The organism is Streptosporangium sp. NPDC049078 (genome assembly GCF_040648855.1).
Lineage (GTDB): Bacteria > Actinomycetota > Actinomycetes > Streptosporangiales > Streptosporangiaceae > Streptosporangium.
Map to the genome: position 1 here is coordinate 56,960 of NZ_JBEZEL010000028.1, position 44,607 is coordinate 101,566.

Annotated in this window: 31 protein-coding genes; 17 read left to right on the forward strand and 14 right to left on the reverse strand. The window is 70.6% G+C overall.

Annotation, left to right across the window (positions count from 1 at the left end; genetic code table 11):
* Positions 1-123 precede the first annotated feature (123 nt).
* From AB0B90_RS36250 to AB0B90_RS36260, 3 genes are all read left to right on the forward strand, one after another.
* Positions 124-693, forward strand: a complete 570-nt coding sequence (locus tag AB0B90_RS36250) for a sigma-70 family RNA polymerase sigma factor (protein WP_350948513.1) — start codon at positions 124-126, stop codon at positions 691-693.
* Positions 677-1,495, forward strand: a complete 819-nt coding sequence (locus AB0B90_RS36255) for an anti-sigma factor (protein ID WP_362926510.1) — start codon at positions 677-679, stop codon at positions 1,493-1,495. Before AB0B90_RS36250 ends, AB0B90_RS36255 begins: the two co-directional genes overlap by 17 nt.
* Positions 1,496-2,377: 882 nt before the next feature.
* A complete protein-coding gene (locus AB0B90_RS36260; RefSeq protein WP_362897474.1) occupies positions 2,378-2,755 on the forward strand; it encodes a cellulose binding domain-containing protein in 378 nt (125 codons plus the stop codon).
* Positions 2,756-2,796: 41 nt separating this feature from the next.
* On the opposite strand, the gene AB0B90_RS36265 is transcribed toward AB0B90_RS36260, so the two are convergent.
* The 4 genes from AB0B90_RS36265 to mscL all read right to left on the reverse strand — a co-directional run bounded on the left by AB0B90_RS36265 (position 2,797) and on the right by mscL (position 7,645).
* Complete coding sequence (locus AB0B90_RS36265) at positions 2,797-2,988, reverse strand: hypothetical protein (protein WP_362926511.1); 192 nt, start codon at positions 2,986-2,988, stop codon at positions 2,797-2,799.
* A 73-nt stretch (positions 2,989-3,061) separates the two neighbouring features.
* Positions 3,062-3,793 carry a hypothetical protein gene (locus tag AB0B90_RS36270; RefSeq protein WP_350948517.1) on the reverse strand — a complete coding sequence of 244 codons (732 nt, stop codon included), beginning with the start codon at positions 3,791-3,793 and terminating at the stop codon, positions 3,062-3,064.
* 246 nt (positions 3,794-4,039) lie between these two features.
* Complete coding sequence (locus tag AB0B90_RS36275) at positions 4,040-7,108, reverse strand: BTAD domain-containing putative transcriptional regulator (protein WP_362926512.1); 3,069 nt, start codon at positions 7,106-7,108, stop codon at positions 4,040-4,042.
* 108 nt (positions 7,109-7,216) lie between these two features.
* Positions 7,217-7,645, reverse strand: a complete 429-nt coding sequence (gene mscL / locus AB0B90_RS36280) for a large conductance mechanosensitive channel protein MscL (RefSeq protein ID WP_350948519.1) — start codon at positions 7,643-7,645, stop codon at positions 7,217-7,219.
* 183 nt (positions 7,646-7,828) lie between these two features.
* Here mscL and AB0B90_RS36285 point away from each other — a divergent pair, with 183 nt between their 5' ends.
* The 4 genes from AB0B90_RS36285 to treZ all read left to right on the forward strand — a co-directional run bounded on the left by AB0B90_RS36285 (position 7,829) and on the right by treZ (position 17,901).
* Positions 7,829-11,194: a BTAD domain-containing putative transcriptional regulator gene (locus AB0B90_RS36285; protein WP_362926513.1), complete on the forward strand. Its 3,366-nt coding sequence runs from the start codon at positions 7,829-7,831 to the stop codon at positions 11,192-11,194.
* A 289-nt stretch (positions 11,195-11,483) separates the two neighbouring features.
* On the forward strand, positions 11,484-13,589 hold the full coding sequence (glgX, locus tag AB0B90_RS36290; RefSeq protein ID WP_350948521.1) for a glycogen debranching protein GlgX: 2,106 nt from the start codon (positions 11,484-11,486) through the stop codon (positions 13,587-13,589).
* Positions 13,582-16,161, forward strand: a complete 2,580-nt coding sequence (gene treY, locus AB0B90_RS36295) for a malto-oligosyltrehalose synthase (RefSeq protein ID WP_362926514.1) — start codon at positions 13,582-13,584, stop codon at positions 16,159-16,161. The genes glgX and treY overlap by 8 nt, the downstream gene beginning before the upstream one ends.
* A gap of 3 nt (positions 16,162-16,164) precedes the next feature.
* Positions 16,165-17,901, forward strand: coding sequence for a malto-oligosyltrehalose trehalohydrolase (gene treZ, locus AB0B90_RS36300; protein WP_362926515.1), 1,737 nt, complete (start codon positions 16,165-16,167; stop codon positions 17,899-17,901).
* A 61-nt stretch (positions 17,902-17,962) separates the two neighbouring features.
* Here the strand turns inward: treZ and AB0B90_RS36305 are convergent, their stop codons facing one another.
* Both AB0B90_RS36305 and AB0B90_RS36310 read right to left on the reverse strand, forming a co-directional pair.
* A complete protein-coding gene (locus AB0B90_RS36305; protein WP_362926516.1) occupies positions 17,963-19,567 on the reverse strand; it encodes a DUF1722 domain-containing protein in 1,605 nt (534 codons plus the stop codon).
* 267 nt (positions 19,568-19,834) lie between these two features.
* Positions 19,835-20,785 carry a MerR family transcriptional regulator gene (locus AB0B90_RS36310; RefSeq protein WP_362926517.1) on the reverse strand — a complete coding sequence of 317 codons (951 nt, stop codon included), beginning with the start codon at positions 20,783-20,785 and terminating at the stop codon, positions 19,835-19,837.
* 135 nt (positions 20,786-20,920) lie between these two features.
* Between AB0B90_RS36310 and AB0B90_RS36315 the strand changes: the two genes are divergently transcribed.
* Positions 20,921-22,234 (forward strand): deoxyribodipyrimidine photo-lyase, encoded by a 1,314-nt coding sequence (locus tag AB0B90_RS36315; RefSeq protein ID WP_350948526.1) that lies wholly within the window; start codon positions 20,921-20,923, stop codon positions 22,232-22,234.
* A gap of 181 nt (positions 22,235-22,415) precedes the next feature.
* Here the strand turns inward: AB0B90_RS36315 and AB0B90_RS36320 are convergent, their stop codons facing one another.
* The 6 genes from AB0B90_RS36320 to AB0B90_RS36345 all read right to left on the reverse strand — a co-directional run bounded on the left by AB0B90_RS36320 (position 22,416) and on the right by AB0B90_RS36345 (position 28,780).
* A complete protein-coding gene (locus tag AB0B90_RS36320) occupies positions 22,416-22,769 on the reverse strand; it encodes a hypothetical protein (protein ID WP_362926518.1) in 354 nt (117 codons plus the stop codon).
* A gap of 36 nt (positions 22,770-22,805) precedes the next feature.
* Positions 22,806-23,483, reverse strand: a complete 678-nt coding sequence (locus tag AB0B90_RS36325) for a uracil-DNA glycosylase (protein WP_362926519.1) — start codon at positions 23,481-23,483, stop codon at positions 22,806-22,808.
* Between the two features lie 83 nt (positions 23,484-23,566).
* Entirely contained in the window at positions 23,567-24,442 is an 876-nt protein-coding gene (locus tag AB0B90_RS36330; protein ID WP_350948529.1) for a carbohydrate ABC transporter permease, read from the reverse strand.
* The gene (locus AB0B90_RS36335; RefSeq protein WP_362926520.1) at positions 24,439-26,061 is read right to left on the reverse strand and encodes an ABC transporter permease subunit; all 1,623 of its coding nucleotides are present in this window, start codon (positions 26,059-26,061) and stop codon (positions 24,439-24,441) included. The genes AB0B90_RS36330 and AB0B90_RS36335 overlap by 4 nt, the downstream gene beginning before the upstream one ends.
* A 12-nt stretch (positions 26,062-26,073) precedes the next feature.
* Positions 26,074-27,402 (reverse strand): ABC transporter substrate-binding protein, encoded by a 1,329-nt coding sequence (locus tag AB0B90_RS36340; RefSeq protein ID WP_350948531.1) that lies wholly within the window; start codon positions 27,400-27,402, stop codon positions 26,074-26,076.
* A gap of 103 nt (positions 27,403-27,505) precedes the next feature.
* Complete coding sequence (locus AB0B90_RS36345) at positions 27,506-28,780, reverse strand: ABC transporter substrate-binding protein (RefSeq protein WP_350948532.1); 1,275 nt, start codon at positions 28,778-28,780, stop codon at positions 27,506-27,508.
* A gap of 128 nt (positions 28,781-28,908) precedes the next feature.
* Between AB0B90_RS36345 and AB0B90_RS36350 the strand changes: the two genes are divergently transcribed.
* The 3 genes from AB0B90_RS36350 to AB0B90_RS36360 all read left to right on the forward strand — a co-directional run bounded on the left by AB0B90_RS36350 (position 28,909) and on the right by AB0B90_RS36360 (position 32,703).
* A complete protein-coding gene (locus AB0B90_RS36350) occupies positions 28,909-29,415 on the forward strand; it encodes a PadR family transcriptional regulator (protein WP_362926521.1) in 507 nt (168 codons plus the stop codon).
* A complete protein-coding gene (locus AB0B90_RS36355; protein WP_362926522.1) occupies positions 29,412-30,164 on the forward strand; it encodes an ABC transporter ATP-binding protein in 753 nt (250 codons plus the stop codon). The genes AB0B90_RS36350 and AB0B90_RS36355 overlap by 4 nt, the downstream gene beginning before the upstream one ends.
* Positions 30,165-30,423: 259 nt before the next feature.
* A complete protein-coding gene (locus tag AB0B90_RS36360; protein ID WP_350948535.1) occupies positions 30,424-32,703 on the forward strand; it encodes an FtsX-like permease family protein in 2,280 nt (759 codons plus the stop codon).
* Positions 32,704-32,777: 74 nt separating this feature from the next.
* Here AB0B90_RS36360 and treS read toward each other — a convergent pair whose 3' ends face one another.
* Entirely contained in the window at positions 32,778-34,499 is a 1,722-nt protein-coding gene (gene treS, locus AB0B90_RS36365) for a maltose alpha-D-glucosyltransferase (RefSeq protein WP_350948536.1), read from the reverse strand.
* 577 nt (positions 34,500-35,076) lie between these two features.
* Positions 35,077-36,735 carry an asparagine synthetase B family protein gene (locus AB0B90_RS36370; protein WP_362926523.1) on the reverse strand — a complete coding sequence of 553 codons (1,659 nt, stop codon included), beginning with the start codon at positions 36,733-36,735 and terminating at the stop codon, positions 35,077-35,079.
* Positions 36,736-36,806: 71 nt separating this feature from the next.
* Here AB0B90_RS36370 and AB0B90_RS36375 point away from each other — a divergent pair, with 71 nt between their 5' ends.
* The 6 genes from AB0B90_RS36375 to AB0B90_RS36400 all read left to right on the forward strand — a co-directional run bounded on the left by AB0B90_RS36375 (position 36,807) and on the right by AB0B90_RS36400 (position 44,518).
* A complete protein-coding gene (locus AB0B90_RS36375; protein WP_350948538.1) occupies positions 36,807-38,714 on the forward strand; it encodes a glycosyltransferase in 1,908 nt (635 codons plus the stop codon).
* A gap of 156 nt (positions 38,715-38,870) precedes the next feature.
* Entirely contained in the window at positions 38,871-39,626 is a 756-nt protein-coding gene (locus tag AB0B90_RS36380) for a DALR anticodon-binding domain-containing protein (RefSeq protein WP_350948539.1), read from the forward strand.
* Between the two features lie 43 nt (positions 39,627-39,669).
* Positions 39,670-40,482 (forward strand): neutral zinc metallopeptidase, encoded by an 813-nt coding sequence (locus tag AB0B90_RS36385; RefSeq protein ID WP_350948540.1) that lies wholly within the window; start codon positions 39,670-39,672, stop codon positions 40,480-40,482.
* Between the two features lie 353 nt (positions 40,483-40,835).
* The gene (lysA, locus tag AB0B90_RS36390) at positions 40,836-42,218 is read left to right on the forward strand and encodes a diaminopimelate decarboxylase (protein ID WP_350948541.1); all 1,383 of its coding nucleotides are present in this window, start codon (positions 40,836-40,838) and stop codon (positions 42,216-42,218) included.
* 60 nt (positions 42,219-42,278) lie between these two features.
* Positions 42,279-43,571: a homoserine dehydrogenase gene (locus tag AB0B90_RS36395; RefSeq protein ID WP_350948542.1), complete on the forward strand. Its 1,293-nt coding sequence runs from the start codon at positions 42,279-42,281 to the stop codon at positions 43,569-43,571.
* 107 nt (positions 43,572-43,678) lie between these two features.
* On the forward strand, positions 43,679-44,518 hold the full coding sequence (locus AB0B90_RS36400; RefSeq protein ID WP_362926524.1) for a polysaccharide deacetylase family protein: 840 nt from the start codon (positions 43,679-43,681) through the stop codon (positions 44,516-44,518).
* The last annotated feature ends 89 nt before the right edge of the window (positions 44,519-44,607 follow it).

Sequence of the window (44,607 nt, forward strand, 5' to 3'; positions counted from 1 at the left end):
GTTTTCCCTTCCTTGACGACATCACCCCCTCTTCTTGGGCCGGGCGCCGCATGGATGCACCTTCACCCCCCATTCGCCGCCGAAGAAATGGATGATGATTGTTCCCGACCACCCCCACCGGACATGTCGCACAGCACTGACGACGACAGAGCCGAACTGGACGAGGACGCCCTGGCCGACGGCCTGCGCGGCGGAGACGAGCGCTGCCTGGCCGAGGCGTACCGCCGATGGGCCCCGATGGTCTACACGCTCGCGCTGCGCTCGCTGCGGCACGCCGCCGATGCCGAGGACGTCACCCAACAGGTGTTCATCGCCGCGTGGAAGGGCAGAGCCGGCTACAACGCCGAGGCCGGATCCCTGGCCGCCTGGCTCACCGGCATCACCCGTCACAAGGTGGCCGACCGCTGGAGGCTGATTCAGCGGGATCAGAAGATCTCCCACACCGTGGGCTCCGCCGTCGAGGAGCCTCCCGCCCTGGACACGGTGACCGACGGTGTCCTGCTGACCGATGAGCTGAACAAGCTGGGCGAGCCGCGACGTACCATCCTTGAACTGGCCTTTTACCAGCAGCTCACGCACATCGAGATCGCTGCCAAGCTGGATCTGCCACTGGGCACGGTCAAAAGTCACATCAGCCGAGGGCTCGACCGGCTGCGCCGACGTCTGGGGGTGAACGGTGCACCATCTGAATGATGACACGCTCGCGCTGATCGCCCTGGGGGAGGAGGGCGATTCCGCGCACCTGGCCACCTGCCCGGACTGCCGTGAACGTCTCGAGGGGCTCGCTCAGGTCGTTTCCGCCGTCAGGCAGGGACCGCTGGAGCATCCCAGCCCTGATGTATGGGAGGGGATACGCGCGGAGCTTGGCCTTTCTCCCGACCTTTTGCCCGGACCTGCTCAGGCTGCTCCGCTCGTCCAGGCCAAGCCGAAGGCCTCGCCCGGCCTGGGCGGGTCCGCAGGCCCGAGTGCTCCGCCGGACCCGGCCGCTCCTGCCGTAGCGCCCGCGCGGCCCCGCCCGCTCCGTCCTTCCCGCGAAGCGGGCAGCGGGGCGGCGAGGTCGCGTGTCGGCCGCCGCGTCCAACTGCTCGCCGCCGTGGCCGCCGGTCTGGTCATCGGGATCGGCGGTACGTTCCTCTTCCAGGGGCTGGCTCCGAATCGTGACACCGTCGTGGCTCAGACGGTGCTCAGCGCACTGCCGGGCAAGCAGGGAGACGGCGTGGCGGAGCTCAGGACCGGATCGGACGGCGAACGCCTGCAGGTCCGTCTCAGCGGGCTGCCCGCACCCGACGGCTTCTACGAGGTCTGGCTGCTCGACCAGGCCGCGAAGCGGATGATCTCGCTCGGAACGCTGGGCCCTTCGGGAGAGGCCTCATACCCCTTGCCCGCGAACGTCAGGACCACCGACTATCCGGTTGTGGACGTTTCGCGCGAACCGCTCGACGGAGATCCCGGACATTCCTCTGACAGCTTCCTGCGCGGAACCCTGCACGGATAGGGGACGAGCCCGTCGCATCGGCGGCGGGCTCGGCTCGCGTGTCCACGCAGAATCCGGTTAACAGGAGGCCAACGGTCATTCGGGTTGCGCGGGGGCGGCCTGTGGCGCCTCAGCCCTGGACTGGGTCGTGCACGGGACGCTTCAGCTACGGCGACTCACCCTGAACGTGCCTTGAAAGACGCTTCAGCGGCGGCGGGTCGTCAGGGCGGCCGGAAAGAAAGCAACTACGGCCCGCACCCCGCACGGCCCGAACACGTGCAGCGGAGGTGGGCGGGTGCTCCGGCCGGCTTAAAAAGAGCCCGCAACCACCACGCCCGAGCAGGCCGGAGGCCTGAAACACCGGAGCGCAACTGAGACGGCCGGCCGGAGCACCCGCCCACCGCAGCGGGCACAAAGAGCACCCGCCCGCTCGTATGAGAATACGAACAACCACAATGAGATGATCTCAGCGACTCCTACGTCATGTAGCCGTGCTCGAAATGGGTGAGGACGAGTGCGGCTTTGACGATGGCGCTGATCCGGCTGAGGTCGGCGGTGATGCGCTGGAGTGTGCGCCGTCGGCCTTTGAGCGAGGATCTCGATTCCTTCGTCGATGGAGCGGTAGGTGGTGACACGGGAGATCTTGTGGTCGCGGCCGAGACTTCTCCCGATAAGCCTGGAATTCCACCATTCATGTCTCAGAAATCCCAGCTGTCGGAACTATTCCACTGAGATCATTTCATTGAATAGCTGAAACTTTCAGTGCCGTTGACGATATTCGATGCCGATCGTATCGTTCGATCATCGCCTATGCGTGTGTCTTTCATCGCGCGCACTTCCTGACAGGAGAGGCCCATGACAGAACGGCGCGTCCGTCGGCGACGGCGCCTGATCATGTGGCTGGTGGCCGCCTTGTTCGGCGCGTTCACCGTCGTCACACCCGCCAACGCCGCCACCACCTGCACGTTGACGTTCCAAGCCAATTACCGGGGGACCGTCGGCGGGCAGTACAGGTGGCAGGTCGATGCGCGGCTGACCAACACCGGCACGACACCGTCGACCACCTGGGAGGCGGTCATCAACTTTCCCTTCTCGGCGGGCGCGGTCGTTCACCTGTTCTGGAACGTGAATAGGTTCTCGACGACCGTGTGGAGACCGGCGTCGTGGAACGGCGCCATCCTGCCGAACCAGTACGCGAACTTCGGGTTCGAGATCGACATGCCTATGACGACCACCTCGCCGCCTCTTCCCACTTCCAGTCAGTGCACCATCACCTATTGATGAAACGGGCGAGTCCATGAGGCTCGTCCGTTCGTCGGCTTTCAGTTTGTCACGAGATCAGGAACTTCTCGTATTCTGCGACGACGTCCGCCCGGGCCATGAGGCTCGAAGGCCGCCGGCGCATCACCGCCGGCCCCGGCAAAATCGGCGACATCACCCGCGCCGCCCTCGTCCTCACCCAATTCGAGCACGATCATCCAACCGAAATTCGCTGAGATCAGCTCAATGAGCACCGAGAAAAACCACACGGCACCCCCGGAAGGCGCCTCGGGCCCCGGAAAATGGAACCGCCCCGTCAAAACGAAGTCAGACGAGCTTCCAGTCGTGGCGTTCCAAGAAGGCGCGCTCGCCGGTGGCGTACTCGGTGAAGGCCTCCTGGACCGCCTTCAGGTCCGGGACGTGCGTGCGGAACATCCGGTTTCTGACGCTGTCCTTGTACTCAAGCTCGTAGCCCGAGATCTCCGGCGAGCTCTGGACGAAGTGCTCGCCGAAGACGACCAGGGCGGTGAACGGGTTCTGCGGGGACATGGTCGCGAGCGCGTCGGAGATGAGCTGGAGGTCCGGTGAGACCACGATCATCCCGTCGCCCGTGCGCATCTCCATGGTCGGGTAGACGCCCCGCGGAGACAGGTTGTGCACCAGGCCGCGCTGCGGGTCGTAGCAGACGAGCCCGCACTCGGTGGCCAGGGCGAAGATCTCGGAGGACACCTCGTCGGCCCGCTCGGGGTCCATGCTGACCAGGACGTGGTCGGGGGAGAGCCACTCGGCCCCGGGCAGTCGGTCGGCGAAGGCCGCCAGCCCCGGGTGCGCCTCGGCGGCGTCTTCCCCCTCTTCGGGACGGGGACCCGCGTCCTGAGGCTCCCCGGCGGGAGCCGTCTCGGCGTCATGGGCTTCCCCGGTGGGAGTTGCCCCGGCATTGTAAGGAGCCGCCCCGGCGGCGGGCCGAGGCTCGGTGTTACGGAGGCCCAGGAAGACGTTCTCCGCGCGTTCTCTGGTGATCGGTTTGGGCTCGTACCAGACGGCCAGTTCGAAACTCACGGTTCCATTGTCCTCCGGGTGCCTCTCCCGGAGGGAAAGGGCCGGACCGATCGGGTGATCGGCCCGGAGGACACGCTGATGGCCGAGGGCTCACGATACGCGGGAAGGGTCAGCCCCTGTGTGACCCCGGTGAGAACGAGTCTGCTCATTCTCGTACGGATCGTGAAGCTTCAGACGACCACTAAATCTCCTGCCACTCGGACCCTACGGAGCGACTGCATATTTTCCGCATACAAAAAAAGCTGATCAGGGGCAGCCGGTGATCGAGGAGTGGCGTCCGAGTAGTCCGGCGAGGTCGTCCGCCTTCGCCCTGTCCCCGATGAGGGTGAAGAGTTCGTGGGACTCGCGCCAGCATTTCAGGGCCTTCTCACCGTGGCCGGCCGCCACGTGGGCGAGGCCGAGGCTGCGGAGCGCGCCCGCCAGGTATGTGGTCCAGCTGCGGGTGCGCCACAGCGCCACGGATTCGGTGAGGCGTTCGACGGCTCGCGGGTAGTCGCCGTCGGCGCGGTCGAGGTCGCCCAGGATCCAGAGGGCGTCGGCGAGGTGGTGGGTGAGGTTGTAGCGGCGGCTGAGCTCCTCCACGGTCTCGGCCGTGGGGCGCGCCCGCTCGTCGCCGTCGCCGCTGTAGAGCTTCGCCAGCGTGACCAGGGTCATCGCCTCGGAGGCCGGGTCCTTCGCCATCCGGGACATGACGAGCGAGCGGTTGAGACACCGTTCCGCGGGTTCGAACTGGCCGGTCTCGACGTACGCGAGGCCGAGGAACTGCAGGCATGTCGCCTCGAAGCGCGGGTTTCCCAGCATTTCGGCCACCTGCAGCGCGCTCACCAGGTGCGGGATCGCCGAGGGGACGTCCCGCTGGCCGTTCGTGATGCCGAGGGCGAGGTGCGCGCGTGCCCGGCCGCCGAGGTGGTCGGTCTCCTCGGCGAGGCGCAGTGCCGTCTCCGCCGCCTCCACGGCCGGTTCGACGAATCCCTGTGCGGCCAGGCCCCAGGCGCACATCACGTGGGCGTCCGACAGCCCACGCAGCTCGCCGACCTCGGCGAACATCTCGGCGAGCCGGACGGCGTTGGTGTGCAGCGCGACCATCGCGCCGCCCTCGTGCTCGACGCCGGTCCAGGTGGTCACGTCGAGCAGTCCGCGCAGCATGACGGCCTCGCCGAGCAGGTTTCCCGCCGTACGGCAGGCGAGCATGGCCCGTTCGTTGAGGCGCCGGCACTCGGAGAAGAAGCCGTGGGAGTCGAAGTAGCGTTCGAGGCATCCGGCGAGGTCCCAGGCGAAGTCGTCGAGTGCCAAAGCGCAGGCCTGCTCGACGAGACCGGCGAGCGCGGTCCGTTCGGCGTTGAACCAGGCGAGGGGGTCGCGCAGGAGGGACGCGGCGATCTCCCCCGGTAGCGCCCGGCGCGGTGCGGGGCCGTGGAGTACGGCGTAGCAGGCGCCGTGGACGTGCTCCATCGCCTGTTCGGCCAGCCAGAGCCACGCGCCGAACGCCCGGGTCGTCGCGCGCAGCAGCTCGGCGGGCTCCTCCTCGGCCTCCGCGCGCTCGCGGGCGTACAGCCGTACGAGGTCGTGGAAGCGGTAGCGGGCCTGTCCGGTGGCGTCGATCCCGGAGATGGTGGCGAGCTGCGCGTCCACCAGGAGCTCCAGGTATGTCTGCCCTTCCTGGTCGGGGCGGTCGAGCAGGGTGGCGGGGACCCAGCTCGCGAAGCCGGGCACGTCGAGAAGGCCGAGCAGCCGGAAGGCGCGTCGCGCGTTCTCCGGGAGGCCGACGTAGCTTTGGGCGAGGCTCGCCCTGACCGCGTGGTCGCCGACGGTCAGCTGGTCGAGGCGTCCGCGCTCGTCGGCGAGCCGCCCCACGAGCCAGGCGATGCTCTGCCGGGGGCGGGCGGCGAGCCGCGCGCCCGCGACGCGTACGGCGAGCGGGATGCGGTCACACAGCCAGACGAGCTCGGTGGCGGCGGGGAGCTGTGCGGCGACGCGGTCGTGCCCGACCATCCGCGAGAGCAGGTCCACGGCCTCCTGGGTGCTCAGGACGTCCAGCTCGACCGGCCGTACGCCTTCCAGGCCGGAGAGCCTCGCGCGGCTCGTGACGATCACGGCGCAGCCGGACACGCCGGGGAGCAGGGGTCTGACCTGCTCCTCGGAGGCCGCGTTGTCGAGGACGATGAGGACCTTCTCGCGGGCGAGGCGGCTGCGGTACAGCGCGGCGCGTGCCTCGACCGACTCGGGGATGCTCGACCCGGGCACCCCCAGCGCGACGAGGAACCGTCCGAGCACGTGGCCGGGGTGCGCCTGCTCCTCCTCGTGCGCGCCCTGCAGGTCGACGTAGAGCTGCCCTCCGGGAAACCTGTCCGCGATCCGGTGCGCCACGTGCAGCGCCAGCGTCGTCTTGCCGATGCCGCCCATTCCGGTGATGACCGAGACGGTCGTCGTGGAGCACTCCTCCAGCCGGGCGACGAGCTCCCTGACCTGCTCGTCGCGCCCCGCGAAGTCGGCGATGTTCATCGGCAGCTCCGCGGGAGGATCGCGCGACTCGGGCGGGCCCTGTCCGGTTTCCGGCTGGTCGTCCTGCGGGTGCTCGGGGGTCGCCCACTCCCCGGCCAGGATCAGCCGGTGGAGGTCGCGGAGCCGTTCCCCGGGCTCGACGCCGAGCTCCTCGTTCAGCAGGCGCCGGGCGTCGGCGTACACCGTGAGCGCCTCGGCGCTCCGGCCGGAGCGGGCGAGCGCCAGGATGAGGTGCGCCCGCAGGCGTTCACGGAGCGGGTGGGCGTTCACGTGGCCGGTGAGTTCGGCGACGAGCTCCGGCTGGAACCTCACCGTGAGGTCGGCCTCGACACGGTTCTCCAGGGTGGTGAGCCGTAGCTCCTCCAGGCGCGCCGCCTCGCCGGACAGGTCGTCGACGAACCGCAGGTCGGCGTACGCGGGGCCGCGCCACAGCCGCAGGGCCCGGTGGAGGAGGTCGGCGGCCTCGTGGTGGTCGCCGTGCAGGAACGCGTCGCGGCCCTCCGCCGCCAGTGACTGGAATCGATGGACGTCCAGCTCGCCGGGGTGCACGACCAGCAGGTAGCCGCCGTTCCTGCGCAGGATCCGGTCGCCGCCCAGGGACTGGCGGACGCGGGAGGCGTACAGGCGCAGGTTGCTGGCGGACGTCTTCGGCGGCTGCTCGCTCCAGAGCGCGTCCACGAGCAGGTCGTCGGGCACGGACCTGTTGGCGTGGTGAAGCAGAACCGCGAGCAGGGCCCTCTGTTTGCGTCCGCCCAGGGGAAGCGCCTGGTGGTCGGCGCGCACTTCGACCGGCCCCAGGACGGAGAAGTCCATACCACTCCCCTGGAAGACTTCGCAGGGGCCAAGTTTGCCCGACCTTCCACTGCCCGTCAATGATCATTGAGGACCCCGGGGCCCCGGGGGCCCGGGGGCGGGGCCGGGTTACGCCGGCGGCTTGTCGGCGACGGCGACCCGCGACAGCTCCACGGTGCAGAACGCGCAGCGCCTGGCCTCGACCGGAATGCTGCTCAGGCACTCCGGACAGTCCTTCTCGGTGGCCTGCTTGTTCCTGTCGAAGAAGGCGACCAGCCGGGTCATGGGCATCACGACGAACCAGTAGATGACCGCGGCGATGATGAGGAAGCTCAGCAGGTGGTTGATGAAGTCGCCGTACATGAACTTGGAACCGTTGATCGTGAACACGTACTGCGAGAAGTCCGGCTCCCTGCCACCCGTGATCGCCCCGATCAGCGGCGTGATGAGGTCCTTGACCAGGGCCTGCACCAGCCCGCTGAAGGTCGCTCCGATCACGACCGCCACGGCGAGCTCGACGAGGTTGCCCCTCATCAGGAACTTCTTGAATCCGCCCATCACTCATGTCCTTCACTCGTGAGGACGGTCGCTTTGCTCACCTGTCGGCGGCCAAACTTCCGTCTTTTCCGGGATTTTCTCCGGTGAGGAGAATATCGGCAAGACCGCGCGCGGCCGTACCGGCCGAATAGGGCAGCGAGGATGAAAGGTTACTATCAGCGCATTCACGAGCGAGGTGGCCGGATGGACTTTCGTGTGCTGGGCCCTGTCGAGGCGTTCACCGACGAAGGGGGCGCGCTGGACATCGGCCCCTACCAGCAGCGGCTGGTGCTGGCCATGTGCGTCCTCGCCGCCCCGCGGCCGGTCGCCCCGCACCGGCTGATCGACGCGCTCTGGGAGGGCGACCCCCCTCCGGGGGCGCTCAACACCGTGCAGGCGTACGTCTCCAAGCTCCGCCGCGTCTTCGAGCCGGGCAGGACGAGGAACGTTCCCCCGACGGTTCTGGTCAGCAAACCGGGAGGCTACGTACTGGACGTCCCCGGCGGCGCGATCGACCTGGGCAGGGTACGGGAGCGGCTGGCCGAGGGCAGGAGCCTGGGGGCCGGGGGCGACCACGAGGGAGCGGTCGGGCGGTTGCGGCTGGCGTTGGGGGAGTGGAGGGGGGAGCCGCTCGCGGACCTCTCCGACACCTCCTGGGCGGTGGAGGAGAGCTCACACCTGGCCGAGCTGCGGCTCACGATCGAGGAGGATCTGGCCGAGGCGGAACTCGCGCTCGGCCGGGGGGCGGCGCTGACGAGCGGGCTCGCCCACCTGATCGGCGCACACCCCTTCAGGGAACGGCTGCGCGTGCTCGCCGCCCACGCGCTCTACCAGGCGGGACGGCAGGCCGACGCGCTCGGCGTGCTCGCCGAGGGACGCCGGTTGCTGATGGAGGAGATGGGGCTGGACCCCGATCCCCGGTCGCGGGAGATGGAACGGCGCATCCTCGACCAGGATCCCGGGCTGAGGCCCCGCCTCGTGGCGAGCACGGGCCAGGCGACGGTGAAGGAGTCGGCGAAGGAGTCGGCGAAGGGGGAGGGCGCCGGCCTGGTGGGCCGGGACGCCGAGGCCGAGGTGCTGGAGCGGGCGGTCGCCGGTGAGGGGCATCGGGTGGTGCTGCTCGCCGGGGAGCCCGGTATCGGCAAGACCAGCCTGGCCGAGCACGCCGCGGAGGCCGCGCGGGCGCGGGACCACCGGGTGGTGTGGGGGCGCTGCTGGAGCGATGCCGGCGCGCCGCCCTTCTGGCCCTGGACGCAGGCCGTGCGGGACCTGGTCGGCAGGGACGGCGAGCTGGCGCGGCTGGCCGGAGCCGGGCAGGCCGGCGCGGGGCAGGCCGGGCAGTTCGCGTTGTACGAGGCGTTCGCCCGGCTGCTGAACGAGCACGGCCGGGTCCTGGTGGTCCTCGACGACCTCCAGTGGGCGGACACCTCGTCGCTGCGGCTGCTGGAGTTCCTCGCCTCCACCAGGCTCTGCCCCGAGTTGACCGTCGTGGCCACGTACCGCGACACCGACGTACGCCCCGGCGAACCGCTGGATCACGCCCTCGGCGCGCTGCTGCGGCTGCCGCACGTGCGGCGGCTGCTGCTGCGCGGCCTGGCCGAGGAGGAGATCCGCGAGTATCTGGGACGGGCGGGCGCCGACCCGGACCTGGCCGCGGAGATGGACAGGCTGACCGCGGGCAACCCGTTCTTCCTGGGGGAGGTGCTGCAACTCGGGGAGACCCCCGAGGCGCTGTCGGACGTCGTGCGCGGCCGGATGGCCGGTCTGCCGCCCGGCACCGAGGAGGTGCTGACCGTCGCGGCACTGCTCGGCAGGGAGGCGGCGACCGACATCCTGACGCGCGTGGCGGAGCTGCCGGAGGAGCGGATCCTCGACATCGTCGACGCCGCCGTGGGCGCCCGGTTGCTGGTGGAGGGGGACGGGCCGAGCTGCCGGTTCGTTCACGACATCGTCCGTGACGTGCTGCGCGAGGCGTTGCCGCCGCTGCGCCGCAGGAAGCTGCACGCGCGGATCGCGGAGGTGCTGGAGGAGCGCAGCGGGACGCGCCTCACCGAGATCGCCCACCACTACCGCGAGGGCCTGCTGAACTCCCGGATGGCGGGCAGGGCGATCGGCTACACCCGGCGCGCGGCGGCCCAGGCGACCGCGCAGTTCGCGCACGAGGACGCGGTGGAGAACCTGGAGCGGGCGATCGCGATGATCGACCGGCTGCCGGGCCCCGACGACGCGCTCCGCTGCGACCTGCTGCTCGACCTGGCCGAGGCGCAGGCCGCGGCGGGGATGAGCGCCGCGGCCCACGCCTCCCTGGAGGCCGCCGCGGAGATCGCCGAACGGTTCGGCGACGACAACCGGCTGGCCAGGGCGGTTTTGGGGTTCTCCGACCCGATCTCTTCCGCCATGTACGAGGAGATGACCGGCATCGCCCGGCTCGCCGAGCGCATCGACCGGGTCCTCGCCTCCGGCCTGGCCGGGGACTCGCCGTGGCGGGCGCGACTGCTCGCCGCCGCCGCGCTGACCGGCTCCACCGTACGGCCCGTCGAGCGGAGCACGGAGATGGCGGAGGAGGCGGTGCGGATGGCCCGCCTCACCGGTGACGAACGGACCCTGTCCAGGACGCTGATCGCCCTGCAGATCCTGCTGCGCTCCGGCCACGACCACGGGCGCCGCGAGGCGGTCGCCCGCGAGATCGCGGAGATCGGCCGCCGCGGCGGGGACCTGGTCGTCGAGTGGATCGGCAGGGAGAACGAGTACGTCGAGCTGAACGCGAGCGGGGACAGCGGGGACGCGGAGCGGGCCGTGGAGCTGCTCGCCTGGCTGCGGGAGACCGCGGAGCGGCTCAGGCTTCCCTCGATGATCAGCCTGGCCGCCTGGCAGACCGCGGTGCACGCCTACCTGTCCGGACGCTTCGACGACGCGCTCGCCGCGGCCGACGCCTCCGGTGCGGCCCACCCGGAGGGGGCGCTGGGGCGGGACGACGCGTCGTTGCGCCGGGAGATGTTCCGCTTCCTGGCCCTGCGGGCGGCGGACAAGGGCGACGGGCCGGATCGGCCGCACGAGGTGGGTGCGGGTCACGGGCCGGGCGGGGCTCACGAGGTGGGGAAGGGACGCGACCGGGGCAGGGCGGACGAGGCGCTCGCGCTGGCCGACGCGATGCTCGCCCGGCGCCCCGGCCAGAAGCCCTGGCGCGTCCTGCGCTGCCTGGCCCTGATCGACCTGGGCCGCACGGCCGAGGCGCGCGACGCCTTCGCCGAGCTCTCCCGCGACGGGTTCGCGGAGATAGGTCCCGAGCTGTCCTACCGGTTCGTCCCCGACGCGGTGAGCGAGGTCTGCGCGGCGCTGGGCGACGAGGCGGCGGGGAAGATCCTGTACGGCAGGCTCGCCCCGCACGCGGGCCGTCTGCTGGGCTGGTCCCTGACCGACCTGTGCCTGGCCAGGCTCGCCCTGCTCGGCGGTGACGAGGGTCGGGCGAAGGCCCACCTGCGGGCGGCCGAGGCGTTCGCCGCCGGGGCGGGGACACGCGTCTACGAGCCCGCGATCCGCGCGCTGGGCGAGAGGCTCCGCTCGCCGTGACGCCTCGCGGTCCGCTCGCCGGGCCGGTACGTTTCGCCCGTGACGAGCGGGTTAGGTGATGAAGGTGCGAGGAGGTTCACGGCCGGGCAGAGATCACCGTCACAGGAATGGGAATGTGCGCATGGCCACGCGAACATGGGGCATATCTCTCCACCGCCGAAAGGCGGTGCGTTGACATCCTCCCCACCGGCCGAGTCCGCTCATACTTTCGAGAGAAACCGCAGTACGGCGATGCGCCGTGTTCCCTCCCCCGCCTGAAGGCGGGGGTCACCACGCTCAAGAGGGACTGATGATCGAGATCTGGCCGGGTGACCCTTATCCTCTCGGGGCCACTTACGACGGCGCGGGAACCAACTTCGCGCTCTACACCGAGGCCGCCGAACGCGTCGAGCTGTGCCTGTTCGACGAGGAGAACAAGGAGACCAGGGTCACCCTCACCGAGTGTGAGGGCTTCGTCTGGCACGGATATCTGCCGGGCGTCGGCCCGGGACAGCGGTACGGCTACCGGGTGCACGGCCCGTACGACCCGCCGAGAGGGCAGCGGTGCAATCCCGCCAAGCTCCTCCTCGACCCGTACGCCAAGGCGGTCGAGGGGGATGTGAAATGGGACGAGGCGGTGTACGGCTACCGCTTCGGCGAGCCCGACAGCCGCAACGACGCCGACTCGGCCGACTTCGTGCCGCGCTCCATCGTGATCAACCCGTTCTTCGGGTGGGGGCACGACCGGCCGCCGAGCACGCCGTACCACGACACGGTGATCTACGAGGCGCACGTCAAGGGCCTGACGATCAACCACCCGAAGATCCCCGAGCGGATCCGCGGCACGTACGCCGCGATCGGCCACCCGGAGATCATCGATCATCTGACCGCGCTCGGGGTGACGGCGATCGAGCTCATGCCGGTGCACCAGTTCGTCACCGACCACGTCCTCGCCGAGCGGGGCCTGACGAACTACTGGGGCTACAACAGCATCGGGTTCTTCGCGCCGCACAACGCCTATTCGAGCACCGGGCAGCGCGGCGGGCAGGTGCTGGAGTTCAAGGCCATGGTCAAGGCCCTGCACGAGGCGAACATCGAGGTCATCCTCGACGTGGTCTACAACCACACGGCCGAGGGCAACCACCTGGGGCCGACGCTGAGCATGCGCGGCATCGACAACGCCGACTACTACCGCCTGGTCGACAACGACAAGCGGTACTACATGGACACCACGGGCACCGGCAACAGCCTGTTCATGCGCTCCCCGCACGTGCTTCAGATGATCATGGACTCGCTCCGCTACTGGGTGATCGAGATGCACGTGGACGGCTTCAGGTTCGACCTGGCCTCCACGCTCGCGCGTGAGCTGCACGAGGTCGACCGGCTGAGCGCCTTCTTCGACCTGGTCCAGCAGGACCCGGTGCTGTCGCAGGTCAAGCTGATCGCCGAGCCGTGGGACGTCGGGCCGGGCGGCTACCAGGTGGGCAACTTCCCCGCCAGGTGGACCGAATGGAACGGCATGTACCGCGACACGATCCGCGACCTGTGGCGGGGCGAGCCCGCCGCGCTGCCCGAGTTCGCCTCCCGGCTGACCGGCTCCAGCGACCTCTACCAGGACGACAGCCGCCGCCCCGCCGCTTCCATCAACTTCGTCACCTGCCACGACGGGTTCAGCCTGCAGGACCTCGTCTCCTACAACCACAAGCACAACGAGGCCAACGGCGAGGACAACCGGGACGGCGCCGACGACAACCGCTCCTGGAACTGCGGCGAGGAGGGGCCCGCCTCGCTCGCGATCGAGTCCCTGCGCGAGCAGCAGAAACGCAACTTCCTGACCACGCTGTTCCTGTCCCAGGGCGTTCCGATGATCTCCCACGGCGACGAGTTGGGCCGCACCCAGCGGGGCAACAACAACGTGTACTGCCAGGACAACGAGCTGAGCTGGGTCGACTGGTCCGACATCAGGGAGAACTGGCTGCTGCTGGAGTTCACCCGGCGGCTCGCCAAGCTCCGCGCCGACCACCCGGTGTTCCGCCGGCGCCGGTTCTTCTACGGGCGGCCCGTACGCGGTTCGGAGGAGAACCTCAGCGACATCGCCTGGCTCACTCCGAGAGGGGAGAAGATGACCGACGCGGACTGGAACGTGGGGTACGCCAAGTCGCTCGCCGTCTTCCTGAACGGCGACGCCATCACCGAGCCGGACCGCCGGGGCCGGCAGATCGTCGACGACTCGTTCCTGCTGCTGTTCAACGCCCACCACGACGTCATCAAGTTCACGCTTCCGAAGGACTACGGCGAGATGTGGCTGACGGAGATCGACACGGCGATGCCGATCACGGTCGACACCCGGGTCTGCCGGGCCGGAGAGAGCGTGCCGGTGGTCGGCCGTTCGGTGAGGGTGCTGCGCCGTGTCTGAGCCGACGACCCAGCCGGTCCCCGAGCCGGTCCCCGAGCCCGTGCCTGAGCCCGCTCTGCCGCCGGATCCGCTGCCCGAGCCGGTTCCCGAGCCCGCTCTGCCGCCCGATCCGCTCCCCACTCCGCTGCCCGAGCCGGTTCCCGGGCCCGGCCTGCCGCCGGACCCCCTGCCCGATGTCCGACCCGGTTCGGTGCCGCCGCAGGTCGCCCATGACGAGCTCCTCGCGGACGCCGCCCTCGGGACCGGCGGGGACGTGACCGACCCCTTCGAGCTCCCCGAGGAGGCGCCCGCGCCTCCGCCGTCGCCCGGCTCGTACGAGGTCCCGGTCTCGACCTACCGCTTCCAGCTCACCCCCGACTTCGGGTTCGACAAGGTGGCCGAGCTCGCGCCGTACCTGCGCGATCTGGGAGTGAGCCACGTCTACCTGTCGCCGATCCTGCAGGCCGTGCCGGAGTCGCGGCACGGCTACGACGTGACCGACCACTCGCGCGTGCGCGAGGAGTTCGGCGGCGTCGAGGGTCTGCGGGAGCTGTCGGCGACCATGGCCCAGCACGGGATCGGCATCGTCGTCGACATCGTGCCCAACCACATGACGATCCCGGTGCCCGAGTCGGGCAACGCGCAGCTGTGGTCGGTGCTCAAGGACGGGCCGGGCTCGCCGTACGCGTCGTGGTTCGACATCGACTGGTCCGTGGAGGACGGCGACGGCACCGACGGCGGCGTCGGCAAGGTGAACATGCCGGTGCTCGGTGACGAGGGCGAGGCGGTGGCCGACGGCGACGTGCTGCGCTACCACGACCACGAGTTCCCGCTGCCCGACACGTACTACCGGCTGGTCGACTGGCGGCGCGGGCCCGGCTACCGCCGGTTCTTCGACGTGTCCTCGCTGATCGGGGTGCGGGTCGAGGACCCCGAGGTGTTCGATGCCACGCACGCCGTCATCCTCTCGCTGGTGGAGGAGGGGGTGATCCAGGGGCTGCGGGTGGACCACCCCGACGGGCTCGCCGAGCCGCGCGGCTACCTGTCGCGGCTGCGCGAGAGGTCGGGTGTGTGGACCGTGGCGGAGAAGATCCTGGTCGGCTCCGAGCGGCTGCCCGCCGACTGGGAGTGCGACGGCACCACCGGCTACGAAACGCTCAACCGGATCACCGGCCTGTTCGTCGACCCGGCGGGCAGGGAGCCGCTGGTCGAGCTGTTCACCCGGCTGACCGGGGTCGGCGGCGACTACGCGGCGGTGGTCCGCGAGTCCAAGGCGGAGGTCCTGAACCTGTTCTTCGGCGCCGAGATCGACCGGCTGCACGCCGTCGTCGGCTCCGACCGTCAAACGCTGGTGGAGTTGCTCGCCGCGATGCCGGTCTACCGGGCCTACGCGGTGCCGGGGGAGCCGGTGCCCGAGGTCTCGGCGAGGATCGTCGAGGAGGCGGGGCGGGTCGCCGCCGGACGGCTGCCGGAGGGCGCCCCGGTGGCGGAGGTCGTCGAGCGGGTCCTGACCGGGCCCGCCGACGCGGTCACCCGCTTCCAGCAGACCTGCGGCCCCGTGATGGCCAAGGGGGTCGAGGACACCGCCCTGTACCGCTGGTACCCCCTGTCCTGCCTGAACGAGGTCGGCGGCGAGCCCGACCGCTTCGGCGGGTCCGTCGAGGAGTTCCACGCGTTCTGCCGGGAGATGTCACCGGGCACGATGACGACGCTCTCCACGCACGACACCAAGCGTTCCGAGGACGTACGGGCCAGGCTCGCCGTGCTGTCGGAGATGCCGGAGGAGTGGGCGGCCGCGGTCGGCGAGTGGTCGTCGAAGGTCTCCTTCGACCCGGCCCTCGACTACCTGGCCTGGCAGAACCTGATGGCCTCCTGGCCGATCGGGCCCGACAGGTTCTTCGACTACCTGTTCAAGGCGGCCCGCGAGGCCAAGACCTCGATCTCCTGGGCCACCCCCGACCCGGCCTACGAGCGCGGCATCCGCGACTTCGTCGGCCGGGCCGTCGAGGAGTGCGGCGCCTCGGTCGCGGAGTTCGCCGCGAGGATCGAGCCGTACGCCAGGTCCAATTCGCTCGGCCAGAAGATCGTCCAGCTCATGCTGCCCGGCGTGCCCGACGTGTACTGGGGCAACGAGATCACCGACTTCTCCCTGGTCGACCCGGACAACCGGCGCCCGGTCGACTTCCAGCTGCGCCGCCGGATGCTCTCGGCGGCCCAGGCCCACGCGAGCCAGGAACACCCGGACGAGCCGCACCCGAGCCCCGCCGCCACGGCCGCCCTCAGCTGGGACGAGGCCAAGCTGGCGATCACCGCCCGTGCCCTGGACCTGCGCCGGAGGCTGGACCCCGAGGCGCCGTACGTCCCGATCGAGGCCGGGGAGCACGCGATCGCCTTCGCGAGGGGGGAGCGGGCCGTGACGGTGGCCACCCGGCTGCCCGTCGGCCTGGAGCGGCGCGGCGGGTGGGGGAGCACCACGCTCACCCTGCCGCATGGCACCTGGCGGGACCTGCTGTCGGGTACCGAGTACACCGGCCGGATCCCGCTCGCCCACCTGCTCTCCGTTCACCCTGTCGCGCTTCTGGAAAGGGTCTGACCGATGTTCGAGGTATGGGCGCCGTCGGCGACGGCGGTTGACGTGGAGATCGGCGAGGTCCGCTACCCGATGTCGTCGGCGGGCGGCGGCTGGTGGGCGGTGGAGGTCCCCGGCGCGGGGCACGGCACCGACTACCGGTTCCGGCTGGACGGGGGCGAGGCGCTGCCGGACCCCAGGACGAGGTGGCAGCCCGAGGGGATCTTCGGGCCGAGCCGGGTCTACGACCACGGCCGCTTCGAGTGGGGCGACGCGCTGTGGCGGGGGCGTGACCTGCCGGGCGCGGTCATCTACGAGCTGCACATCGGCACCTTCACCCCCGAGGGCACCTTCGACGCGGCGATCGGCAGGCTGGAGCACCTGGCGGAGCTCGGCGTCGACTTCGTGGAGATCATGCCGGTGCCGCCGGTGCCCGGCGGACGCAACTGGGGTTACGACGGCGTGGACCTGTGGGCCGTCACCGAGACCTACGGCGGCCCCGACGGGCTCAAGCGTTTCGTGGACGCCTGCCACCGGCGCGGGCTCGGCGTGATCCTCGACGTCGTCTACAACCACCTCGGCCCCTCGGGCAACTTCCTCGCCCCCTTCGGCCCGTACTTCCACTCCAGTGCCTCCTCCTTCTGGGGGCAGGCCGTGAACCTCGACGGCCCGGGCTCCGACGAGGTGCGCGCCTACTTCGTCGGCAACGCGCTGCAGTGGCTGCGCGACTACCACATCGACGGCCTGCGGCTGGACGCCGTGCACGCCCTGCACGACAACCGGGCCGTGCACCTGCTGGAGGAGATCGCCGTCGAGGCGGAGGCGCTGTCGGCGGCGGTGGGCAGGCCGCTCACCCTCATCGCCGAGTCCGACCTCAACGACCCCAGGCTGATGACCCCCCGCGAGGCCGGGGGGTTCGGCCTCGCGGCGGCCTGGAACGACGACGTCCACCACGCCCTGCACGTGGCGGTGACCGGTGAGCGGCACGGCTACTACGACGACTTCCACGGCGCGCTGCCCAAGGTGCTGGCTCGCGCCTACTACCACGACGGGACCTACTCCTCCTTCAGGGGGCGCTCGCACGGCCGCCCGGCGTCCCACGTGCCCGGTTACCGCTTCGTCTGCTGCGCGCAGAACCACGACCAGATCGGCAACCGGGCCGAGGGCGACCGGATGGCGCCCGAGGCGCTGCGGCTCGCCGCGGGACTCCTGCTGACCTCGCCGTTCACGCCCATGCTGTTCATGGGGGAGGAGTGGGGGACGCGCTCGCCGTTCCTGTTCTTCACCGACCACGTCGAGCCGCAGCTGCGCGAGGGCGAGGGGGATCGGCGGCGGCGGGAGTTCGTCGGCTTCGGTTACGACGACTGGGCGGACAAGGCCCCCGACCCCGGTGAGGAGATGACGTTCCTGCGCTCCAAGCTCGACTGGAGCGAGCTGGACGACGACGCCCACCGGGCGCACCTCGACTGGTACCGGGCGCTGATCGCGCTGCGCCGCGCTCACCCGGAGCTGACGGACCCGAGGCTGGACCGGGTACGCGTCGACCACGGCGAGTCCTGGCTGGTCGTGCACCGGGGAGGGCTCAGGGTGGCGGCGAACCTCGGCCCGGTCGCGCTCACGGTGAGGCTCGGGACGGGCAGGGCGGCACGATCAGGGCCCGATCACATCCTGCTCGCCTCCGACCCGTCGGCGACCGTGGAGGGGGAGGAGCTCTTCCTGCCTCCCCGATCCCTCGCGATCGTGCGACCGGATCCGGCGCTCTGACCGGCCGGTGATCCCCTGATCCGCCTGACCGTCGTGGCGGCCGTCGCGTCGGCGGTGACGGTCAGGCGGCCACGTGGTTGCGCAGCCGGAGGTCCTCCGGGTACGGGGAGAAGTAGGTCTGGTCCCGTACGTAGTCGGCGGCGAGGCTCTGGGCGTGGTGGCGGATCAGGGTCGCCGGGACGCTCAGCGCCACCTGCCCGGCCCGGTAGGAGGCGATGACCTCCGCCAGGTCGGCGCGGCGTGCCGGGTCGAGCGCGTCGCCCACCATTCCCACGCAGTGCTGCAGGACGTTGACGTGCCGGCCGATGCTCGCCTTGGTGGCGAACGCCGTGTCGAAGACGCGGGTGTAGTCGGCGGCCAGCTCCTCACGGGGCCGCGTGCCCGCGCCGGCCACCAGCCGGCCCGCCTCCCTGAAGGCGACGGGGTCGTGGGCGAGCAGCTGCATCTTGTGCCGGGCGTGGAAGGACACCAGGTCGCGAGGGCGCCAGTCGCTCTCCAGCAGGGCGCGGAGCCGGGCACGGGCGAAGATCCGTTCCACGAAGTTCTCGCGGAGCAGCGCGTCGTTGAGCCGTCCCTCGTCCTCGACGGGCAGCAGTGGATAGGCGTCGAGGACCACGCCCGCGAACACCCCCCTGCCCTTGCGGCCCACGGTCGTGCCACCCGCGTGGACGGGGATGCCGTGCACCCCGCAGCTGGGGCTCTTGGACTTGAGGATGTAGCCGTCCACCTCCAGCAGGGCGGGAATCCGCTCGGCGGCGAGGGCGGTCATCCTGTCGGTGAGGTCCACCCGGCTCTTCCTGGTGACCAGCCGCGTGCCCTCCGGTGAGCGCTCCAGGCGCAGCGTCTCGCGCGGGCTGCCGAGGCCGATCTCCATCTCCGGGCAGATGTGCACCCACTCGACGTGCTTGTCCAGTTCGTTGTTGAGGAACCGGTTGCGGCTGTGTCCGCCGTCGAACCGGACCGGCTCGCCCATCAGGCAGCTGGACACCGCGACCTTCGGCCTGACGGCCCGCCGGCCCGCCTCGTCGGTTCCGTTCATCTCGCCCATCTCGCCCACCTTGTCCATCTCGTCCATCGCGCTCGAACCGCTCGCGCCACGCACGGCGGACACTTTCTCCCGGTGTGGTGCGGCGTCCCGGTCGCGCGTCGTGGCGGTGCCGAGGATGCCGGACAGGCGGCGCAGGCCGCGTGCCGTACGGGCCTTGATCGTGCCGAGCGGGATGCTCAGCCTCTCGGAGATCTCCCGCTGGGTCAGGTCGTCGTAGTAGGCCAGCTCGATCGCCTGGCGCTGCGGCTCGGGCAGCCTGGCGAGTGCCCGCCGCACCTGGTCGCGCTCCGCCAGCTCCTCGCCGTCGGCCCGGCCGTCGTCGCCGACGGGGTCCGCGATCACATCCAGCGGCACCGTCTGGAAGGTGCGTACCCGCAGCTGGTCGACCGCGCGCTTGTGGGCGATCCCGAGCATCCAGGCGGGGAGGCTGCGTTCCGGGTCGAAGCGGTGCCGGGAACGCCAGACCTCCGCGAACACGACCTGCTGAAGATCCTCCACATCCTGTGGCCGAACGAATCGCCGCAGGTAGGAGCGGATGAGGGGCCCGTGGGTGCGGAGGCACTCGGTCAGGGCCGCCTCGTCGCCCTCGGCGAACCGGGTGTTCAGGTGGTCTGTCATGATGCCCCCTTGTCTCAATAACCTACTCAAAACTTATTCATAGTCGCTCGACGGCGGTGATCGCAAGTGGGGGCAGGGAGATACCCGCAGGTCCGGCGGGTCCGGCGGGGAGTTCGGTGAGGAGAGGACGACACCACGCGACCGGGAGCGAAGAAGGCGGGACGTTTCCGAAAGGTGGCCCAGCGTGACAGGAGGAGGCGACGCGGGAGGGTCAGGCGAGGGCGGGCCGAGGGAGCCGAGGGCGGAGGACGGCGTGCCGGGAAGGGGTCAGGCGAGGGCCGCGGTGGTGACGCGGGTGAGGGCGTCCTGGAACGACGTGACCCGGGGGACGGACGCGGGCAGGCTGTCCCACCAGCCGGGGCCGCCGGCGACGATCAGGCTCGACGGGCGGAGCGTGGGCAGAGAGGCGAGGGGGGCGGGGTCGCCGGTCTCGAGCTGCTGGGACCAGACGAAGACCACCGAGGGGCGCAGCCGCCGCATCGCGTCCGCCAGCGCCGGGTACGGGGTCCTGGCGCCCAGCACCCTGGTCTCCACGCGGTGGTCGGTGGTGAGCGCCGCGGCGAGCGCGTAGAGCGGCAGGCTGTGCAGGTCGTTCTCGGCGCAGGCGAGCAGGACGGGGCGGTCACCGGCCGGCCGGGCGGGGCGCTCGGTGAGGGCGATCAGCGCGGCGAGCAGCCGGTCGGAGAACAGGTGCTCGATCTCGATGCTCGCCCCGTTCTCCAGCTGGCGCCTGCAGATCGTCTCGAAGACCGGCAGGGCCAGGCACTCCCAGGTCCACCGCACGCCGTGTCTGGCCAGCGCCGCGCCGATCCACTCCTGGACGGTCCCGCTGTCCAGCGTCATCGCCGCCCGCGTCAGCATCGCCACCGTCGGCACGCTCGGCGGCCGCGCCGCAGGGAGGGACGGGATCTTTTCGCGGGCGGGCCGCCCGGCCTCCCGCTCCGCCGGAGGCGGTGGGACGGTCTCGATCTTCAGGACCTCCCGTGCCGCGTCGGAGGCGGGCACCCCGCTCCTGATGAGCCGGTTCATCTCCTCCAGGCGCCACAGGTCGCGGGCGTCGTAACGACGGTGCCCCCCCGGGCTCCGGCGGCTCGGACCCACGCCGTAGCGTAGGTTCCAGGTCCGCAGTGTGGGGGCGGGCACTCCAAGGCGTCGAGCTACGGCCCCGATGCCGTAGCTCGGTTCCTCTACGGTCGCCACCTGACGCTGCTCATCCATCCCGTCCCATTTTAGGCCTGCCACCTGTCGTACCAGCTTGACAGGCGGCGCGAGCGGTCGCTCCATGAACACCTATTCGATTTCCGGGCCCCCGGTGGATGCAACCAGCGGAGTGTGACCGGGCGAAAGGAAATCGTGACCGATATTGTGATCGTTTTGTTCAGCCGCGATCTCCGGGTGCACGACCATCCGGCGCTCGCCGCGGCGTGCGAGCACGCACGTCATGTGGTCCCCCTCTTCGTCGCGGATCCCTCCGTGCCCGGCGGCGACCGCCGGGGATTTCTCGCCGAGTGCCTCGCCGACCTGCGCGAGTCGCTCCGTGAGCGGGGTGGTGAGCTGATCGTGCGTCGTGGTGATCCGATCGCCGAGACGATGCGCCTGGCGCGGGAGACGGGGGCACGGGCCGTCCACGTCAGCACGGACGTCAGCACCCTCGCGCGACGCAGGCAGCGGCGCCTGGCCGAGGAGTGCGAGCGTGCCAGGACGGCGTTCCACATGTTCCCCGGTCTGACGATCGTGCCCCCCGACGCGCTCAGGCCGTCGGGCGGAGGCGACCACTACCGGGTCTTCACGCCCTACTGGCGGGCCTGGGCCCGGCAGCCGCGCAGGGAGGTGCTCAAGGCTCCCGGTGTGGTGCGCGTTCCCGACGGCGTGTGGGCCGGGAGGCCGCCCGAGCCGGGGCGCGCGTCGCACGAGCTGTTCAGAGGTGGTGAGACGGTCGGGCGCCGGAGGATGAGGCAGTGGCTGAAGCACTGCGTGGACGACTACGCCGACGGCCACGACGACATGGCGGGTAACCGCACCTCCAGGCTCAGCCCCTACCTGCGCTTCGGCTGCGTCTCGCCGCTGGAGCTGGAGGCGCTCGCGAGGGAGGTGGGAGGCGTGGGAGAGGGCGAAGGCGGGGGTGCCGAGGAGTTCGTCAGGCAGCTGTGCTGGCGTGACTTCTTCTACCAGGTGACGCGGGCCTTCCCGCGCATCAACCGCGACGACTACCGGCCGCGCGGGCACGAGTGGCGCGACGACGACCACGCGGCACAGGCGTGGAAGGAGGGCATGACCGGGGTCCCGATCGTGGACGCGGGGATGCGGCAGTTGCTCAGCGAGGGATGGATGCACAACCGGGCCCGCATGATCGTGGGCTCGTTCCTCGTCCGGCGGCTCGGCGTCGACTGGCGCGTCGGCGCCGACCACTTCTTCGATCTGCTGCTCGACGGCGATGTCGCCAACAACTACGGCAACTGGCAGTGGGTCGCCGGGACGGGCAACGACACCCGGCCCAACCGGCCCGTCAACCACATCCGGCAGGCCAAAAGGTACGACCCGGAGGGCGAGTACGTCCGCCGTCACGTCCCCGAGCTCGGCACCGTGCCCACGAGGATGATCCACGAGCCCTGGAGGCTCCCCTCGGGTGTCCCGGGCTATCCGGCGCCCCTGGTGTCCATGGACTGAGCCGGCCGGGTCGTCGCCCGCCGAGGCGCGAACCCTCGCGACGGGCCTCACGATGAGAAGCCCCGGCGGCAGTGGGCTTTCCCGGCCGGAGGCGCCTGGCCGGGAAAGCCCACCACCGCCGGGGTGGCGGGGTCGTTCTCAGTGCCGCGTGCTCAGTCTCGCGGTCTCAGTGCTCGCGGTCTCAGTGCTTGTGGTCGTGACCCGCGTGGTCGTGGTCTGCGTCCTCGTCGTCCTCGTCCGAGGGGCCGTCGGAGGGCTCGACGCCCAGCACGGCCTCGCGGGGCTCGATCTGGTCGACGTGCTCGATCAGCCCAAGGACGTGGTCCGGCTCGATCAGCCACTGCAGTGCGGTGGCGCCGGTGTCGTCGGCCGAGACCAGCTCGGCCTGCTCCTTGCGCTCGTCGTCGTCCAGGTCGGCGTCAGGGTGGCTGATCTCCTTCAGCGCGGCGGCCTGCAGGGCGGCGATGTCCTGCACCTCCACGGTCAGCTCAACGGTCAGACGCAGGTAGCGTTCGGTGCCCGATACATCACTCATAGTGTGAATCCTAGTGCCTGGGTGGGGTAAACCAGCCTAAGGGAGTTTCCACTCCACGGGGGTGGTGCCCTGCTTCTCGAGAAGTTCGTTCGTCTTGCTGAACGGGCGGGAGCCGAAGAAGCCGCTGCGGGCCGACAGGGGACTGGGGTGCGCCGACTCGATGGCCGGGACGGAGTCGAGCATCGGGCGCAGGTTGCGGGCGTCGCGTCCCCACAGGATCGCCACCATCGGCTTGTCGCGGGCGACGAGGGCCTTGATGGCCTGCTCGGTGACCTCCTCCCAGCCCTTGCCCCGGTGTGAGGCGGGCTTGCCCGGCATGACGGTGAGCACCCGGTTGAGCAGGAGCACGCCCTGCTCGGTCCAGGGGGTGAGGTCGCCGTTGCTCGGCATCGGCAGCCCGAGGTCCTCGGTGAGCTCCTTGTAGATGTTGCGCAGGCTGCCCGGGATCGGGCGCACGTCCGCGGCGACGGAGAAGCTCAGGCCGATCGGGTGACCCGGCGTGGGGTACGGGTCCTGGCCCACGATCAGCACTTTGACCTGGTCAAACGGCTGTTGGAAGGCGCGGAGCACGTTGGCGCCCGAGGGGAGGTACTGCCTGCCTTCCGCCACCTCCCTCCGGAGGAACTCGCCCATCTCGGCGATCTTCTCGGCGACGGGTTCGAGGGCCTCGGCCCACCCGGCTTCCACGACTTCGTTCAAGGGACGTGCGGCCATGTGCAGGACCCTATCGAGGTTTTAGGCCCGGTACGGCGCGTGCCGGCAATCAGCGCGTGCCGCACCGGGCCTGCCCCTGTTAACTATTTCACCGAGCCAGCCATCATCCCCTGGACGAAATACCGCTGGAAGGCGAAAAAGAGGATCAACGGGATAATCAGCGACAGGAAAGCGCCCGGCGCAAGAATGTCCACGTTGGTCCCGAATTGCCGCATTTGGGACTGTAGGGCCTTGGTCATCGGCTGGTTCTCGGTGTTGGCGAAGACCAGCGAGACGAGCAGGTCGTTCCAGACCCAGAGGAACTGGAAGATGCCGAGCGAGGCGACCGCCGGTTTGGCCAGCGGGAACACCACGGTCGAGAAGATCTTCCATTCCCCGGCGCCGTCCATCCGCGCCGCCTCAAGCAGCGAGCGTGAGATGCCCGCGAAGAAGTTGCGGAGCAGGAAGATGGCGAAGGGGAGGCCGAAGGCGACGTGGAAGAGCACCACGCTCGCGATGGAGCCGAAGATCCCGGCCGAGCCGTACAGTTTCGCGATCGGGATCAGCGCGATCTGGGTCGGCACCACCAGCAGGCCGACCACCACCAGGAACAGCGCGTCCCTGCCGGGAAACTCCATCCAGGCGAACGCGTACGCCGCCATGGCGGCGATGCCGATCACCAGGATGGTCGAGGGCACCGTGATGAACACGGTGTTCCAGAACGACGCGGTGAACCCGGTGGCGAGCAGGTTGGAGTAGTTCTCCAGGGTCAGCTCGGCCGGCTTGGTGAGGATCGTCCACCAGCCGCTGGAGTTGTTGGCCGCCTCCTCGCGGATCGAGACCACGAACAGGCCCAGGGTGGGAACCAGCCAGAACAGGCCGACCAGCACCAGTACCGCCTGGACCAGGCCGTTGCCCAGCCGGTCCACGATCCTGCCGAGGACGCCGCGAGGTGGGGTGCCAAGGGTGGAGGTCGTCACTGGTTGTCCCTCCTGAACCGGCGGATGTTGAGAATCATGAAGGGAAGGACGAGGAGCAGCAGGAAGATGGCGAGCGCGCTGCCCAGCCCCTGGTTGCTGCCTCCGCCGAACGAGACCCGCCACATCTCCAGCGCGATCACATTGGCCTGCGGCTGCACCGATCCCGGTGCGATGACGAAGACCAGGTCGAAGACCTTCAGGGTATTAATGATCATCGTGACGAACACGACGAGCAGTACCGGGGAGAGCAGCGGAACGGTGATCTTGCGGAACACCTGCCACTCGGTGGCCCCGTCGATGCGGGCCGCCTCCAGCGCGTCGCGCGGGATGGCCGCGAGCCCTGCCGCGATCAGTACCATCGCGAACCCGGCCCACACCCAGACGAACGCGCCGATGATCGCCGGAGTGATCAGTGTCGGGCCCAGCCAGGGGATCCCGCCGAACGCCGCCTCGAAGTTCGACTGCGGCAGTCGCACCTGGTATTCGCCCGGAGCGAGCCCGGTGAAGCGGAAGGTGCCGTCGGCCCCGCTGGTGGCGGTGGCCTTGACGGCGCCGTCCTGCACCGCCTCGACCGTCATCCCGGCCAGGGCCTTCTCGGTGCCGTCCACCTCGTTGGCCGCGCCGCCACCGCCCTGGGTGAAGTCGACCCAGACGGTCCCCGCCAGCTCGCCGGGACCCGGCTGGACCGCCTTCGCCGTCGAGGCCGAGGCGAGGGTGTCGGGCTTCACGCCCACGAGCGGCAGGAGCACCGCCTGCCCCGGCTGCGCGGGCTGCTTGGTGACCACCCCGCCGCCCTGTTCCGCGGTGACGGGGGACTGGTCGTTCTCCCTGGGGCGGGCGTCCGGGTAGCCGTTGCTCGAACCGAAGAGACCGGTCACCGAGGTGATCACCGCGTTGGCCACACCCCGGTCGGGGGCCTGCTCGTAGACGAGGCGGAAGATGACGCCGGAGGCCATCAGGGAGACGGCCATCGGCATGAACACGACCAGCTTGAACGCGGTCGCCCAGCGGATCCGCTCGGTCAGCACCGCGAAGACGAGGCCGATCACGGTGACCAGGGCGGGAGCCACCGCGACCCAGATCAGGTTGTTCCTGATCGTGGTCAGGGTGGAGGAGTCGCTGAAGATCGTCGCGTAGTTCTCCGCCCCGACGAAGGTGCTGCCGTCGGCGTCGTAGAGGCTACGGAAGATCGAGTAGATGATCGGGTAGATCACCATCACGCCGAGTACGAGCGCGCCCGGCAGCAGGAACCAGATCGCCATCCTCGGCGGCGGCCCCAGCCGGGAGGCCCCGGCGGGCACCTTCGCGGGCGTGGCCGCCGGGGCGGCCGCCCCCGCCGTGGCGAGCTCCGGCTCGGCGGCCGGTGCGGCCGGGTCGTCCGACCTGACGTCGGCGAGGGCCGGGTGGCCGTCCCCGCCGTCCGTCTTCTCCGAGGTTTCCGGGGTCTCCGGGGTCCCGGAGGTCTTCGAGGGCTCGTCGGCGGACGGGGTGGCGTCAGAGGTGTGGGGGGAGCCGGCGCCTCGCGCCGGCCGCTGGGTGTCGTCAGGTCCGGAGGAGGGACCGCGGGCGGCGTCGTCGCCGCCACGCGAACCCTGCGGGCCGTCTAACCGGTCGGTCACGGCCTTACTCCCCTACTTCCAGGCCTTCTTGGCCTCGGCCTCAAGCTTGTCCTGGATGCCCTTGATGTCCGAGGGGGTGCGCACGAAGTCCTGCAGGTACTTCCACAGGGCCTTGCCGTCGGTGCCACCGAAGGCGCTGGGCGCGAGGTCGGACATGTCGTAGCGGACCGTGTCACCGGCGGCGATGATCGTCTCGGCGAGCTTCTTGGTCATGTCGTCCGGGTAGTTGTCCGGTGAGACGTTGCGGTTGGGAGAGAGGTAGCCGGGAAGCTTCGCCCAGACCTCGCCGCCCTCCTTGGAGGCGAGGAACTCCAGCAGCGCCATCGAGCCCTCGGACTCCTTCAGCGCCACCGCGATGTCACCGCCCAGCACGACCGGCTCGGTGTCGCCGACCTTGGGGAACGGGAAGTACTTGGCCTCCTCGCCGAGCTTCGCGCCCGACTGCTCGGCCGTGACGCCCACGAAGTCCGCCTCGATGACCATCGCCGACTTGTCCTGGCCGTAGACCTGGGTCACGCAGGTCGGGAAGTCGGTCTGCAGGGCGCCGGCGGAGCCGCCGAGCAGGAACTCCTTCTTGCCGACGAGCTGCGCGATCTTCTCCAGCGCGGTGGTCACGCTGGGGTCGGTCCACGGGATCTCGTGCTTGGAGAGCTTGGTGTAGTTCTCCGGGCCCGCGGAGGACAGGTAGACGTTCTCGAACAGGTCGGTCAGGGTCCAGCCGGAGGCGCCGCAGAGGGAGAACGGCGGGGTGCCCGAGTCGGCGATCGTCTGGGCGGCCTTGATCAGGTCGTCCCAGGTGGCGGGGGGCGTCACACCGGCGTCCTGGAAGGCCTGGTCGCGATACCAGATGAGCGACTTGTGGGCCGCCTTCACCAGCACGCCGTAGGCCTGGCCGTCGGCGGAGCCGAGCTCCTTCCAGTACGGGGTGTAGTTGTCGTCGATCTGCTTCTGGACCTCGGCGGTGAGCGGCTTGAGCGCCTTCTGGTCCGCGTACTGCTGGACCAGGCCGGGCTGGGGCAGGATCGCGACGTCCGGCGGGTTGCCGCCCTCGATGCGCGGCCCGAGGTAGGCGCCGGTGTCCTCACCGGTGGAGGCGTAGGTGACCTTGGCGCCGGTCTTCTCCTCGAACGCCTTGAGCACCTGCTCGAAGTTGGTCTGCTCGGCGCCGGTCCACTTGGCGGCGACCTCGACGGTCACCCCTGCGAGGTTCTTGGCGGCCGGGGCCGACGCGGGCGCGCTGTCACTCGTGGCCGGTGCGGGGGCGGCCGACTCGCCGCCGCCGCACGCGGCGAGTGCCAGGGCGAGTCCCGCCGTCGTCACCGCTGCGATGGTTTTGCGCATACTGAACAGACCTCCTGAGACATTGAGGCTTGAAATCGGGATATGTAGGACGAACAACCAGCCGAAATGGGGATGACGGCTTCTGCCGGGGGATGCCCCGGCCTCATTGGGCCCGGATTATCTCTTCGAGTTGGCCCTTCATGGAGGAGACGACGTCGTCGCCGTCGCCGTCCTTCGCGAAAGGCGGTGTGAGGGCGTTGGAGACCGCGCTGGCGATCACCAGGCTCACCTGGTTGTAGTTGGCGCCGGCGGGCCTGGGCCGAGCGGAGAGGATGCTCTGCTTCAGGACCGGCAGGTAGGGAAAACGCCTGATCAGGTCGGGATCGTCGTACAGTTCGGCCCACACGGGCGGGAACGAGCCGTCGGCGAGCACCCGCCGCTGGTTCTCCAGGCCGGTGAAGTAGCGGATGAACTCGGTGGCCGACTTCTGCCGCTTGGAGAAGGCGCTCACCGCGAGGTTGTAGCCGCCGAGCGAACCGGTGCCGGGGCCGTCGAGGCCGGGCAGCCGGGTCACCCCGAACTTGCCGGCGACCGCCGAGGTGGTGGCCGGTCCGTAGGCGTGCGGCCAGTTGCGGGCGAAGGCGAGCCGTCCCTCCTCGAAGGCGAGCTGCGCCTCGTCCTCCTTGTAGGAGAGCGACTCCTCCGGGATCCAACCCTCCCGGAACCCGTCCATCAGGAAGTCGAGGCCGACCTTCGCCTTGGCCACGTCCATGGTCACCTTGGTGCCGTCCAGGCTGAGGATCTGCCCGCCCGCCGACTGCACGGCCTCGGTGAAGTTGACGGTCAGGCCCTCGTAGGCCAGGAACTGCCCCGCGTAGCCGCCGATGCCGTACTTGTCGTGCAGGGCGCGCGCCTGGGTGCGCAACTCCGCCCAGGTCTTCGGCGGCTTGAAGCCCTCCTTGGCCAGCAGGTCCCTGCGGTAGTAGAGGAGGCCGGCGTTGCTGGTGTAGGGAACCGCCCAGAGCTTGCCCCGGTAGACCGCCGTGTCGACGACCGGCGGCAGGAACCGGTCGAGCGGGAACATCGTGCGCTCCAGCGGCAGGATCCAGCCGGCCTCGGCGAACTCGGCGGTCCAGATCACGTCCAATCCGATCACGTCGTATCGGTCGCTTTTGGCCTGGAGGTTGGCGACCATCTGCGCCCGCTGCTCGTCGGCGGCCTCGGGGAGTTCGAGCAGGGTCGCCCGCTCCCCGGGGTGGGCCTGGTTCCAGCGGTCGAGCAGCGGCTGCAGGTAGGCGGTCGCGGGGCGTCCGATCACCAGGGTGAACGGACCGGTCCCGCCGAACCGCTCATCCTCCTGGGCGCCGGCCGCCGAACATCCCGCCAACCCCGCCACGAGAAGCACGGCGAGCGCGACGGGGATGAGTCGGCGCACCATGACCTCCCGGTTTCCAGTTGGTTACATACGTGTTAGGTAGATGCATGCATGTTATGCATAGCGGTATCATCACCGTCAACGGATAACCCCGTAACGCTCACGTAACGAGCTCTCCGAGGAGGTGGGGCGTGCGGCTGACGCTGCTGGCGCTCCTCGCGAAGGAACCTGCCCACGGCTACGAGCTCAAACAGGCACTTGAACAGATCTTCGGCAGCGCCTACCCTTCACCGAACATCGGGCAGATCTACGTCACGCTCGGCCGTCTGGAGAAGGACGGTCTGGTGCGCGCCGTGGACGTCGAGCAGTCCAACCGGCCGAACAAGAAGGTCTACTACCTGACGGCCGCCAGCCGCGAGATCCTCGACACGTGGGTGGACGAGCCCACCGAGGGCCCCAGGGTCCGGGACGAGTTCTTCATGAAGCTCGTGCTGGCCCCGATGACCGGCATCGCCGACAGAATGGCGATGATCAATCGCCAGCGCCGTCACTACCTCGGACTCATGCGTGACCTCAACGAACTCGCCGAGCGGACCGACCCGGAGAACCAGGTCGCGCTCCTGCTGGTCGAGGGGGCCATGCTGCACCTCCAGGCCGACCTCGACTGGCTCGAACGCTGCCAGGAGGAGCTGAGTTGACCTCTCCCGTGGTTCCCGTGGTCGAAACCGTCAACCTCGTCAAGATCTACCAGGACGGCGGGGTGCCGGTGCCCGCGGTGCGAGGGGTCGACCTGCGGGTGAGCCCGGGGGAGTTCGTGGCGGTCATGGGCCCCTCCGGCTCGGGAAAGTCCACCCTGGTCCACATGATCGGCGGTCTTGAGGCGAGGACCAGCGGTGAGATCTGGCTCGACGGGCAGCGGGCCGACACGCTCAGCGAGAGCGCCTGGGCGCTGCTTCGCCGCCGGAGGATCGGTTTCGTCTTCCAGTTCTTCAATCTCGTCGCCAACATGACCGTGGCCGACAACGTCGAGCTGCCCGCGCTGCTGGCGGGGGCCTCCACGCGCGAGGCCCGCCGCCGCCGCGAATACCTCCTCGGCGAGCTCGGCCTCACCGCCCGCGCCGACGCCGCCCCCTCGCAGCTCGCCGGGGGCGAGCAGCAGCGGGTCGCGCTCGCCCGCGCGCTGGCCAACGAGCCGAGCCTGCTGCTCGCGGACGAGCCCACCGGCAACCTCGACAGCCGCAACACCCGCGACGTCCTGCGCCTGCTCGGCGAGGTCCACCGCGAGGGCCAGGCCATCATCCTGGTCACCCACGACGCCAGGGTCGCCAGCCTGGCCGACCGGGTGGTCTCCCTCCTGGACGGCCAGGTCGTCGACGACGGGGGCGCCGGGCTGGTCCGCCGCCGCCCCAAGGGCAGCGCCGGCGACGTCGTCGAGCTGAGAGGCTGACGGTGCGCCTTCTGCCCTCCCCGTCCGAGGGGCCGCCTCGGCCCGTGCTCCCCAGGCTCCTCCGGGTCGGCGACGTCGTCGCGGGCGGCATCACGGGTTCGCCTCCGCCGGTGCCTTCGGGGCTCGCCGGTCCGACGGCCTTGCGGGCTTCGGGGCTCGCCGGTCCGACGGCCTTGCGGGCTTCGGGGCTCGCCGGTCCGACGGTCCCGCGGGCTTCGGGGGCCCCACGGGTTTCGCGAATCATGCGGAAGGCATCGCGGTGAGCACCGTCCGCGCCTCCGTGAGGTGGATCCGCGCCGATATCAGGGCCCGCAGGGGCCAGGCGCTGCTCACGCTGCTCGCCGTCGCCGGGATCGTCACGGCGCTGATCACCTCCGCGACCCTCCTGGAGGACGGCACCAACCCGTGGCGGGGGCTGTTCGCCGAGTCCAGGGGCGCGCACGTGTGGATACACACCAAGGACGCCCCCGACCCGGCCGCGCTGTCGAGGCTGCCCGGCGTGGTCCAGGTCGCGGGCCCCTACCGGTCGGCTCCGGTCACCCTCACGCTGGACGGCAAGAGGTCGCCGGTGGCGCTGCGGGAGATGTCCGCGACGCCGCCCCGGGTCGCCGCCCCGCTGATCCGCGAGGGGCGCCCGCTGCGCTCCGGCGACACCGACGGCGTGGTCGTCGAGCGCTCCTTCGCCAAGGCGCTCGGCCTGAGGGTGGGCGGAGCCTTCCCGGTGACCGCGCTCAACGGCGCCACCCACCCGCTCATCGTGGTCGGCCTGGCCGACACCGCCGACCAGGGGTTCTACCCCGAGTGGACGCCCGGCCTCGCCTGGACGCTCGCGCCCGTGCTGGCCAGGGTCGAGCCCGCGCTGGGGCGCAGCGAGTCGGTCACCGGGCTGCGCCTGGCCGACGGGGAGGCCACGCTGCCCGCCGTCCACGGCGCCGTCACCCTCCTGGACGAGCAGATCCAGCGGATGTCCACCTGGCGTGAGGTCCGCGCCTCGATGGAGCTGGACAACCGGCTGCTCGGCCTGCTGCTCGCGCTGTTCGGAATCACCGGGCTGGTGGCCGCCGCGCTCGCCATCGCCAACGCGGTGGGCGGCCGGGTGCTGAGCCAGACGCGCGACATCGCCACCCTCAAGTCCCTCGGCTACACCCGGGGCCAGGTGTTCGGCGTGCTCATGGCCGAGCACGGTGCGCTCGGGCTGCTCGGCATCGCCCTCGGACTGGTCTGCGGGCAGATCGCGGCCTCGTTCGTCCTGGACGGGGTGCCGATACTGCCGCTCTCCCCGGTCCCGCTGCTCGCCATCACCGGCGGCACCGCCGCCGTGGTCCTGATCGCGGTGGCGCTGCCCGCCTGGCGGGGCGGCCGCACCCCTCCCGTCCCCGCGGCGCCCGTCGCGCCGCCCAGGAGGCACCTGTCCCGGCTGGCGCGCCTGGCGCTCCTCGTACGGCTGCCTCCCGCCCTGGTCCTGGGCACCCGGGACGCCTTCACCCGTCGCGTCCCGGCGTTCCTGAGCATCTTCGGCGTCGCGATCCCGATGATGATGATCACTATTGGGCTCGGCTGCTGGGCCACCCTGGACGACTTCCTGCGGCACCCGGAGCGGGTCGGCCAGGCGGCGGCGCTCACGGTTCGCCCGGACAAGCTCTCGGCCGACGACGCCCTGCGGATCGCGAGGGCCGACCCGGGGGTGCTGGCGGTCTACCCCGGCACCGAGGTGCCCGCGCTGGAGCCCGAGCAGACCAGGAGTGTGCTGGCCCGCGCCGCCGGAACCTCCGCCGAGCCGTACCCCTTCTCGGTCGTCGAGGGGCGGATGTACGCCGCCAGGGGGGAGGCCGTCGCGGGGCAGGGGCTGCTCGACCTGCTGGGGGTGAAGATCGGAGACCGGATCCGGCTCACCGTCGGCGGCACCCCGCTGATCGTGCACCTGGTGGGCCGGGTGGTGGAGCCCGACCAGGACGGCGAGGTGCTCTCCTTCGGGATCGACAGCCTCGCGGCCAAGGACGCGGTGCCGCCGCAGTTCTACAGTCTGGTGCTCAGGCCGGGCGCCGACCCGGCGGAGGTGAGGGCGCGGCTGATGGTCGCCTCGGGAGAGGCCCTCGAGGTACGGCGGGTGGTGAACCCGGCGGAACGGCTCGCGATCATCCGCGTGGTGATCGTGGCGTTGATCGTCGTGCTCGCCCTGCTCGGCCTGGCGAACCTCCTGACGGCGAGCGCCCTCGGCCTGCGCGACCACGCCCTCGACCTCGCGGTGCTCAAGGCCATGGGTCTCACCCCCCGGCAGGTGGCGGCCACCCTGGTCACCGGGACCGGCCTGCTGATCGTGCTGGGGGTGGTCGCGGGCACCGTGGCCGGGGCCTCACTCGTCGGCGGGCTGATCGACCTGCAGGGGCACACCAGCGGTGTCGGCGCGGGCATCGGCCGTACGCCCTCGGTCCTGACGCTCGCCGTCGCGGTGCTCGTCGCGGTGGGGAGCGCCCTGCTGGTGACGCTGATCCCGGCGGGGTACGCGGCCCGCGCCCAGGTCCCGGTCACCGCGAGATGACCGGAACTCGTCGGGGTTCACCCGGGACGGCCCCGGGACGGTGACCGTCCCGGGGCCGTCGCGGAAAAGGGGGTTCAGCCGTCGATGCCGGGGACGTCGGCGTTCTTGAGCGAGAACCAGTAGAAACCGTGGCCGGGCAGGGTGAGCAGGTACGGCAGGGTGCCCACGGGGGGGAACCGCACCCCGCCCCTCGCCTCGACGGGGATCATGCCCGCGAAGCGGCGCAGGTCGAGCTCGACCGGCTGCGGATACTTCGAGAGGTTGTTGACGCACAGCATCAGGTCCTCGCCGTCCTCGCGGACGAAGCTGAGCACCGCCGGGTTGCTCGACCACAGCTCGTTGTAGACGCCGGTGCCGAAGACCTGGTGGCTGCGGCGGATCGCCAGCATGTTCCTGGTGAAGTGGAGCAGCGAGGCGGGGTTCTTCTGCTGCGCCTCCACGTTGACCGCCTGGTATCCGTGGATCGGGTCCATGACGACGGGCAGGTACAGGCGTCCGGGGTCGGCCGTGGAGAAGCCCGCGTTGCGGTCGGGGCTCCACTGCATCGGGGTGCGGACCGCGTCGCGGTCCTCCAGCCAGATGTTGTCGCCCATGCCGATCTCGTCGCCGTAGTACATGACCGGGGAGCCGGGCAGCGAGAGCAGCAGCGCGGTGAACAGCTCGATCTGGTCGCGGTCGTTCTCCAGCAGCGGGGCGAGGCGGCGCCGGATGCCGAGGTAGGCCCGCATGCGCGGGTCCTTGGCGTACTCGGCGTGCATGTAGTCGCGCTCCTCCTCGGTGACCGTCTCGAGCGTCAGCTCGTCGTGGTTGCGAAGGAAGATGCCCCACTGGCCGCTGTCGGGGAGCTTCGGGGTCCGCGACATGATCTCGGAGATCGGCTCGCGGCTGCCCCGCCGCACCCCCATGAAGATGCGCGGCATGAGCGGGAAGTGGAAGGCCATGTGGCATTCGTCGCCGCCGGTCGCGGGGTCGCCGAAGTATTCGACCACGTCCTCGGGCCAGCCGTTGGCCTCGGCGAGCAGCACCCGGTCCGGGTAGAGGCGGTCGACCTCGGCGCGGATCTTCTTCAGGTACGCGTGGGTCTCCGGCAGGCCCGAGCAGTCGGTGCCCTCGCGCTCGAAGAGGTAGGGCACCGCGTCGAGCCTGAAGCCGTCGATGCCCAGGTCCAGCCAGAACCGCAGGACCTCCAGCATCGCCTCCTGGACCGCCGGGTTCTCGTAGTTCAGGTCCGGCTGGTGGTGGAAGAAGCGGTGCCAGTAGTACTGCTTGCGGACCGGGTCGTAGGTCCAGTTGGACTCCTCGGCACCGATGAAGATGATCGGCGCGTCGGGATACCCGGTCGGGGTGTCGGACCACACGTAGAAGTCGCCGTACGGCCCCTCGGGGTCGTGCCGGGACGCCTGGAACCAGGGGTGTTTGTCGCTGGTGTGGTTCATCACCAGGTCGGTGATGATGCGCAGGCCCCGCTGGTGCGCCGACTCGATCAGCTCCACGAAGTCCCCGAGGTCCCCGAAGTCCGGAAGGATCTTCATGTAGTCGGAGATGTCGTATCCGCCGTCACGTAGGGGAGATTCGTACAGCGGAAGGAGCCACAGGCAGTCGACGCCGAGCCACTCGACGTAGTCCAGCTTCTCGATGAGACCGCGCAGGTCACCGGTGCCGTCGCCGTTGGAGTCCTTGAACCCGCGGACCAGCACCTCGTAGAAGACCGCGCGCTTGTACCACTGGGGATCCGCCGAGACGAAGTCCTCGGCCACGGACTCCTGGGAAGGGGAGGGGAGGGGGGATGGGTTCATCGTGTTCTCGCTCACGGTGATGAAGGGCAGGACGAAGTCACCGGATGCTCCGGCTGATGATGTTTGGTGACCGCGCCGGCGGGAGCCGTCATCCCCACGAGCTCCATGGCCGCGGACAGGACGAATTTGTGATTCAGGACTGTCCGTTGTGGCGCTTTCTGGGCCGAACACTACCAGCCACCTGAGACCCCCGAAGCCCTCTTGGCGTGGTACATCGCCCCCGCCCCACGGAATTTTCGCGCGCATCGCGCCACGACCGCGTAATCGTCGCGTCGCTGATTGTTTTCCTGCGTGAAACACGACACGCCGCAGAGGGGTGACCTCGTCCTATGCCCGGGGATCGGGCCGATACACGGACCCTCCCGCGCGGCCGGGAGCCGGTCCTTTGCGCGGATGTTGCGCATCAGGTCCCCGGAGCATTCCCGAAAGCATTCTCGGGGCACTCTCAGGGCACTCCGGGGGCACTCGCGGGGCACTCACGGGGCACGGAGAAACCCTCGCGGAACGGACGACTCGGAAAGGACCGGGCGGGAACGGGAACGGACGGAGGCCGCTCCCGGCGCGGAGGGAGAGGGGATCAGTTCCAGGGCGGGGTGAGGTCGGGAAGGTGGTCCCGGTAGTCGCCGAGCCAGGCGCCGAACAGCACGAGGCCGCGCACCCAGAATCGGTCGTTCCAGCCGTTGAACCGCGCCAGCGCGTCGGGGCCCTCGGCGACCACGGCGTGGAGCTGCTCCGACAGCAGCGAGGGCACGGCGCCGGCGACCCGGGTGAGCATCAGGTGGCTGTACTCCCTGGCGGGCGCGGCGGCCGAGCGGAGCGGGACCCGCTGTAGCGGCTGCTTGACCACGTTGGTGGAGGGCAGCGCGGCCACGCGCGGGTTGGCCGCGTACAGGACCTCGCGGTAGAAGCGCCCCTGGTCCTTGCGGTGCACGCCGACCGAGAGCGCCGCGTCGAAGAAGGCGGGGTGGATGAACGGTGCCGCGAAGGAGGCCTCGGGGCCGACCAGGTTGACCGGGGAGCGGGCGATGCCCCGCGCGGTCCTGGTGTGCAGGACCGAGAGCGGCAACTCGGCCCGGTGGCCGTTGAGCATCGCGGTCGACTGGGTGAAGGCGTGTCTCACGCTGTCGGTGATCCACGCCTCGGCCCCCTCCGACAGGAACGGCACGGACGGGGAGCCGAGCGCGAGCGAGCCGAGCAGCGCGGCATTGCGCTCGGCCTGCGTGGAGGCGCCGAGCGCGGCCCCGCTGACCATGAAGTTCTTCAGCAGCGGCCCTCCGGCCAGCCCGTCGACGAGGGTCCGCCCCGCCCGGTGCACCTCGCGGGCGAACGGGGTGTACCAGGCGTGGTGCGGGGTGAGGAACTCCAGCCGCCGCGCCGCGGCCAGTGCGTCGTCGGGATAGGAGTCGGCGTCCTGGGTGATCACCCTGTGGCGTACGCCCAGCTCGCGGGTGATCGCCTTGGCGAAGACGATGTCGGTGTCGGTGCCGTCGTCGGGGCTGGTCGTCCACGACTCCACGTCGGCGCCGCGCGCCACCGCCACCGAGCACAGCAGCCGTGAGTCGTAGCCGCCGCTGACCGGCACCAGCAGCGGGCGCCCGTCGAACTCCTTGTAGACCTCGTGCAGGATCTCCAGGATCTCCCCGGCGGTCCTGCCCGCCTCGTACGGCTCCTCGCGCAGCCAGCGGGGCAGCATCCGCTCGACGCCGATCCGGTCCGACGCCCGGTCGAAGACGAGCGCGCTCGCCCCCGCGAGCCGCTTCACCTGCGTGTACGGGGTGTCGTCGCGCAGCGGGAAGGTGAGCTGGATGATCGAGGCCCAGGCGTCCCAGTTGATCTCGTACGGCGTGCGCGCGAGGGAGAGCAGCGGTTCGAGCAGCGAGGAGAAGTAGACGGCCCCGCCGTAGGACAGGTAGTAGACGTCCACGAGGCCGAGACCTCCGGTGTGCAGCGTGATCCGCTCACCGTCGTCGATCAGGCCGGGCGTCTCGTAGGTCTCCGCCACCGTGATCCACGGCGCCGCGCCGCCGGGCCTGCGCTCGCCCCAGGCGAAGGCCCAGGTGCGCTCGTCGCGCCGGTACGGGGGCAGCGGGGAGGAACTGAACAGGGCCGCGTTCTGGGCCTGGACGGCGGGTCTGACCCGCGGCCCCGCCTCGCGCAACCTCTCCAGGACGGCCTCGTCGAGGTGTCCGATGCCGCCGCAGACGTACGGCCTCACATTGAACGTCGGCCACTGCACCGTGCTGACTCCTCTGTGTCGCGATTGACCAAAGGGTATCCTTTCGCCCGGCTCACGAAACGGAGGACGGCGTGGCGGGCGAGCAACTCGAAAGCACACGACAGGCGTTGCGGGAGGCGGTGGCGCACGCGGAGAGGGCTTCCGAGCTGGCCCGCCTGCTCGACGCGGCACAGGCCAAGATCGCCGATGCGGAGCGTGCGGCCGAGGAGCTGCGCGGGGTGAAGGAGCTGCTGAGCGAGACCGAGGAGCGGCTCGAAGCCGCGAACGCGGCCGAGGAGAAGCTCCGCAAGGAGCTGGCCGAGCAGCGCTACCAGGCCGAGGTGGCGAAGTGGAAGCTCTCCTCGGTGCAGGTGGCCCGCTGGTCACGGCTGGGCGACGCGATCAAGACGGGCAAGAGCAACCCGGTGCGGCTGGCGCGCGGCCTGCGCGGGGCGGCCAAGCCGGCCAAGCGCCCGACCGCTCCCAAGCGCCAGCCGGTGCCGCGCAAGGCGGGCGACAAGGCGCCGGTGCCCGGGGCGTCCTTCCAGGCCACCAGCTCCGTCAGGACCGTCGGCGGCAGGCCGGTGAAGCTCAAGCCGTACCGCGTCCCGACCGGCCCGAACACCCGCCCGCACCTCACCGCCGCCGTGATCGCCGCGCCGCACGGCGAGGCGCTGCTGCGCTACGAGTGGCGCCAGACCACCGGTTTCACGCCGAAGGACTTCGCCAGGGTGCTGGCCGCCGAGGTCCCGCACCTGCTGCTGGTCGAGTCGGTGACGGAGGGGCCGTGGGCGGAGGAGCTGCGCCGGCCCGGCCAGGGACTGCACGCGCTGCTGGCCTGGTGCGCGGAGCGGGGCATCCGCACGGTCTTCTGGCACACCGGGGGCACGCCCGCCGAGTTCGTCGCCGCGGCCCGGCTGTTCGAGCACGTCGTGACCGCGCTGCCCAAGTCCGTGGGGCCGTGGGGCACCGCGCTGGCGGCCCAGGAGCCCGAGCAGGGACGCCGGGCGCCCTCGCTGGGAATCCTGCCCTTCGCGATCCAGCCGCGCGTGCACAACCCGTTGCCGCTCGCCGGGGACCGGTTCGAGCGGGTGCTCTCGCTGGAGGAGCTGCTTCCGGGGCACCTGTCGTACCCGGACGTCCTCACCTCCTACCGCTGGCCCGTCGCGGTCGACTGCCCGCCGGGCACGGAGCCCTGGCGGATGGCGGAGCTCGCCGCCTGCGGCACCCCCATCGGCACCGAGCCCGACGCGCGCCGCGCCCACCTGGCACTCCGCCAGGCGTACGCCTCGGGCACGATGACCAACAAGGTCGACGACCTGCTGGACGCGATCGGCCTGCCCAGCGGCAGGGCCACCCTGAACATCTCGGTGATCATGATCGACCGGGGCGACCTCGACTACGCGCTGGCCCAGGTCGCGCCGCAGAAGGGCGTCGTGCAGCTGGTGCTGCTGTCGGACGCCTCGGACGCCGCGGCGCGTGCCCGCGACGCGATGCCCGACGGCGTGCACGTCACGGTGCGCCGCCCCACCTCCAACCTGACCACGGGCGGCCTGCTCAACCGGGCCCTCGACCTGTGCCAGGGCGACCTGGTGGCGGTCATGGACGCCCGCGACCGGTACGGCGAGCACTACCTGGCCGATCTCAGCCGGGCGTTCCTGTTCGCCAGTGCCGACATCGTCGGCAAGGCGGCCTACTACGCCCACCTGCGCGACGTCGCGGCGACCGTGCTGCGCCAGCCCTCGGCCGAGTACTCCTACCTGCCCGACGTCGCGGGAGCCACCCTGCTGGCCCGCCGCGCGGTCCTGCGGGACATCGGCTTCGCCGACGTCTCGGACAACTGGGCCGACGTGCTGATGCGGCAGTGCCGCGCGGACGGGATCAAGGTCTTCTCCGCCGACCGCTTCGGCTACGTCTGCCTCCGCGACCGTGACCGCTGGCTGCTCGGTTCGGCCCAGCTCGTCGACTACGGTCCGGCCGACCCGCACGCCCTGGTCTGAACGCCGGCGACCGTCAGGCGACCGTCGGGCGGTCGACGGCGTCACCGACCGCCGGTCGCCCCGTCGCCGCCTGACGACCTCACCGGGAAGTCAGGCTGCCGGGTTGACTTCCTCTCCGGGGCCGAAGCCCTGGGTCGCCACGCTGGAGGGATTTCGATGACGCCGGGCACGCTCGCCGAGGTTCTCGGCCTGCCGCCGATTCCCAGGGGGACGTGGGTGGGGGAGGCGGTCTACGTCTCCCCGGTCGCGCTGCGCAGGGGCGAGGACCCCGAGGAACTGGCGGAGCGGCTGCGCGCGCTGCCGGGGATCACGGCCGTCCGGGTACGGCCCCGGGGTTTCCTGGAGATCGTGGTGGCCGTTCCCGGCGAACTCGTCACGGAGATCGGCGCGACCGTTCCCGTGCCCACGGGCGAAAAGCCCGTTCCCGCGAGGGAGGTCCCCGTGGCCCCCGGTGACACCTCCGCCGTTCCGGTGGCCGAGGGCGGAGTTCCCGTGGACACGCTCGGGGGAGGGTCCGCGTGGAGGGATCTGCCCAGGACGTGGGCCAACCCCGGGTTCGTCGTCAGGTACGCGCACGCGCGGGCGGTCGCCGTACAGCGCTGGGCCGTCGAGCTCGGCGTCGGCGGGGATTTCAGGCCCGAGTTGCTGGAGGACCGCAGGGACCGGGCGGTGCTCAGGCTGCTGGCCGAGATCCACGGCAGGCGGGTGAGCCGGGACCCCGGGTGGGCCGCCTACGCCGAGCAGCTGGCGCTGGCGTACCACGACGCGTTCGAGGGGGCCGCCGCGCTTCCCTCGGGGGACGAGGAGCCGTCGGAGCTCCACACCGCCCGGGTGCGCCTGGCGCGGGCCGTGCGGGACGTGCTGGCCGAGGCGTTGACGGCGCTTGGCGAGACGGCGCCCGAGAGACTGTGATAGACCCTCCCAAAGGAGTTCAAAAGGATCAGGGGAGAGGTGAATGGTCGGGCCTCGTGACTGGGAGGCGCACGAGCCGCGCCGATCAGGGGTGGTCCGGCGGACGCTGCCGACCCTGCTCGCCTTCGCCGTCATCCTCGGCGGGCTCGCCTATCTCGGCGGAGACCTCAGGGAGCTCCTCGGCACCGCCCCCGGCTCGCCCATCTCGGCCGCGGCCAAGCATCGCCTCTACGGGGACACCGAGCCGGTCGACGGCCGCTGCGACACCCTGCCGAAAGACATCGACGCCGACGTCAGGGCGTCGTTGGAGGCTCTGGCCGGCTGCCTGGAACGGATGTGGGCGGCCACCCTGGCGCGGGCGGAGATCGGCTACGAGCCGCCGGGGGAGGTGCGGCTGGTCGACGCCCCCGAGGAGGCCGCGTGCGGGATCGACGACTACGACTGGGCCGGGATCTACTGTCCGGGGCCTCGCGTGGTGAACGTGCTGGTCGAGGGCGAGCGGGCCTTCCCGATGATGTTCACCCTCGCGCACGAGTACGCCCACCATGTCCAGGAGGTGAGCGGGATCGCCGACCAGAGGGGTTCCGAGGCCTTCGACGAGGCGTGGTCGCGGCGGCTCGAACTGCAGGCCGACTGCCTGGCCGCGGTGGCGCTGCGAGGCGTCGCACCGCGTCGGCTGGAGAATTTGCGCCTTCTCGCCGGGCGCGGCCCCGGCGCGGACGAGGGGGCGGAGGCGGGCTACCGGCAGTCGCACGGCTCGGGGACGAGCAGTGCCGGGTGGATGCTGCGCGGCCAGAAGGGCGGCACCGTGGGGTCCTGCAACACCTGGGGCGCTCCCGCCGAGCAGGTCTCCTAGGCTCGGCGGGCCTTCGCCGGGCTTCCCGCCGTACCCTCCGCACCCGAGCGCTCGGTCCGGCTCCCCGGCCTGTCTTCCGCGCCGAGCGCGGCGCGTTCGGCTTCCCGCCGTACCCTCACGCTTGGCTCGGCGCGTCCGGCTTCCCGCCGTACCCGCCACGCCGAGCGCTCGGTCCTCCGGCCTCCGGGAACGCGCTCACCCGGTCTCTCCCGAGGATCGTGTCGCGGTGCGACCTTAAAATATGTCGCCAAAACGGCCCATAACGTAAAAAGTTCGCGTGTTCGAGCAGGATCGCGTCTCGATGGGTGGGCAATCGTCTCAGGGGGATCACCGGGTCCGATAGCCTCGATCGGGTGAGTCGATTCGTCCACCCCGCCGGTGACCGGCATGCAGAAGTGCTGCCCGAGGAGCGCCCTCCGCACGCACCCGCAAACCTGAACGCGCTCGATCCGACCATCTGGCCCCGAACGTCGAGCCGCGCCGACGGCTCGATCACGATCGGCGGCGCGGACGTGAGGGACCTGGTCGCGGAGCACGGCACCCCGCTCTACGTGGTGGACGAGGAAGACTTCCGCTCCCGCTGCCGTGACTACGCGAGCGCGTTCTCCGGCGGCGAGGTCCACTACGCGGGCAAGGCCTTCCTGTGCCGCGAGGTCGCCCGCTGGATCATGCAGGAGGGCCTCGGCCTGGACGTCTGCAGCGCCGGGGAGCTCGCCGTCGCGCTCAGCGTCGGGTTCCCGCCCGAGCGGATCACCATGCACGGCAACAACAAGTCCCTCGCCGAGCTGGAGAAGGCCGTCGAGGCCGGGATCGGGCACATCGTGGCCGACTCCTTCGAGGAGATCGCCCGCCTGGGCTTCCTCGCCGACAAGCACGGCACGCGTCCCAAGGTGATGATCCGCGTCACCGTGGGCGTCGAGGCCCACACCCACGAGTTCATCGCGACCGCCCACGACGACCAGAAGTTCGGCTTCTCGCTGAGCAGCGGCGCGGCGGCCGAGGCGGCACGGCGGATCCTCGCCCTGCCCCAGCTGGAGCTCGTCGGCCTGCACTCCCACATCGGCTCCCAGATCACCGACACCGCGGGGTTCGAGGTGGCCGCGGCCCGCCTCGCCACCCTCCTGGTCAAGATCAAGGACGAGCACGGCGTCGTGCTGCCCGAGCTCGACCTCGGCGGCGGCTACGGCATCCCGTACGTCGAGGGCGACACCGCGCCCGACGTCAAGGAGATCGCCGACAACCTGCGGGAGATCGTGAGCAGGGTGGCGAGGGGCGCCGGCCTGCCGGTGCCCAAGCTCACCGTCGAGCCGGGCAGGGCGATCGCCGGGCTGGCCGGCGTGACGCTCTACGAGGTCGGCACGATCAAGGACGTCGAGGGCCTGCGCACCTACGTCAGCGTCGACGGCGGCATGAGCGACAACATCCGCACCGCCCTCTACGGCGCCGACTACACCGCGCGCCTCGCCTCCAGGGAGAGCGACGCCAAGCCGATGCTGTCGCGCATGGTCGGCAAGCACTGCGAGAGCGGCGACATGGTCGTGCGCGACCTGTGGCTCCCGGCCGACCTGGCCACCGGTGACCTGATCGCCGTCGCGGGCACCGGCGCCTACTGCCGCTCGCTCGCCAACAACTACAACTACCTCCCCAAGCCCGCCGTGGTCGCGGTCAAGGACGGGGTGTCTCGCGTGATCGTCCGCAGGGAGACCGAGGACGACCTGCTGAGAGGACAGCTGTGAAACGACCCGGAGCGGCCGAGAGCGCCGTCCACGGTGTGAGTGACAAGGGGGCGTGACCGGATGGCACTGAAAGTCGCACTTCTGGGATGCGGCGTCGTCGGTTCCCAGGTGGTCAGGCTCATGCACGAGCAGGCCGACGACCTCGCCGCCCGCGTCGGGGCGCCGCTGGAGCTCGCCGGGGTCGCCGTACGGCGCCTGGGCCGCAGGCGGGACGCCGACGTCGACCCCGCCCTGCTCACCACGGACGCCGAGGCCCTGGTCACCCGCGACGACATCGACGTCGTCGTCGAGGTGATCGGCGGCATCGAGCCCGCCAGGGCACTCATCCTGGCCGCGCTGAACAGCGGCAAGTCGGTCGTCACGGCGAACAAGGCGCTGCTCGCCGAGCACGGGGCGACCATCCACGCCGCGGCCAGGGCCGGTGGCGCCGACCTCTACTTCGAGGCGGCCGTCGCGGGCGCGATCCCGCTGATCAGGCCGCTGCGCGAGTCGCTCGCCGGTGATCACGTGCATCGCGTGCTCGGCATCGTGAACGGCACCACCAACTACATCCTCGACCAGATGGACTCCAGCGGGGCCTCGTTCTCCGACGCGCTGGAGGAGGCGCAGGCGCTGGGCTACGCCGAGGCCGACCCCACCGCCGACGTGGAGGGCTTCGACGCCGCGGCCAAGGCCGCGATCCTCGCGGGGATCGCCTTCCACAGCCGGGTGACGGCCGCCGACGTGCACCGCGAGGGCATCACCGAGATCACCGCGACGGACGTGGCCAGTGCCAAGGCGATGGGATACGTCATCAAGCTGCTCGCGATCTGCGCCCGCTCCGAGGACGGCAGGTCGTTCGGCGTACGGGTGCATCCGGCGATGATCCCCAGAACGCACCCGCTGGCCGGGGTCCGCGAGGCGTACAACGCGGTGTTCGTCGAGGCGCGCTCCGCCGGGCAGCTCATGTTCTACGGCGCGGGGGCGGGCGGCGCCCCGACCGCGAGCGCAGTGCTCGGCGACATCGTGGCCGTGGGACGCAACGTGCTGGCGGGCACCCGGGGACCTGAGGAGTCCACGTACGCGGACCTGGTCGTGCACCCGATGGGCGAGACCGTCACGCGCTACCACGTCTCCCTGGACGTCGCCGACAAGCCGGGCGTGCTCGCGAGGGTCGCCGACATGTTCGCCAAGCAGGACGTCTCCATCCAGACCGTGAGGCAGGAGGGGCACGGCGCGGACGCCCAGCTGGTGCTGGTCACCCACCGGGCGAGCGACGCCGCGCTCTCCGCCACGATCGAGGGCCTGCGCGAGCTGGACATCGTCCGCGACGTGGTGAGCGTCATGCGGGTGGAGGGCGAGGACGCCTCCTAGCGGCTCCGCCGGGCCGTTCTCCTCCACGGGGGTCGGCCCGGCATCGGGTTCCTGGGCATTTGATAACGGTTCATTTGGTGGCCTTTACCGACTTATAGGGTTCTTTCATGCCCTGTCTGCCGTTCCGCGAAAGGGAGTCCACCGTGAAGGTCTTCCACCGGGTGGTGGCGTTCGCCACGGCGCTGGCCGTCGTGGCGACGCTGAGCCCGGCCGCCCACGCGGCGACCGCGCGTCCCTCGAAGAAGATCAAAACGATCGTCGCGCTCACCTTCGACGACGGCGACTCCACCCACCCCGCCGTCGCCCGCATGCTGGAGAAACGCGGTATGCGTGGCACGTTCTACGTCAACACCGACACCGTCGGCGGCGAGGAGAAGCTGACCCGGCGCGAGCTCGCCGCGATCGCGAAGAAGGGGCACGAGATCGGCGGTCACACACTGACCCACGTCCGCCTCACCGAGCTCACCCGGAGCGAGCAGGAAGGCCAGATCTGCGACGACCGCAGGGCGCTGATCGCGTGGGGATACCGGCCCACGACCCTCGCCTACCCGTTCGGCGCGGTCGACTCCGACGCCAAGGCGGTGGCTCGGCGGTGCGGCTACGACGCGGCCCGCGGGGTCGGCGGGCTCAAGGAATGGGGCTGCCCCGGCTGCCCGGCCGGTGAGCCCTTCCGTCCGAAGGACCGCTACGACATCCGCACCTCCGGCTCCGTCCGCGAGGACACCCTGCTGCGGCACCTGAAGCAGCAGGTACTCAACGCGGAGAAGACCGGCGGCGGGCTGGTTCCGCTCGTCTTCCACCGCGTCTGCGACGACTGCGGCCTCTACTCGACGACTCCCGGGCTCCTGAACCGGTTCCTCGACTGGCTCGGGACCAGGAAGTCGCACGGCACGGTCGTTCGTACCCTGCAGAGCGCCGTCGGCGCCCGCTACCGGAATGCGGGCTAGGGCGTGTTTTAGAAGTGGACGCTGTCCTTTGCTCCGCACCGTAATGATCTCGGTGTGGGGCGAGGGGATCTTTCTGATGAGCAGTGGGC

What these genes read in the sequence shown, in the direction of transcription:
- AB0B90_RS36285 (WP_362926513.1), top strand. Translation starts at nt 7,829, where the DNA reads ATGGACTTTCGTGTGCTGGGCCCTGTCGAGGCGTTCACCGACGAAGGG.
- treS (WP_350948536.1), bottom strand. Translation starts at nt 34,499, where the DNA reads ATGAACCCATCCCCCCTCCCCTCCCCTTCCCAGGAGTCCGTGGCCGAG.
- AB0B90_RS36380 (WP_350948539.1), top strand. Translation starts at nt 38,871, where the DNA reads ATGACGCCGGGCACGCTCGCCGAGGTTCTCGGCCTGCCGCCGATTCCC.
- AB0B90_RS36275 (WP_362926512.1), bottom strand. Translation starts at nt 7,108, where the DNA reads ATGGACTTCTCCGTCCTGGGGCCGGTCGAAGTGCGCGCCGACCACCAG.
- AB0B90_RS36340 (WP_350948531.1), bottom strand. Translation starts at nt 27,402, where the DNA reads ATGCGCAAAACCATCGCAGCGGTGACGACGGCGGGACTCGCCCTGGCA.
- AB0B90_RS36345 (WP_350948532.1), bottom strand. Translation starts at nt 28,780, where the DNA reads ATGGTGCGCCGACTCATCCCCGTCGCGCTCGCCGTGCTTCTCGTGGCG.
- treZ (WP_362926515.1), top strand. Translation starts at nt 16,165, where the DNA reads ATGTTCGAGGTATGGGCGCCGTCGGCGACGGCGGTTGACGTGGAGATC.
- AB0B90_RS36305 (WP_362926516.1), bottom strand. Translation starts at nt 19,567, where the DNA reads ATGACAGACCACCTGAACACCCGGTTCGCCGAGGGCGACGAGGCGGCC.
- AB0B90_RS36320 (WP_362926518.1), bottom strand. Translation starts at nt 22,769, where the DNA reads ATGAGTGATGTATCGGGCACCGAACGCTACCTGCGTCTGACCGTTGAG.
- mscL (WP_350948519.1), bottom strand. Translation starts at nt 7,645, where the DNA reads ATGGGCGGATTCAAGAAGTTCCTGATGAGGGGCAACCTCGTCGAGCTC.
- AB0B90_RS36400 (WP_362926524.1), top strand. Translation starts at nt 43,679, where the DNA reads ATGCCCTGTCTGCCGTTCCGCGAAAGGGAGTCCACCGTGAAGGTCTTC.
- AB0B90_RS36325 (WP_362926519.1), bottom strand. Translation starts at nt 23,483, where the DNA reads ATGGCCGCACGTCCCTTGAACGAAGTCGTGGAAGCCGGGTGGGCCGAG.
- AB0B90_RS36310 (WP_362926517.1), bottom strand. Translation starts at nt 20,785, where the DNA reads ATGGATGAGCAGCGTCAGGTGGCGACCGTAGAGGAACCGAGCTACGGC.
- glgX (WP_350948521.1), top strand. Translation starts at nt 11,484, where the DNA reads ATGATCGAGATCTGGCCGGGTGACCCTTATCCTCTCGGGGCCACTTAC.
- AB0B90_RS36250 (WP_350948513.1), top strand. Translation starts at nt 124, where the DNA reads ATGTCGCACAGCACTGACGACGACAGAGCCGAACTGGACGAGGACGCC.
- AB0B90_RS36395 (WP_350948542.1), top strand. Translation starts at nt 42,279, where the DNA reads ATGGCACTGAAAGTCGCACTTCTGGGATGCGGCGTCGTCGGTTCCCAG.
- AB0B90_RS36385 (WP_350948540.1), top strand. Translation starts at nt 39,670, where the DNA reads ATGGTCGGGCCTCGTGACTGGGAGGCGCACGAGCCGCGCCGATCAGGG.